At 72.6% G+C, this 46,073-nt stretch carries 39 protein-coding genes and 1 pseudogene; 20 read left to right on the forward strand and 20 right to left on the reverse strand.

Features of this window, described 5'->3' with window-relative positions; translation table 11 throughout:
• Positions 1 to 4: 4 nt before the first annotated feature.
• Both AB0B40_RS00060 and AB0B40_RS00065 read right to left on the reverse strand, forming a co-directional pair.
• On the reverse strand, positions 5 to 673 hold the full coding sequence (locus AB0B40_RS00060) for a pyridoxal 5'-phosphate synthase (protein WP_345051145.1): 669 nt from the start codon (positions 671 to 673) through the stop codon (positions 5 to 7).
• A gap of 28 nt (positions 674 to 701) precedes the next feature.
• Positions 702 to 1,874, reverse strand: a complete 1,173-nt coding sequence (locus tag AB0B40_RS00065; protein ID WP_345051143.1) for an acetyl-CoA acetyltransferase — start codon at positions 1,872 to 1,874, stop codon at positions 702 to 704.
• A 111-nt stretch (positions 1,875 to 1,985) separates the two neighbouring features.
• Here AB0B40_RS00065 and AB0B40_RS00070 point away from each other — a divergent pair, with 111 nt between their 5' ends.
• Entirely contained in the window at positions 1,986 to 3,170 is a 1,185-nt protein-coding gene (locus AB0B40_RS00070; protein ID WP_345051140.1) for an acyl-CoA dehydrogenase family protein, read from the forward strand.
• Positions 3,170 to 3,652, forward strand: coding sequence for a nitroreductase family deazaflavin-dependent oxidoreductase (locus AB0B40_RS00075; RefSeq protein WP_345051138.1), 483 nt, complete (start codon positions 3,170 to 3,172; stop codon positions 3,650 to 3,652). Before AB0B40_RS00070 ends, AB0B40_RS00075 begins: the two co-directional genes overlap by 1 nt.
• Positions 3,653 to 3,689: 37 nt before the next feature.
• Here the strand turns inward: AB0B40_RS00075 and AB0B40_RS00080 are convergent, their stop codons facing one another.
• Positions 3,690 to 4,307 (reverse strand): LysE family translocator, encoded by a 618-nt coding sequence (locus tag AB0B40_RS00080; RefSeq protein ID WP_362261631.1) that lies wholly within the window; start codon positions 4,305 to 4,307, stop codon positions 3,690 to 3,692.
• A gap of 82 nt (positions 4,308 to 4,389) precedes the next feature.
• On the opposite strand from AB0B40_RS00080, the gene AB0B40_RS00085 reads away from it, so the two are divergent.
• On the forward strand, positions 4,390 to 4,842 hold the full coding sequence (locus AB0B40_RS00085) for an Lrp/AsnC family transcriptional regulator (protein WP_161292709.1): 453 nt from the start codon (positions 4,390 to 4,392) through the stop codon (positions 4,840 to 4,842).
• A gap of 74 nt (positions 4,843 to 4,916) precedes the next feature.
• Here the strand turns inward: AB0B40_RS00085 and AB0B40_RS00090 are convergent, their stop codons facing one another.
• Positions 4,917 to 5,552: a TetR family transcriptional regulator gene (locus tag AB0B40_RS00090; protein ID WP_362262033.1), complete on the reverse strand. Its 636-nt coding sequence runs from the start codon at positions 5,550 to 5,552 to the stop codon at positions 4,917 to 4,919.
• Between the two features lie 134 nt (positions 5,553 to 5,686).
• On the opposite strand from AB0B40_RS00090, the gene AB0B40_RS00095 reads away from it, so the two are divergent.
• The 3 genes from AB0B40_RS00095 to AB0B40_RS00105 all read left to right on the forward strand — a co-directional run bounded on the left by AB0B40_RS00095 (position 5,687) and on the right by AB0B40_RS00105 (position 9,593).
• The gene (locus AB0B40_RS00095; RefSeq protein ID WP_362261634.1) at positions 5,687 to 6,421 is read left to right on the forward strand and encodes a VOC family protein; all 735 of its coding nucleotides are present in this window, start codon (positions 5,687 to 5,689) and stop codon (positions 6,419 to 6,421) included.
• A 178-nt stretch (positions 6,422 to 6,599) separates the two neighbouring features.
• Complete coding sequence (locus tag AB0B40_RS00100; RefSeq protein WP_362261636.1) at positions 6,600 to 8,948, forward strand: PQQ-binding-like beta-propeller repeat protein; 2,349 nt, start codon at positions 6,600 to 6,602, stop codon at positions 8,946 to 8,948.
• Between the two features lie 66 nt (positions 8,949 to 9,014).
• Positions 9,015 to 9,593 (forward strand): hypothetical protein, encoded by a 579-nt coding sequence (locus AB0B40_RS00105; RefSeq protein WP_362261639.1) that lies wholly within the window; start codon positions 9,015 to 9,017, stop codon positions 9,591 to 9,593.
• A gap of 9 nt (positions 9,594 to 9,602) precedes the next feature.
• Here the strand turns inward: AB0B40_RS00105 and AB0B40_RS00110 are convergent, their stop codons facing one another.
• From AB0B40_RS00110 to AB0B40_RS00120, 3 genes are read right to left on the reverse strand one after another with little or no spacing between them, the layout of a single operon-like run.
• Entirely contained in the window at positions 9,603 to 10,376 is a 774-nt protein-coding gene (locus tag AB0B40_RS00110; RefSeq protein WP_345048377.1) for an enoyl-CoA hydratase/isomerase family protein, read from the reverse strand.
• On the reverse strand, positions 10,373 to 10,780 hold the full coding sequence (locus AB0B40_RS00115) for an OB-fold domain-containing protein (RefSeq protein ID WP_345048375.1): 408 nt from the start codon (positions 10,778 to 10,780) through the stop codon (positions 10,373 to 10,375). Before AB0B40_RS00115 ends, AB0B40_RS00110 begins: the two co-directional genes overlap by 4 nt.
• A 6-nt stretch (positions 10,781 to 10,786) precedes the next feature.
• The gene (locus AB0B40_RS00120; protein ID WP_345048373.1) at positions 10,787 to 11,941 is read right to left on the reverse strand and encodes a lipid-transfer protein; all 1,155 of its coding nucleotides are present in this window, start codon (positions 11,939 to 11,941) and stop codon (positions 10,787 to 10,789) included.
• A 91-nt stretch (positions 11,942 to 12,032) separates the two neighbouring features.
• On the opposite strand from AB0B40_RS00120, the gene AB0B40_RS00125 reads away from it, so the two are divergent.
• Positions 12,033 to 13,628, forward strand: a complete 1,596-nt coding sequence (locus AB0B40_RS00125; protein WP_345048388.1) for a FadD3 family acyl-CoA ligase — start codon at positions 12,033 to 12,035, stop codon at positions 13,626 to 13,628.
• 193 nt (positions 13,629 to 13,821) lie between these two features.
• On the opposite strand, the gene AB0B40_RS00130 is transcribed toward AB0B40_RS00125, so the two are convergent.
• Positions 13,822 to 14,007, reverse strand: a complete 186-nt coding sequence (locus AB0B40_RS00130; protein ID WP_345048372.1) for a sigma-like protein — start codon at positions 14,005 to 14,007, stop codon at positions 13,822 to 13,824.
• Positions 14,008 to 14,213: 206 nt separating this feature from the next.
• Positions 14,214 to 17,174, reverse strand: a complete 2,961-nt coding sequence (locus tag AB0B40_RS00135) for a BTAD domain-containing putative transcriptional regulator (RefSeq protein WP_345048370.1) — start codon at positions 17,172 to 17,174, stop codon at positions 14,214 to 14,216.
• A 179-nt stretch (positions 17,175 to 17,353) separates the two neighbouring features.
• On the opposite strand from AB0B40_RS00135, the gene AB0B40_RS00140 reads away from it, so the two are divergent.
• The 6 genes from AB0B40_RS00140 (at position 17,354) to AB0B40_RS00165 (ending at position 24,789) form a co-directional block, all read left to right on the forward strand.
• Complete coding sequence (locus AB0B40_RS00140) at positions 17,354 to 18,586, forward strand: amidohydrolase family protein (RefSeq protein ID WP_345048369.1); 1,233 nt, start codon at positions 17,354 to 17,356, stop codon at positions 18,584 to 18,586.
• 17 nt (positions 18,587 to 18,603) lie between these two features.
• On the forward strand, positions 18,604 to 19,509 hold the full coding sequence (locus tag AB0B40_RS00145) for a TIGR03619 family F420-dependent LLM class oxidoreductase (RefSeq protein ID WP_362262036.1): 906 nt from the start codon (positions 18,604 to 18,606) through the stop codon (positions 19,507 to 19,509).
• A 9-nt stretch (positions 19,510 to 19,518) separates the two neighbouring features.
• Positions 19,519 to 20,289, forward strand: a complete 771-nt coding sequence (locus tag AB0B40_RS00150) for an SDR family oxidoreductase (protein WP_345048367.1) — start codon at positions 19,519 to 19,521, stop codon at positions 20,287 to 20,289.
• A 111-nt stretch (positions 20,290 to 20,400) separates the two neighbouring features.
• On the forward strand, positions 20,401 to 21,519 hold the full coding sequence (locus AB0B40_RS00155; RefSeq protein ID WP_345048365.1) for an LLM class flavin-dependent oxidoreductase: 1,119 nt from the start codon (positions 20,401 to 20,403) through the stop codon (positions 21,517 to 21,519).
• Positions 21,520 to 21,610: 91 nt separating this feature from the next.
• Positions 21,611 to 23,341 (forward strand): D-aminoacylase, encoded by a 1,731-nt coding sequence (locus tag AB0B40_RS00160; protein ID WP_345048364.1) that lies wholly within the window; start codon positions 21,611 to 21,613, stop codon positions 23,339 to 23,341.
• Positions 23,338 to 24,789, forward strand: coding sequence for an aldehyde dehydrogenase family protein (locus AB0B40_RS00165; protein ID WP_345048362.1), 1,452 nt, complete (start codon positions 23,338 to 23,340; stop codon positions 24,787 to 24,789). Before AB0B40_RS00160 ends, AB0B40_RS00165 begins: the two co-directional genes overlap by 4 nt.
• An 8-nt stretch (positions 24,790 to 24,797) precedes the next feature.
• On the opposite strand, the gene AB0B40_RS00170 is transcribed toward AB0B40_RS00165, so the two are convergent.
• On the reverse strand, positions 24,798 to 25,196 hold the full coding sequence (locus AB0B40_RS00170; RefSeq protein ID WP_345048361.1) for a nitroreductase/quinone reductase family protein: 399 nt from the start codon (positions 25,194 to 25,196) through the stop codon (positions 24,798 to 24,800).
• A gap of 118 nt (positions 25,197 to 25,314) precedes the next feature.
• Positions 25,315 to 26,862 carry a CehA/McbA family metallohydrolase gene (locus tag AB0B40_RS00175; RefSeq protein WP_345048359.1) on the reverse strand — a complete coding sequence of 516 codons (1,548 nt, stop codon included), beginning with the start codon at positions 26,860 to 26,862 and terminating at the stop codon, positions 25,315 to 25,317.
• 145 nt (positions 26,863 to 27,007) lie between these two features.
• Here AB0B40_RS00175 and AB0B40_RS00180 point away from each other — a divergent pair, with 145 nt between their 5' ends.
• From AB0B40_RS00180 to AB0B40_RS00190, 3 genes are all read left to right on the forward strand, one after another.
• Entirely contained in the window at positions 27,008 to 27,853 is an 846-nt protein-coding gene (locus AB0B40_RS00180; RefSeq protein WP_362261648.1) for an LLM class F420-dependent oxidoreductase, read from the forward strand.
• Positions 27,854 to 27,996: 143 nt separating this feature from the next.
• The gene (locus tag AB0B40_RS00185; protein ID WP_345048355.1) at positions 27,997 to 30,582 is read left to right on the forward strand and encodes a bifunctional FO biosynthesis protein CofGH; all 2,586 of its coding nucleotides are present in this window, start codon (positions 27,997 to 27,999) and stop codon (positions 30,580 to 30,582) included.
• 49 nt (positions 30,583 to 30,631) lie between these two features.
• Positions 30,632 to 31,204, forward strand: coding sequence for a hypothetical protein (locus AB0B40_RS00190; RefSeq protein WP_345048354.1), 573 nt, complete (start codon positions 30,632 to 30,634; stop codon positions 31,202 to 31,204).
• Here AB0B40_RS00190 and AB0B40_RS00195 read toward each other — a convergent pair.
• From AB0B40_RS00195 to AB0B40_RS00205, 3 genes and pseudogenes are all read right to left on the reverse strand, one after another.
• Positions 31,197 to 31,706 carry a DUF2165 domain-containing protein gene (locus AB0B40_RS00195; protein ID WP_345048352.1) on the reverse strand — a complete coding sequence of 170 codons (510 nt, stop codon included), beginning with the start codon at positions 31,704 to 31,706 and terminating at the stop codon, positions 31,197 to 31,199. The genes AB0B40_RS00190 and AB0B40_RS00195 overlap by 8 nt on opposite strands.
• Positions 31,703 to 31,912: a DUF397 domain-containing protein gene (locus AB0B40_RS00200; RefSeq protein ID WP_362261652.1), complete on the reverse strand. Its 210-nt coding sequence runs from the start codon at positions 31,910 to 31,912 to the stop codon at positions 31,703 to 31,705. Before AB0B40_RS00200 ends, AB0B40_RS00195 begins: the two co-directional genes overlap by 4 nt.
• Positions 31,909 to 32,620 (reverse strand): annotated as a pseudogene (locus AB0B40_RS00205) (helix-turn-helix transcriptional regulator). The gene AB0B40_RS00200 and the pseudogene AB0B40_RS00205 overlap by 4 nt, the downstream one beginning before the upstream one ends.
• 446 nt (positions 32,621 to 33,066) lie before the next feature.
• Between AB0B40_RS00205 and AB0B40_RS00210 the strand changes: the two are divergent.
• Complete coding sequence (locus AB0B40_RS00210; RefSeq protein WP_362261655.1) at positions 33,067 to 33,846, forward strand: helix-turn-helix domain-containing protein; 780 nt, start codon at positions 33,067 to 33,069, stop codon at positions 33,844 to 33,846.
• 23 nt (positions 33,847 to 33,869) lie between these two features.
• On the opposite strand, the gene AB0B40_RS00215 is transcribed toward AB0B40_RS00210, so the two are convergent.
• Together AB0B40_RS00215 and AB0B40_RS00220 are read right to left on the reverse strand one after the other, a co-directional pair.
• Positions 33,870 to 35,054, reverse strand: a complete 1,185-nt coding sequence (locus AB0B40_RS00215) for an SPFH domain-containing protein (protein ID WP_362261658.1) — start codon at positions 35,052 to 35,054, stop codon at positions 33,870 to 33,872.
• An 11-nt stretch (positions 35,055 to 35,065) separates the two neighbouring features.
• Positions 35,066 to 35,317, reverse strand: coding sequence for a hypothetical protein (locus tag AB0B40_RS00220; protein ID WP_345048347.1), 252 nt, complete (start codon positions 35,315 to 35,317; stop codon positions 35,066 to 35,068).
• A gap of 274 nt (positions 35,318 to 35,591) precedes the next feature.
• Here AB0B40_RS00220 and AB0B40_RS00225 point away from each other — a divergent pair, with 274 nt between their 5' ends.
• Entirely contained in the window at positions 35,592 to 36,707 is a 1,116-nt protein-coding gene (locus AB0B40_RS00225) for an ADP-ribosylglycohydrolase family protein (protein ID WP_345048345.1), read from the forward strand.
• Between the two features lie 75 nt (positions 36,708 to 36,782).
• Here AB0B40_RS00225 and AB0B40_RS00230 read toward each other — a convergent pair whose 3' ends face one another.
• Both AB0B40_RS00230 and AB0B40_RS00235 read right to left on the reverse strand, forming a co-directional pair.
• Entirely contained in the window at positions 36,783 to 38,348 is a 1,566-nt protein-coding gene (locus tag AB0B40_RS00230) for a sodium:solute symporter family protein (RefSeq protein WP_362261661.1), read from the reverse strand.
• A gap of 123 nt (positions 38,349 to 38,471) precedes the next feature.
• Positions 38,472 to 39,260 carry an SDR family oxidoreductase gene (locus AB0B40_RS00235; RefSeq protein ID WP_362261663.1) on the reverse strand — a complete coding sequence of 263 codons (789 nt, stop codon included), beginning with the start codon at positions 39,258 to 39,260 and terminating at the stop codon, positions 38,472 to 38,474.
• A gap of 80 nt (positions 39,261 to 39,340) precedes the next feature.
• Here AB0B40_RS00235 and AB0B40_RS00240 point away from each other — a divergent pair, with 80 nt between their 5' ends.
• Entirely contained in the window at positions 39,341 to 40,189 is an 849-nt protein-coding gene (locus tag AB0B40_RS00240) for a hypothetical protein (RefSeq protein WP_345048340.1), read from the forward strand.
• A 29-nt stretch (positions 40,190 to 40,218) separates the two neighbouring features.
• Here the strand turns inward: AB0B40_RS00240 and AB0B40_RS00245 are convergent, their stop codons facing one another.
• Positions 40,219 to 42,162: an MFS transporter gene (locus tag AB0B40_RS00245; RefSeq protein ID WP_362261666.1), complete on the reverse strand. Its 1,944-nt coding sequence runs from the start codon at positions 42,160 to 42,162 to the stop codon at positions 40,219 to 40,221.
• A gap of 199 nt (positions 42,163 to 42,361) precedes the next feature.
• Positions 42,362 to 44,965: a D-alanyl-D-alanine carboxypeptidase gene (locus tag AB0B40_RS00250; protein WP_362261669.1), complete on the reverse strand. Its 2,604-nt coding sequence runs from the start codon at positions 44,963 to 44,965 to the stop codon at positions 42,362 to 42,364.
• Positions 44,966 to 45,144: 179 nt separating this feature from the next.
• On the opposite strand from AB0B40_RS00250, the gene AB0B40_RS00255 reads away from it, so the two are divergent.
• On the forward strand, positions 45,145 to 45,900 hold the full coding sequence (locus tag AB0B40_RS00255) for a GPP34 family phosphoprotein (RefSeq protein ID WP_345048335.1): 756 nt from the start codon (positions 45,145 to 45,147) through the stop codon (positions 45,898 to 45,900).
• Positions 45,901 to 46,073: the final 173 nt, after the last annotated feature.

The following is a 46,073-nucleotide window of genomic DNA, read 5'->3' on the forward strand; positions in this document are numbered from 1 at the left end:
CCCCTCACGGCCACAACAGGCCCCTGCTCCAGCCGAACTCCGTGCTCCGGTACTCCAGCCGCACGTGCCGCCGCTCCGGGTCCCCCTGGAAGAACTCCACGGTCTCCGGGCGCAGCCGGTACAGGGTCCAGGTCGGCGACGGCTCGTCCGGGTGATCCCGGGCCCGCTCCCAGGCCGCCTGTGACGCCTCGCGCAGCTCCGCCACCGAGGACAGCTCCTCGCTCTGCCGGCCGGTCAGCGCGGCGGCCAGCGCACCCGTGGAGCGTGCGTGCAGGTCGGCCTGGCTCTCCTCGGCCGGCGCCGGGACGACCGGGCCGCGCACCCGCACCTGGCGCCCCAGGGCCGGCCAGTAGAAGGCGAGGGCCGCGTACGGCCGGGCGGTCAGCGCGCGGCCCTTGCGGCTCGTGGCGTGCGTGGCGAAGGACCAGCCGTCGGCGTCGGCGCCGTGCAGCATCACGATCCGTACGTCCGGCCTGCCCTCCTCGTCCACGGTCGCCAGCGACATGGTGTGCGGCTCGGGCTGCCCCGCCGCCACCGCCTCCGCGAACCAGCTCGTGAACAGGGTCAGCGGGGTGGGAGGGGCGGTGTCCGGGTCGAACGGCCGCAGCTGTGTCGCCCGGGCGTCCCAGACCCGCAGCGACCGGAGCAGTTCGTGGAGATCCTTCTGTGCCATGGGGCGAGTATCACCGCTGGCCCGGTTCTCAGTCCCGCGCCAGCACCACCGTCCCCGCGGAGCAGAACCAGCCCCCGGTGCCCGACGCCAACCCCAGCCGGGGCAGCCCGCCGTCCCGCGCCCGGACCTGCCGTTCCCCGGCCTCCCCGCGCAGCTGCCGCACCGCCTCCACGAGCAGGAACAGCCCCCGCATCCCCGGATGCTGGGCCGACAGGCCGCCCCCGTCCGTGTTCACCGGCAGCTCCCCGCCCCGCACCAGCAGCCGGCCCTCCCCGACGAACGCCCCGCCCTCGCCCTTGGCGCAGAAACCCAGGTCCTCCAGCGTCACCAGGGTCATGTAGGTGAAGGCGTCGTAGAGCTCGGCGAAGTCGATCTCCTCGGGGGTCACCCCGGCCCGCGCGAACGCCAGCCGGCCGCTCACCGCCGCCGGGGAGAGGGTGAAGTCCGGCCACTCGGACATGGCGGCGTGCGAGACGTGCTCGCCCGTGCCGAGGATCCAGACCGGGCTCGTACGGCAGTCCCGTACGTACTCCTCGGCCGCCAGCAGGACCGCCGCGCCGCCGTCCGAGCGCAGGCAGCAGTGCAGCTTGGTGAAGGGGTCGGCGATCATCGGCCCGGACAGGACGTCGTCGACCGTGATCGGGGCGCGGTACATCGCCTCCGGGTTCAGGGCCGCGTTCGCCCTCGCCTGTACCGCCACCCGGGCCAGCTGCTCGACCGTCGTGCCGTATTCGATCATGTGCCGGCGGGCCGCCATCGCGTACTTGGCGATCAGCGTGTGGCCGTAGGGCACCTCGAACTGGAGCGGACCGCGGGCGCCGAAGGAGAGGTTTCCCGTCCTGCGGCCCGCCTTGATGTCCGACCGTGCCGTCGAGCCGTACACCAGCAGCACGGCGTTCGCGTGGCCCGCGGCTATCGCGTCCGCCGCGTGGGCCGCCATGACCTCCCAGGCCGAGCCGCCGACCGAGGTGGAGTCCACCCAGGTGGGGCGCAGGCCCAGGTACTCGGCGACCTCCACGGGGGCCAGTGTGCCGAGGCCCGCCGAGGCCAGGCCGTCCACCCGGGCGCGGTCCAGACCGGCGTCCGCCAGGGCGCGGCGGGCCGCCTGGGCGTGCAGGGCGTACGGGGTCGCGTCGGGCACGCGTCCGCAGTCGGACAGGGACACGCCGACCACGGCGACTTTCCTGTTCCCGGGCTTCATGAAAACTGACGGTACATCAGATCCAGTGCCGGGCGGCAGGTGTCGCGGGGCTGGGCATCCCCTCCCCGGGTGCCTAATATGACGGTCCGTCAGCTGTCGGAGGGATCAGCCATGGACACGCGCCTCACCGCCGAACAGGACGGGATCCGCCGGACCCTGCGCGAGCTGCTGCGCGAACGCTGCGGCCCCGGGGACGTCCGGGCCGCCGTCGACGGGCCGGCCGGGTACGACCCCCTCCTGTGGTCCGCCCTCGCCGGCCGGCTCGGACTGCCGGGGCTCGCACTCCCGGAGGCGTACGGCGGGGTCGGCTGCTCGGTCACCGAGCTGGCCCTCGCCTGCGAGGAGACGGGCCGGTTCCTCCTGCCCTCGCCGCTGCTCGCCACCTGCGTCCTCACCGCCCCGCTCGTCCTCGCCCTCGGCACCGAGGCCCAGCGCGCCGGGCTGCTGCCGCGCATCGCCGCCGGGACCCTCACCGCCGCCCTCGCCGTCGCCGGACCGGCACTCACCACCGCCCTCGGCCTGACCTGCGAGAACAGCGGATACAGCGCCGGAGGCGGACGGGCCGGCGGGGTGCAGGCGCGGCGGGCCGCGGGCGAATGGCGGCTGTACGGGGAGGCCGCACAGGTGCTGGACGGGCACAGCGCGCAGGTGCTGCTCGTCGCCGCGCACACCGGGGGGTTCGCCCGGTCGCGCACCCTGCTGTTCCTGGTGCCGGGCGACGCGGCCGGGGTGGTGCGGGCCCGGCAGACCGCGCTGGACGCCACCCGCCCCTGCGGACGCGTCCAACTGCGGGACGTGCGGGCCAAGGTGCTCGGAACGGAGGATGCCGACGTGCCGGCCGCCCTCGCCGCGGCCGGGGACGCCGCGGCCGCCGTGCTGGCCGCCGAGGCCGTGGGCGCGGCCGACCGGGTGCTGGCGCTGACCGTGGAGTACGCCGGGCAGCGGGTGCAGTTCGGGCGGCCCATCGGGTCCTTCCAGGCCGTCAAGCACCGGCTGGCGGACGTCTACGTGGGGGTGCAGGCGGCGCGGTCGGCCGCGTACTACGCCGCCTGGGCGGCCGGCCGTGGGGAGGGGGCCGGCGGGCTCGCGCTCGCGCAGGCGCTGGAGGCACTGCGGTGTGCCGCCGCCGAGGGCATCCAGCTGCACGGCGGGATCGGCTTCACCTGGGAGCACGACGCCCACCTGTACTTCAAACGGGCGGCCGGGGACGAGCTGCTGTTCGGCCCCGCGCACCGGCTGCGCGACCGGGCCGCCGAGGCGGCGGGACTCTTCACGGGCGGGGAGGTGGCGGTCTGATGAGGCTGCCCGCAGGCGTCCGGCTCGTGCAGAAGGTGTCCTCCACCCGGCTCTTCGCGCGCGTGGCGCCCCGGGTGATCCCGGCGCTGGACCGGGGCGTGCACCGGCTCACCCGGGGAAAGGCGCTGCTCAGCACGCAGATGCTGCCCGGTCTGATCCTCACCTCGACGGGCGCGAGGAGCGGGCTGGCGCGCCGGACCCCGCTCGCCTGCATGCCGGAGGGGGACGGCCGCGGCTGGATCCTCGTCGGCTCCAACTTCGGGCGGACCGGCCATCCCGCCTGGACCTACAACCTCCTCGCCCACCCGGACGCCTCGGTCAGCTGGAAGGGCCGGGACGTCCCCGTCACCGCCCGGCTGCTGACGGGGGAGGAGCGTGCCGCGCTCTGGCGGGCGCTGGTGGCGTTCTGGCCGCCGTACGCCACCTACCAGTCCCGGGTGACACGGGAGATCCGGCTCTTCCGGCTCACCGCGGCGCCCTGAGGGGCCGGGCGGCCCGTTGTCCGCCCGGCCGGCGGAACTACAGCGTGGCCAAGCGCTCCGCCAGCAGGAACGCGCCGACGCCGAGCATCGCCGCGCCCGACGTGCGCGTCACCGCCCGGGCCGCCGCGGGGCGGGCCGCCAGCAGGGCGCGGGCAAGGGCGCCGACGGCCAGGTAGACGGCCGCGCAGCACGCCATGTGCAGCAGGCCCAGGGCGGCCGTCTGGGCGGGCACCGGAAGGCGGGCGCCCCGGAGGGTGAGGAACTGGGGGAGCACGGAGAGGTAGAGGAGCAGGCCCTTGGGGTTCAGGCCGCTGATCGTGGCGCCCCTCAGGAAGAGCCGGCCGTCGGCCGCCGCCGGGCCGGCCGCGCTCGGGACCGCCGGACGGCGCAGCACCCCCCAGCCCAGCCACAGCAGGTACCCCGCGCCCGCCACCGTCAGGACCGTCAGCAGGCCGGGCGAGCCCGCCACCAGCACCGCAAGACCCGCCGCCGCCAGGACCGTGTGCAGGGCGTAGCCGCAGACCAGGCCCGCCACCGCGCGCGCCACGGAGCCGCCGCGCAGGGCGGTGGCGATGACGTACGCCCAGTCGGCGCCCGGTACGCACACCAGGAGCAGGTCCACGGCGAGGAAGGAGAGGAGCAGTCCGGAGTCCATGCTGGGGACATTAGGCGCGAATGGCCCGAAAGTGTTCCCGAAGTTTGCTCTTGATCGCGTGATCTGAGCAAGTATCTTCTTCATGGACGACGTGGACCGGAAAATCCTTGCAGAGCTGCAGCAGGACGGGCGGCTGACCGTGACCGAGCTGGCCGCCCGGGTGCGGCTGAGTGTCTCGCCCTGCCACCGGCGGCTGCGTGAGCTGGAGCGGTCCGGCGCCATCCAGGGCTACCGCGCGGTCGTGGACCCGCCGTCGCTCGGGCTGAACTTCGAGGCGCTGGTCTTCGTGTCCATGCGCCAGGAGGACCGGGACACGGTCGCCGAGTTCGAGCGGGCGGTGAGTGAGCTGGAGCATGTGCTGGACGCGCAGCGGCTGTTCGGCGAGCCGGACTACCTGCTCCGGGTGGCCACCGCCGACCTGGCCGCCTTCCAGCGGCTGTACGACGAGGGGCTCGCGACCCTGCCCGGGGTGCAGCGGCTGACGTCGACGCTGGTGATGAAACACGTGGTCCGGGACCGGCCGCTGCCGGCGTAGACGCGGGCGGTGGCTCACCGTGTGAACCACCGCCCGGCAGACAGGACTTGGACTCCGGTAAAAGAGAGGTGCGCCTACTTGGACGGCTTTTTGCCGGTCACGCCCAGGTGCACCAACAGCGCGAGGTTGGGCTTGAGTTCGGCCTGCTTCACGCCCCAGGAGGAGAAGCCCTTCTGGTGGGAGGCCACCGCCGCGAGCATCGCGACCAGCGCGCCGGCCACCGCCGCCGGGTTCACGTCCTTGTCGACGCGGCCCTTGGACTGCAGCTCCGCGATGGAGTCCGCCAGGGAGTTGTTGACCGAGTTGAGGATCTTCATGCGGATCTTGTAGAACCGTTTGTCCCCCTCGGCCGCGCCGAGGTCGACCACCCGCAGGATGGCGTCGTTGCGGCGCCAGAACTCCAGGAACCCGTCGACGAGTTCCTGGGCGGTCTGCCAGCCCGCCTTGCCCGTCCAGGTGCGCCCTTCGAGGAGTTCGGTCAACCCCGCGCCCTCGGTCGCCATCTGCTCGGCGATCTCGAGGACGGCGCCCTCGACGTCCGGGAAGTACTGGTAGAAGGTCGCGGGCGAAGTGCCCGCCTTCCGGGCGACATCGATGACCTTGACGTCCCGGTAGGGGGAGGAGCTGAGCATCTCGCTGAGGCAGTCGAGCAGCTTCTGCCGGGTCGCCTGCCCACGCCGGCCGGCCACGCGGCCGTCGACGGTACGCACTTGTCCTGTCATGCCGTCAGCTTACCGAGGGGTGATCGGAGCGCGATTCGGCCGACTGCAAATGGGGTGCACGGGGGCAGCGGGGGTGGTGTGCCTGGTCTGCGGGGTGCGCGCGGCCCGGTTACTTTGACGGCATGGCCGAAAACAGGGCATCCGCGAACGAAGAGACATATGGCGAGGGCGTCCCCTGCTGGGTCGACGCCCAGCTGTCCGACGTCGAGGCGGGCAAGCGGTTCTACGGTGAGCTCTTCGGGTGGACCTTCGAGACGTCGTACGGCTCCTCCGTGTGGGCGCTGCTGGACGGCGACCGCGTCGCCTCGCTGGCCCCCAAGACGGACGGCCGGATGCCCAGCGTCTGGACGGTCTCCTTCGCCACCTCGGACGCCGAGGCCCTCGGCCGGCGCATCACGGCGGCCGGCGGGCAGGTGGTCATGGCCCCCTTCCCGGTCGGCGACCTCGGCACCGCCGCCCTGGCCACCGACCCCGAGGGCGCGGTGTTCGGGCTGTGGCAGCCCGGCACCCACCCCGGCTTCGGGCGGCGCCACGCACCGAACACCTTCGCCTGGGCCCAGCTGTACACCCGGGACACCGCCGCGGCCAACGTCTTCTACGGCGGCCTCTTCCACGCCGCCCTGTTCGGCACCGACGCCCAGCCCGACTTCGGCCGCGCCGACGTCACCGAGGTGTTCCCGGCCGAGATGCCCCCGCACTTCGTCACCCACTTCCGGGTCACGGACCTGGAGGAGGCCCTCGGGGCCGTCCAGCGGATCGGCGGGCGGGTGCAGGCGCTGCCCTTCGAGGCGTCGTACGGACGAGTGGCCGTCGTCACCGACAATCAGGGGGCGTCGTTCGCACTGCTGCAGCGCTGATATATCTGCTTTGAAATGATTCAGCACGAGACACCCCGATTGTCACCGGGTTCGCAACGAGCCGCCCGGCCAGGAAGAATCGGGGTGCGTGCCGCCAGGGCGGTGCGGTGGTGAGACGCTGCACTTCGGCCGCGTACACACGTGGGCGGCGCGGCTCGTACGGGGAGGTGGCAGGCAAGTGGTGGATCAGCTGACGCAGCACGATCCGCGGCGGATCGGGCCGTTCGAGGTGCTGGGCCGGCTGGGGGCCGGCGGCATGGGGCTGGTCTATCTCGCGCGCTCGGCGTCCGGCCGGCGCGTGGCGATCAAGACGGTGCGCACCGAACTGGCCGAGGACCAGCTCTTCCGGGTCCGCTTCACCCGTGAGGTGGAGGCGGCCCGCGCGGTCTCCGGCTTCTACACCGCGGCCGTGGTCGACGCCGACCCGCGCGCCGCCGTGCCCTGGCTGGCCACCGCCTACGTCCCCGCGCCCTCGCTGGAAGAGATAGTGAACGAGTGCGGGCCGCTCCCGGCACAGGCCGTGCGCTGGCTCGCCGCGGGCGTGGCCGAGGCGCTGCAGTCCATCCACGGCGCGGGACTGGTCCACCGCGACCTGAAGCCGTCCAACGTGCTCGTGGTCGAGGACGGCCCCCGGGTGATCGACTTCGGTATCGCCTCCGGCGTCTCGAACACCCGCCTGACGATGACGAACGTCGCTGTCGGCACCCCCGCCTACATGTCTCCCGAGCAGGCCAAGGACTCCCGCAGCGTCACCGGCGCCAGCGACGTCTTCTCCCTCGGCTCCATGCTGGTCTTCGCGGCCACCGGCCACCCGCCCTTCCACGGCGCCAACCCGGTCGAGACCGTCTTCATGCTGCTGCGCGAGGGCCCGGACCTCACCGGGCTGCCCGAGGAGCTGCGCCCGCTCATCGAGCTCTGCATGCAGATGGAGGCCCCCGCCCGCCCCACCCCGGCCGACCTCCAGGCCCAGCTCGCCCCGCACCTGTTCGGATCCGGCTCCGACGACAGCGGCACCGCCTCCGCCTGGCTGCCCGAGAAGGCCGTCGGCCTCATCGAGTCCCGCCGCGGCGGACGGCCCGCCGCCAGGCCCGCCCCGGCCACGGCCGGCGGTCCGCGCGGCGGCGGCCGGCCGGCCGTACCCCCGCCGCCGCCGTACGACCCCCCGGTCCCGGCCTCCGCGGCCGTCCCGGTCGGCGCCCCCGGCACCGGCCCGGTCCGGCTGGCCGGCGCCCCGGTGCCCATCGGCCCCGGCCCCCGGGTCGCCGACGCCCGCGCCGCCGCCGTCAAGGCGCCCCCGCCCGAGGCCGGCCTGGTGGCCAGCTGGTCCCGGCCCCGCCCCGGCCCGGCCGGCGCCGACCCCGCCGTACCGCCGGTACCGCCCGTGCCGCCGGAGACGGCGGGCTGGCGCCCGTGGCGGTTCCGTATGTCCAACGACGTGTGGGGCACCCCGTCCGTGGACGGCGACCTGGTCTACGTCACCTCCTTCGAGGTGCACGCCCTGGACGTGGGAACCGGCCGCCGCCGCTTCAAGACGAGGGACGTCGCCTGGTCCATGGCCGTGGCGGACGGACGTATCCACGCCTCCGACGGTCCCACCCTGTTCGCCCTGGAGGCCCGCGAGGGCGCCGATCTGTGGCGGCTGTCCACGGAGGCCTGGGTGTACTCCCTCGCGGCCGACCGCGGCACGGTCGTCACCGGCACCCGCGGCGGCGGCGTCCAGGCGTGGGAGGCGGCCAACGGCCAGAAGCTGTGGGAGATCACCGGCTGTCAGACCGACTTCGAGTCCCCGGAGGCGGGCCCCGTCGTGCACGACGGCACCGTCTACGTCTGGCAGGACGCCCGGCTGCGCGCCCTGGAGGCCCGTACGGGCGAGGAGCGCTGGTCGTACCCCATCGGTGACGCGGCCTCCTGCGGCGGCGTCCCGGTGCGGCTGGCCCCGGCCGCCGACGGCTGCGTCTACGTCTCCGCCGGCACCCGTGTCCTCGCCGTCGACGCGGCGAGCGGCATGGTCCGCTGGCACTTCGAGGCTCCCGCGGTCTTCCTGTGCCCGCCGGCCTTCGCCCCGGGTCCGGCCGTCACCGGCGGCGGCGTCTACCTCGCCGACTACCTCGGCACGGTCTACGCCCTCGACGCCGCCGACGGCCGCGACCGCTGGCGGATCGCCACCGAGGCGCGCTCCTCCATCGATCCCGTCCTGGTGGCCGCCGGGCACGTGCACGTCGGCAGCGGCAAGGGCCTCTACACCCTGGACGCGGTCACCGGCACGCCCAAGTGGCGCTTCCAGGCGGGGGGCGACGTGGTGGGCGCCCCCGCCGTGGCGGAGGGCCGCATCCACTTCGGCTCCACCGACCATCTGCTCTACACCCTGAAGGCGGACGACGGCCGGCTGCGCTGGAAGCTCGCCACGGGCGGCGAGATCACCGGCTCCCCGGTGGTCAAGGACGGCGTGGTGTACGCGTGCAGCAAGGACCGGTGCGTGTACGCGCTGGACGCGGAGAAGGGCACCGGAACCGCGCGGACCGCGTAGCCGCGTGACGGCCGTCGCACCGGGTTCGCGCGGAAGGGCTCCGGACGACGACGATACAGTGCTGGCATGTACACGCCTGCACGGAAGCGCGCGCTCAGGTTCACGGCCGTACTGACCCTGGTGGTGCTCTGCCTGACCGGCTTTTCGAAGGGCCGCCACCACCGTGGCGGGGGCAGTGGCGGGGGCGGGTGCAGCAGCTCGCACCAGGACCACGACAGCTCGACGTCCACCTCGGGCGGCGGATCGTACGACTCCTCGGGCGGCTCCGCGTACGGCTCGGGCGACGGCTACGGCAGCGGCACGGGCGGCGGCTCCTACCGGCGCACGCACCGGCCCACCTCCACTCCGTCCGGCAGTGGCGGCCACACCTCGCGGAGGGAGGGGGCCGCGCGGCTGATCAGCTGCGCGAGCGCCGGGAAGCCGTACGCCACGGTCGAGGTCACCAACCCCAACGACCGCAAGGCCGCCTTCACCGTCGAGGTGCTGTTCCTGCCGGACAGCCCGCCCGCCATCGACTCGGGCCGCGTGCGGGTCTCCGTACCCGCCCGGGGCACGAAGACGGTCGACGTCCCGTTCTCCAAGAGGGCCGACATCGACCTGCTCGACCACTGCGAGGTGGACGAGAGGGTGCCGCTCGCGAACTGACCGCAGGCGTCAACGCACCCGGAACTCCCGCCGCCGGGCGGCGAACAGCTCCGCCTGCCGCCCGGCCGGCAGATTGCCGAGGGCGATGAGGTGCGGCGCCTGCGCGAACGCCTGCGCACGCGTCGCCTCCCTGGCCGCCCACAGCGCCCGGACGGTCCCCTGCACCCCCTGCGGCGGATAGCCGGCGAGGACGGCGGCGCAGCGCACGGCACCCGCCAACGCGCCGCCCTCCTCGGTGAGTTCGGAGACCAGTCCCACCTCGTGGGCCCGCCGTGCCGAGATCCGCTCGGCCGTGCCCATGAGCATCATCCGCGCGGCCTCCCCGTACGGCATCCGCTCGGTCATGAGCACGGACTCGTAGGCGCTGACCATGCCGTACGTCGTGTGCGGATCGAAGAAGACGGCCGTCGGGTCGGCGACCACGAACTCGCTCTCGCCCAACAGGTAGAAGGCACCGCCACAGGCCATCCCGCGCACGGCGGCCACCACCGGCTTCCACAGGCCGTTCGCCTTCGGGCCGGCGCCCAGCAGCGGATCGTCCTGCATGTACGGCGACGAGGGCTGCGGCACCACGGCGTCCCGGTCGATGCCCGTGCAGAACGCCCGCTCACCGGCCCCGGTGAGCACGACGGCCCGCACGGCGTCGTCGTACCGCAACTCGCGCCACACCTCGCCCAGTTCCCGCGCCATCTCCAGATCGACGGCGTTCAGCCGCTCGGGCCGGTCCAGGGTGACGACGGCGACGCCGGTGTCCTCGTCGACGGCGAGGCGGACGGTGTTCACGCGAGCACCCACTGCGGCAGCCCGCCGGAGAAGACCGCCCGCACCCGGGCGCCGATCCTGAGGCGCGCCGGGTCCACCGAGTTCAGCGGCGCCCCGGCGCGCGCGACCACGTTCCCCACGAGCCGTATCCGCGGCGCCTCCTCCAGCTCCACGACGACCACGTTGTACGGGGCCTGTTCCGCGTAGCCGGGCAGCAGCGGCGGATGCGGCACGACGTACGACCAGATCCGCCCGCGTCCCGGTACCGGCCGCCACTCGCTCGTGAAGGACTGGCAGTGCGGGCAGCAGGGCCGGGGCGGGAAGCGCGGCTCACCGCAGGCACCGCAGGCCTGGACGCGCAGCTCGCCCCGGGCCGCGTACTCCCAGAAGGGCGCGCCGTCGGTGTCGGTGACGGGACTCAGCATGACGGTTCAGCTCCTCAGCAGAAGGGCGGAGGTGGGCACACCCTCACCGGCCGTGACGAGACAGGTGGTGGCCCCGGGGACCTGCGCGGTACTGGTGCCACGCAGCTGCTTCACCCCTTCGTTGACGAGGTTGAAGCCGTGCACGTACGCCTCGCTGAGCCCGCCCCCGCCGGTGTTGACCGGCAGCCGTCCGCCGGTCTCCAGGGCGCCCTGTTCGGTGAAGGCGCCGCCCTCTCCCCGCGCGCAGAAGCCGTAGCCCTCCAGGGAGAGCGGGACCAGGGCGGTGAAGGCGTCGTAGATCTGCGCGACGTCGACGTCCTCCGGCGTGAGGTCGGCGTGCTTCCACAGGTGCCGGGCGGCGGTCCAGGCGGGGCCGGTGAGCGGGTCGTCGTTCCAGTAGTTCACCATGCCGTGGTGCTGGGCGGGCAGCCCCTGCGCGGCGGAGTGGACGTACACGGGCTTTTGGGCGCAGTCCCGGGCCCGTTCCCGGCCGACGATCACGCACGCGAGGGCCCCGTCCGTCTCCAGGCAGTTGTCGTAGAGACACAGCGGCTCGCTGATCCACCGGGAGGTCATGTACATCTCGCGGGTGAGCGGCCGCTCGTACATGACGGCCGCCGGATTCTGGTTGGCCCGGTTCCGGCAGGCGAGCGCGACGTTGAACAGGTGGTCCCGGGTGACGCCGTACTCATGCATGTACCGCCGTGCCAGCATGGCGATCTCGTCGGCGGGCCGGAGCAGCCCGAAGGGCCGGGTCCACTGGGCCGGAGTCGGCAGCTGCACGGCGGTGTTGGTCCACGGCCGGGCCCCGCTGCCCCGCTTCCGGGAGCGCCAGGCGACCCCCACGGTCGCCTGCCCGGCGGCGATGGCGGCGGCGAGCTGGGCGACGGTGGCACAGGACCCGCCGCCCCCGTAGCCCACCTTGCTGAAGAAGGTCAGATCCCCGAACCCGACGGCCTTCGCCAGCTCGACCTCGTCGGTCTCCTCCATGGTGTAGGAGGCGAGAGCGTCGACCTCACCGGGCGCGATCCCCGCGTCGTCGAGCGCGGCGAGGACGGCCCGGCAGGCGAGCGCTCTCTCGTCCTCGGCGAGGCGCCTGGCGAAGGCGGTCTGCCCGATCCCGACGATGGCGGTGGCGTCCTTGATCCCTGGTCCGGCCATGGTGCTGCCCCCTCTCCTGACAGGCCGTCAGATTACAGCTAATCTGACGGTCAGTCAGTAACCGGCTGCCCGATTGGGGAGGCTGACCGTGATCGAGTGGGACACCATCCCGGAACTGGTGCGGTCGGCGGCCGAGCGGTACGCGGACGCGGAGGCCGTGGTGGACGGCCGCACGAGGATCACCTACGCCGAGCTGGGCGCCCGCGTCGACCGCGCGGCGGCGGCCTGCCTCGCCTGCGGGGTCCAGGTGGGCGACCGGGTCGCGGTCTGGGCCCCCAACTCCCCGGACTGGATCGTCGCGGCCCTCGGCGCGGTGACGGCGGGTGCGGTCCTCGTCCCGCTGAACACCCGCTTCAAGGGGGCGGAGGCGGCGGACGTCCTGCGCCGCAGTGGAGCCCGGCTGCTGTTCGTGACGGGAACCTTCCTGGGCACGTCGTACGTGGCCTCCCTGCGCCGGGCGGCCGGCGAGGGCGTGCCGGAGGGCCGGGGCCCGCTGCCGGGCCTGCCGCGACTGGAGCAGGTGGTGGTCCTGTCGGAGGACGCGCCGGCGGACTTCCGCACCTGGAAGGAGTTCCTGGCGCGGGGCGAGGGACGGCCGACGGGCCAAGTGCGCGACCGGGCAGGCGCGTTGCACGGGGCATCGCTGTCGGACATCACCTACACCTCGGGTACGACGGGCCGCCCGAAGGGTGCGGTGATCACCCACGGACAGACCCTGCGCGCCTACGAGATCTGGGCGGACCTGGCGGGCCTGAACCGCACGGACCGCTACCTCATCGTCAACCCCTTCTTCCACACCTTCGGCTACAAGGCCGGGGTGATCGCCTGCCTGATGCGCGGGGCGACGATGATCCCGCAGCCGGTGTTCAACGTGGACACCGCCCTGGCCAACATGGCGGCGGAACGGATCTCGGTCCTGCCCGGCCCCCCGACCCTGCACCAGCAGCTCCTGGACCACCCGGCCCGGGACGCCCACGACCTGTCGGCGCTCCGGCTGGTGGTGACGGGAGCGGCCGTGGTCCCGCTCCGCCTGGTGGAACGCCTGCGCGGCGAACTCGGCGTCGGCACGGTCCTGACGGCCTACGGCCTCTCGGAGGCGTCCGGCATCGTCACGATGTGCCGGCGCGGCGACGACCCCTCGGTGATCTCCTCCACCTCGGGCCGGGCGATCCCCGGAACGGAGGTGAGGGTCACGGACCGCTCTGGCGCCCCGCTGCCGCCCGGCACGCCCGGAGAGGTGCGGGTCCGGGGCTTCAACGTCATGCGGGGCTACTACGAGGACCCCGGGGCGACCGCCGAGACGATCTCCCCGGACGGCTGGCTGAGCACGGGTGACGTGGGCGTCCTGGACGAGGCGGGCAACCTCCGCATCACCGACCGGATCAAGGACATGTTCATCGTCGGCGGCTTCAACGCCTACCCGGCGGAGATAGAGCGACTGCTGCTCCTCCACCCGGACGTCACGGACGCGGCGGTCATCGGCACACCGGACCCCCGTCTGGGCGAGGTCGGCAAGGCGTTCGTGGTCCGCAGACCGGGCTCGGTGCTCACCGGGGACGACCTGATCGCCTGGTCCCGCCGCGAGATGGCGAACTACAAGGTGCCGAGGGCGGTGACCTTCGTCGACGAACTGCCCCGCAACGCGAGCGGCAAGGTGGTGAAGGGGGCCCTGCGGGGGAGGGGGTGAGGGCGAGTTCCTCCGCGCGAGGCGCGAGGGGCGTGAAAGGCGAGAGGGGCCGGGCTGCTGCCCGGCCCCTCGCCGCGTCACCGTATGCGGGGATAACGACCGTCGCGGGAACCTGCGGACCCGGCCCCCTCGGCCGCGGCGGCTCCCCCTCGGTGCCGCCGCGGCCGATCCCCCCGTCGGATGCAGGTCGTTGTCAGTTGCCCAGGCCCAGGGCGGGCGGAGCGGGCGCGTGCTGGTCCAGCGTGGTGATCTCGTCCAGCGCCTTCGGCGGGGCAGGTGCGTGCTGGTCGAGCGTGGTGATCTCGTCCAGCGCCTTCGGCGGAGCGGGCGCGTGCTGGTCGAGCGTGGTGATCTCCTCGGCCTTCTTGGCTTCGGTCATGGCGGGACTCCCCGGTAGATGTACGGCGCACTGTGGCTGGACGCACCCGTTCGGCAACTCCCCCGAGGGCTGCCGAACGGGCGTTCCAGGGGCCTCAGCGTAGCTGTGAGACCCCGGCGATCCGTCTGCCCCCCGACGCGACGGGTCGGTGAGACCACAGTCCCAGCCCGCCATAAACGTTCGATGAACGTCCCGGCGGGCGGACTTCAGGCCGCCGCGATGGGAGAGAGCAGACCGCGGACCTCGCTCGCCTCGGACGAGCCCGTCGCTTCGTAGACCCGCAAGGCGTCCAGCCAGCAGGCCCGCGCCCGGTCCGGCTGGCCCAGCGCCTCCAGCGCCTTGCCCAGAATGGTCAGGGCGTTGGCCCGCATCCAGTCACCCCCGATGCAGCCGAGTGCCAGCGCCTGTTCGGCGTGCTGGGCGGCCTGGGTCGGGCGGCGGTCGGCCAGGTGTACCTGGGCGATACGGAAATGGGTCGTACCCTCCCACAGGCGCTGGCGGCTCTCCGTGAAGATCTGCAGTGCCCTGTCGAGCTCCTCCAGGGCCTCCGGCAGCCTGCCGGCCTGGGTGAGCACGATCCCCGAGGCGTAGCGCGCGTTGGCCAGGCGTACGGACATGCCCAGTTCGTCATAGATCTTGATGCCGCGCCGGGCCAGCTCGATGGCGCGCGTGGTCCTGCCCATCGACGCCAGGGTGCGGGAGAGGTTGCAGACCGCGCTGGCTTCCCCGGGCTTGTTCTCGTCGGCCTGGAAGGCCCGTATCGCCCTCAGCAGATAGCGTTCCGCGTCGGCGTAGGCGGACCTGCAGATGGCGATGATGCCGAGCTGGTTGGGGGCGGTACTGGCGGTCCAGGGGTCGTCGGACGTCTCGTTCAGCAGGTCGGCGCGCTTCGCCTCCCGTTCGGCCTCCTCGAACCGGCCGGACTGGCTGAGGACCTGGGCCAGGGTGATGCGTGCGCGCATCTCGGCGTGCCGGTCCGTGTGGGCCACCGCGGCGACGCACGCGGCCATGGCCGTCGTCTCGTACCGGCGCGAACCGGCCCCGGACTCCGCCAGGTCGATGGCGGCCAGCAGGAGGTCCACGGCGCGGCGCAGCGTGGCGGGCCGCAGCGACTGCTGGACGCACGCGAGGAGCGGCTCGGCCTCCGCGAGCAGCCAGTCCGTCGCCTGTGCGGCGTCGGCGAACAGGCACCCCTCGTAGCGGCTCTCCTCCAGGTGGGTGACCGTCCGGTCACCGGGACGCTCGATGGCGTACGCCCGGGCGGCCGTGGCCAGATAGAAGTCCAGCAGCCGGGACATGGCCGTCTCCCGCTCACCCGGCCGCTCGTCCCGCTCCGCGCAGACGCGGGCGTAGAGACGTACCAGGTCGTGGAAGCGGTAGCGGCCGGGGGCGGCCGACTCCAGCAGGGACGTGTCCACCAGGGACTCCAGCACGTCCTCCGTGTCCTCCGCGGGGAGGTCCAGGACGGCGGCCGCCGCGGCCAGGGACATGTCGGGACCGTCGGCCAGGCCGAGCAGGCGGAAGGCCCGGGCCTGGGGCGGTTCCAGCTGGCCGTAGCCCAGTTCGAAGGTCGCCTTCACCGCCAGGTCGCCGGCCTGGAGTTCGTCCAGGCGGCGGCGTTCGTCGGCCAGCTTCGCCGCCAGCACCGAGACCGTCCAGGTGCGGCGGGCCGCCAGGCGGGACGCGGCGATCCGGATCGCCAGGGGCAGGAACCCGCAGGCCGCGACGACGTCCAGGGCGGCCTCCCGCTCCGCCGCCACCCGCTCGTCGCCCACGATCTTCGTGAACAGGGCGAGGGCCTCCTCCGGGGACATGACGTCCAGGTCGACCAGATGCGCCCCGGCCAGGTCCAGCATCCGCACCCGGGACGTGACCAGGGCCGCGCAGCCCTCCGTGCCGGGCAGCAGCGGGCGGACCTGGGCCGCGTCCTTGGCGTTGTCCAGCAGGACCAGCACCCGGCGGCCGTCGAGGACCGAGCGGTACAGGGCCGCCCGTTCCTCCAGGGAGTCGGGGATCGCCGAGTCCGCCGTGCCCAGGGCGCGCAGGAAGGAGCCCAGCACCGTCTCCGGCTCGGCGGGGCGCGGGCCCGCGCCCTGGAGGTCGACGTACAGCTGGCCGTCGGGGAAGGCGGGGCGGGCCCGGTGGGCGACGTGGACCGCCAGGGTCGTCTTGCCCACGCCGCCGATGCCGGCCAGGGCCGAGACCGCCATCACCCGGCCCTCCGCCTCGGACGCGGAGGACAGCACCTCGCTCAGCTCCGACACGAAGGTGGAGCGGCCGGTGAAGTCCGGTACGGAGGCGGGGAGCTGGGCCGGGCGGACGGGGGCCGTCGGTGACTCCGTCACGGGGGCCGAGGGTTCCGCCAGCGCCGGGTCCGCCTGGAGGATGCGCTGCTGGAGCTCCCGCAGGCCCGGCCGCGGGTCGACCCCCAGTTCCTCGGCCAGCAGGCGGCGCGTGTCGGCGTACACCGCCAGCGCCTCCGCCTGCCGGCCGCTGCGGTACAGCGCCAGCATCAGCAGTTCGCGCAGCCGCTCCCGCAGGGGGTGCGCCGCCGTCAGGGCCGTCAGCTCCGAGACCGCCTCGGCGTGGCAGCCCTGTTCCAGGTCCAGGTCCAGGCGGGACTCCAGGAGGCCGAGGCGCCACTCCTCCAGCCGGGCCCGTTGCCCCTCGGCGTAGGGTCCGGGGACGCCGGCCAGGGGTTCGCCGTCCCAGAGGCCGAGGGCCTGGTTCAGCAGCGTCCGTGCCCGGCCCAGGTCACCGGTGCCCCGGGCCTTCTCCGCGTCCGCCGCGAGATCCTGTGCGACCGCCAGGTCCAGCGCGCCCTCGCCGGGCGAGCGCACCGCGTAGCCGCCGGACTCGCTGACCAGGACGCCGGGGTCGAGGATCTTCCGGAGCCGGGACGCGTACGTGCGGACCGCCGCCAGTGCCTGGGACGGCGGCTCGGACCCCCACAGCGCGTCGATCAGTTCCGCCGCCGTGGCCGTACGGCCCTCCCGCAGCAGCAGGGCGGCCAGCAGGGCGCGCTGCTGCGGGGAGCCCGTGCTGAGCGTCACCTCGCCGCGCCAGGCCCGCACCGGACCGAGCACGCCGAAGCGCAGCGGGCCGGACTCCGCGGCGGTCCCGGAGCCGGCGCGCCGCTGCTCGGGTACTCGCGGCACACCGTCCATGCGTTCGTCCCCCTCGGTGTCACGAACAACCCCGTCAGTTTGCCTTGTTCCGGGTGGTTGCGTCAGCCGTGCGAGACGCCGATCACAAGGCGGGGGCCGTGGTGCACAAGCCCCTCACACGGTCTTCGCATCCCGGTCGCCCGTTCCGATAGCTGACGGACCGTCAGATCGGCGCTACCGTGGACGGCATGGAGACCACACAGTTCCCGCGGATCATCTCCGTCGACGACCACACCGTTGAGCCCGCCGGCGTGTGGCAGGACCGGCTGCCGAGGAAGTACCGGGACGTCGGACCCCGGATCGTGCGCGCGCCGCTGAAGGAGATGACCTTCCTCGGCGGGCGGTTCAGGCCCGTCATGGGCGACCCGGGCAGCGTGGACGGCCCGCTCGGCGACTGGTGGGTGTACGGGGACCTGCGCCGCCCGCTCACCCGCCTCGACACGGCCGTCGGCTGCGCCAGGGACGAGGTCAGACTCGAAGTCATCACCTACGAGCAGATGCGCGCCGGGTCCTACGACGTGTCCGCCCGGCTCGCCGACATGGACGTCAACCACGTCCAGTCCGCCCTGTGCTTCCCCACCTTCCCCCGCTTCTGCGGGCAGACCTTCACCGAGGCCGCCGACAGGGAACTGGCGCTGCTCTGCGTCCGCGCCTACAACGACTGGATGGTGGAGGAGTGGTGCGGGCCCGAGGCGCACGGGCGGCTCATACCGCTCACCCTCATCCCCCTGTGGGACGCCGGGCTGGCGGCGGCGGAGGTCCGGCGGAACGCCGAACGCGGCGTCCGGGCCGTCGCCTTCTCCGAGATACCCCCGCACCTCGGGCTGCCGTCCGTGCACACCGACGACTGGGACCCCTTCCTCGCGGCCTGCGACGAGACCGGCACGGTCGTCGCCATGCACATCGGCTCCAGCAGCCGGATGCCGTCCACCTCCGCCGACGCCCCGCCCGCAGTCGGCTCCACCATCACCTTCGCCAACTGCTGCTTCTCGATGGTCGACTGGCTGATGAGCGGCAAGTTCGAGCGTTTCCCGAACCTGAAGGTGATGTACGCGGAGGGCCAGATCGGGTGGATCCCGTACATCCTGGAGCGCGCGGACGTGGTGTGGGAGGAGAACCGCGGCTGGGGCGGGGTCGCCGACAAGGTGACCCGGCCGCCGTCCGAGCTGTTCGCCGGGCATGTCCACGGCTGCTTCTTCGATGACGCCTTCGGGCTCAGGAACCTGGACGCCATCGGCGTCGGCAACGTCCTGTACGAGACCGACTACCCGCACTCCGACTCCACCTGGCCCAAGTCCCGCGAGGTCGGCGAGGCCCAGATGGGGCACCTGCCGGCCGACGTGGTCGAGCGGATCGTCCGGGGCAACGCCATCGACCTGCTGGGGCTCACCCCGGACGGGCTGTGGCGGTGAGCTGCCTGTCGTACGGCATGCAGCTGCCCGTCCAGTCCCAGAGCACCCTCTACACCGAGCCGTGGGAGGCGGGGGCGGGGCCGGAGGACCTGGTCGCCGTGGCCCGGGCGGCCGACGCCGTGGGGTTCGCGTACCTCGCCTGCTGCGACCACGTCGCCGTACCGCGCCGCCTCGCCCCGGCCATGAGCACGGTCTGGTACGACCCCGTGGCCACCCTCGCCCACCTCGCCGCCGTCACCGGGCGGGCCCGGCTGCTCAGTCACGTCGCCGTCGTCGGGCTGCGCCATCCGCTCCTGACCGCCAAGCAGTACGCGACCCTCGACCACCTCTCCGGCGGGCGGCTGATCCTCGGGGTCGGGGCCGGGCACGTCCCCGAGGAGTTCGAGGCGCTCGGGGTGGACTTCGAGCGGCGCGGGGCCGTCCTCGACGAGGTGATCGACGCGCTGCGGGCCGCCCTCGGACCCGAGGAGTTCCCCGAGCACCACGGCACTTATTACGCCTTCGCCGGGCTCGGCCAGCGGCCCCGTCCCGCACAGCCGCACGTCCCCGTGTGGGTCGGCGGCTCCTCGGCCGCCGCAGTCCGACGGGCCGCGCTGAAGGGCGACGGCTGGCTGCCGCAGGGCGACCCCCGGGACCGGCTGGCGCGGAAGATCACCCGCATCCGGCGGCTGCGCGAGGAGGCCGGGCTCGACGGGCCGTACACCGTCGGCGCCATCACCGAGCCGCTGTACGTCGGCCGGCCCGGCTGGGACGTCGGGCGGCGCACGCTCGCCGGGGCGCCGGAGGAGATCGCCGAGTCGCTGCGCGCGTACCGGGCGCTGGGCGTGGACCAGATCCAGGTGCGGTTCCGCAGCCGGAGCCGGGCCGAACTGGTCGAGCAGATCGGTGTGTTCGGGGTGGAGGTCGCGCCCCGGCTGGACTGAGGAGGCGGTATGGGCAAGCTGGACGGGCGGGTCGTCCTCGTCACCGGGGCGGCGCGCGGGCAGGGCGAGCAGGAGGCGCGGCTGTTCCGGGAGGAGGGCGCGCGGGTCGTCGTCACCGATGTGCTGGACGAGCGGGGGGAGGCGCTGGCCAAGGAGATCGGCGCGCTGTACGTCCATCTGGACGTGGGCACCGAGGACGGGTGGCGGGAGGCCGTCGGGACCGTCAAGGAGGCGTACGGGCAGATCGACGGGCTGGTCAACAACGCGGGCATCCTGCGCTTCAACGCCCTCGTGGACACCCCGCTGGACGAGTTCATGCGGGTCGTGCAGGTCAACCAGGTCGGCTGCTTCCTGGGCATGAAGGCCGTCGCGCCGGAGCTGACGGACGGCGGCACGATCGTGAACACCGCCTCCTACACGGCGCTGACGGGCATGGCGGCCGTGGGGACGTACGCCGCCACCAAGCACGCCGTGCTCGGGCTGACCCGGGTGGCGGCGCTGGAGCTGGCGGGCCGCGGGATCCGGGTCAACGCCATCTGCCCGGGCGCCATCGACACCGCGATGTCGAACCCGGCCCGGCTGGACCCGGACGCCGACCCGGAGGAGATGAGCCGGGCGCTGGACGAGCTGTACCGCAGACTCGTGCCGCTCGGCCGGGTCGGGCAGCCGGAGGAGGTGGCCCGGCTCGCCCTCTTCCTGACCTCGGACGACTCCTCGTACATCACCGGGCAGCCGTTCGTGATCGACGGCGGATGGCTGGCCGGCGTCAGCATCGTCTGACGCACCTGCCTGACGGGCCGTCAGCTATTGACGGTCGCGACGGCCGGTGTCACAGTCGGCCAACAAACAGATCTGACGTATCGTCAGAAAAACTTGGGACGGTGGACCGCCGTGGAATTCGGGCTCTTTGTACAGGGATACGTGGGCAAGCGCGCCGAGACCGACCCGCTGGCCGAGCACAAGGCGCTGATGGAGGAGACCGAGTACGTCATCCAGGCGGACAAGTCCGGCTTCAAGTACGCCTGGGCCTCCGAGCACCACTTCCTGGAGGAGTACTCGCACCTGTCCGCCAACGACGTCTTCCTCGGCTACCTCGCCCACGCGACCGAACGGATCCACCTGGGCTCCGGGATCTTCAACCCGCTGGCCCAGGTCAACCACCCGGTGAAGGTCGCCGAGAAGGTCGCCATGCTGGACCACCTCAGCGAGGGACGCTTCGAGTTCGGCAGCGGGCGCGGCGCCGGGTCGCACGAGATCCTCGGCTTCCTGCCCGGCATCACCGACATGAACTTCACGAAGGAGATCTGGGAGGAGACGATCGCCGAGTTCCCGAAGATGTGGCTCCAGGACGAGTACGCCGGCTTCCAGGGCAAGCACTGGCAGCTGCCGCCGCGCAAGGTCCTGCCGAAGCCGTACGGGAAGTCGCACCCGGCGATGTGGTACGCGGCCGGGTCCCCGCCGTCGTACGCCATGGCCGCGAAGAAGGGCCTCGGGGTGCTCGGCTTCAGCGTCCAGAAGGTCTCCGACATGGAGTGGGTGCTGGAGCAGTACAAGACGGCGGTCGTGGACGCCGAGCCGGTCGGGGACTTCGTCAACGACAACGTGATGGTCACGACCACGGCCATCTGCGCACCGACGCACGCCGAGGCCATCGACATCGCCGTGAACGGCGGGCTGCACTACCTGCCCTCGCTGGTCTTCCGCTACCACGACACCTTCCCGCGGCCCGAGGGCTTCCCGGTGTGGCCGCAGACGCTGCCCGCGTACACGCCGGAGTTCGTGGAGCTGCTGATCGAGGAGGAGCTGCTGATCTGCGGGGATCCGGACGAGGTGCTGCGCCAGTGCAAGCGGTGGGAGCAGGCGGGCGCCGACCAGCTGAGCTTCGGGCTGCCGGTGGGGGTGCCGAAGGAGGAGACGCTGCAGACGATCCGGCTCATCGGCGAGCACGTGGTTCCGAAGATCGACACGGATCCGGTGCACCGGACCTCGCGGTTCCGGGCGGCCGTGTGAGCGCCGCCGGCGGCTGCGGCTGCGCTGTGGCCGGTCGCGCAGTTCCCCGCGCCCCCAGGGCACCGCGGCACCGGAGTTGAGAGGAGGACCCATGCTCGATCACCTCATCAAGGGCGTCACCGTCGTGGACGGTACCGGCGCGCCCGCCCGCACCGCCGACGTCGGCATCCGCGACGGCCGCATCGCCGCCGTGGGGAAGACCGCCGAAGCGGCCCGCACGACCGAGGACGCGCACGGCCTCGTCCTCACCCCCGGTTTCGTCGACCCCCACACCCACTACGACGCCCAGCTCTTCTGGGACCCGTACGCCACCCCCTCCCTCAACCACGGGGTGACGACCGTCGCGGCCGGGAACTGCGGCTTCACCCTCGCGCCCCTCCACCCCGGCCGGCCCCAGGACGCCGACTACACCCGGCGGATGATGTCCAAGGTGGAGGGGATGTCCCTGGTGGCGCTGGAGCAGGGGGCGCCGTGGAGCTGGCATTCCTTCGGGGAGTACCTGGACGCCCTTGAGGGCCGTATCGCCGTCAACGCCGGGTTCATGGTCGGGCACTGTGCGCTGCGCCGGCACGTCATGGGCCCGGAGGCGATCGGCGGACAGCCCACCGGGGAGCAGCTGGCGGACATGCTCCGGCTGCTGCACGAGGCCATGGACGCCGGTGCCTGGGGGCTGTCCACCACCCAGTCCGCCACGCACTCCGACGGGGACGGGCAGCCGGTCGCCTCCCGGCACGCCCGCCCCGAGGAACTGCTGGCGCTGTCCCGGGCCGTCGGGGAGCACGGGGGCACCCAGATCGAGGCGATCGTCGCCGGCTGCCTGGACCAGTTCAGCGATGCCGAGATCGACCTGCTCACGGAGATGAGCGCGGCCGCCGGACGGCCCCTGAACTGGAACGTGCTCACCGTCGACGCGGCCGTCCCGGAGCGCGTGCCCCGGCAGCTGAGCGCGAGCGAACGGGCCCGCAAGGCCGGCGGCAGGGTCGTGGCGCTCACCATGCCGATCCTCACCCCGATGAACATGTCCCTGGGCACCTTCTGCGCGCTGAACCTGATACCGGGCTGGGGACCGGTCCTCGGGCTGCCCGTGCCCGAGCGCATCGCCCGGCTCCGCGATCCGGACGTCCGCGCGGAGATGCTGCGGCGGGCCCGCTCGAAGGAGGCCGGGGTGTTCCGGCGGCTCGCGGACTTCGGGCGGTACGTCATCGGGGACACCTACAGCGAGGCCAACCGGGGGCTCACCGGACGCGTGGTGCGGGACATCGCCGCCGAGCGCGGGCAGGACCCCTTCGCCTGCCTGGTGGAGATCTGCGTGAACGACGAGCTGCGCACCGTGCTGTGGCCCATGCCCAGCGACAACGACCCGGCCTCCTGGGCGCTGCGCGCCGAGACCTGGAGCCACGAGGACGTGCTGCTCGGCGGGTCGGACGCGGGAGCCCACCTGGACCGGATGTGCGGGGCGCCGTACACCACCCGGTTCCTCGGGGACTGTCTGCGCGGCCGGAAGCTGCTCGGCCTGGAACGGGCGGTGCGGATGCTCACCGACGACCCGGCCCGGCTCTTCGGGCTGCGGGAGCGGGGGCGGGTGACGGAGGGCTTCCACGCCGACCTGGTCCTGCTCGACCCGGAGCGGATCGACGCGGGCCCGGCCCGTCTCGTGCACGACCTGCCGGGGGACGGCCCGCGGCTGGACTCGCGGGCGATCGGCGTGCGGGCCGTGTGGGTCAACGGTGTGGAGGTGATCCGGGACGACGTGGTGACCGGGGCCGTACCGGGCCGGGTGCTGCGGTCCGGGCGGGACACGGAGACGGTGGGCACCCGGTGAGCGAGGCGCAGCCGCTGTTCGTCGGCGGGGAGTGGGTGGCGCCCGACGGGGGGCACTACCCGGTGACCGACCCGGCCACCGAGGAGACCGTCGGCTGGGCGCCGGAGGCCTCGCCGGAGCAGGCACGGGCGGCCTGCGCCGCGGCCCGGGAGGCGTTCGGGGCGTGGTCGCGGACCCGGCCGCAGGAGCGCGCGGCGGTGCTTTCGCGGGCCGCCGGGATCATCCGGGACCGGCTGGTGCCGTACGCCGAACTGGCCCGGGCCGAGACCGGGGCCACCACCGGGACCGCCCGCGCGATGCAGGTCGGGGTGGCCGCCGCCCGCTTCCGCCGGTACGCGACGGTCGAACCGGCCGAGTGGCCCGTCGCCCCGCAGATCAACGAGGCCGGCCCGATGGGCGGGGCCGGGGTGATGGGGGCGCTCGCGGTACGGCAGCCCGTCGGGGTCGTCACCTGCGTCACCTCGTACAACAACCCGTGGGCCAACCCGGCCGGGAAGATCGCCCCGGCGCTGGCCATGGGCAACACGGTGGTGGTGAAACCCGCCCCGCAGGATCCGCTGTCCGTGTACCGGATGGCCGAGGCGCTGGCGGACGCCGGGGTGCCGCCGGGCGTGGTGAACGTCGTCTCGGGGCGGGACGTCTCGGTGGGCGAGGCCGTGGTGGCGTCCGACGACGTCGACATGGTCAGCTTCACCGGGTCCACGGCCGTCGGCCGGCGCATCGCCGAGGTGTGCGGGCGGGACATGAAACGCCAGTTGATGGAGCTGGGCGGCAAGGGTGCCGCGCTCGTCTTCGACGACGCCGACCTGGCCTCGGCCGTGGCCGGCATCGGCACCACCTTCTCCTTCTACAGCGGGCAGATCTGCACGGCACCGACGCGGGTGCTGGCCCAGCGGGGGGTGCACGAACGGCTGGTCGAGCGGCTCGGCGCCTACGCGCGGCGGCTCACGGTGGGCGATCCGCGGGCCGCGGACACCGTCGTGGGGCCGGTGATCTCGGCCGCGCACCGGGATCGGGTGGAGTCGTACGTCGAACTCGGCCGGAAAGAGGGAGCGGTCGTGGTGGCGGGTGGTGAACGGCCGTCGCCGGAACGGGGTTTCTATGTCGCGCCCACGCTGCTCGCCGGGTGCGCCAACGACATGCGGGTGGCACGGGAGGAGATCTTCGGCCCGGTGGTGGTGGTGATCCCGTTCGACGACGAGGACGAGGGGGTGGCCCTCGCCAACGACTCCGACTACGGCCTCATCGACTACGTGTGGTCCGGTGACGTGGCCCGGGCGTTCCGGGTGGCGCGCCGGCTGCGGGCCGGGGGCGTGGGCATCAACACCGTGGCCCGCAACATGGAGGCCCCGTTCGGCGGCTTCAAGAAGAGCGGCGTCGGCCGGGACGTCGGCGTGTACGCGCTGCACGCGTACAGCGAGGTGCAGTCCCTGGTGTGGCCGGGCTGAGCCGTCGCTCAGTCCTCCAGGTCCACCCGTACCGTCAGCAGATCCGTGCCGAACGCCCGTACCGCCGCGCTGTTGAAGCGGGGCAGGGTGCGCAGCCGGGCCACGGCGTCGTCCTCCGGGAGGAGATGCGCGGTGCCGTGGTGCCAGCGGCCGCGGATCCGGACGCGGACGCGCGGATCGGCCTGGATGTTGCGGATGTAGTGCGACGTGAACCCGAACTCCGAGACGATCCAGAAGGAGTCCCCGACCCGGCTCCCGCCCACCGGCGTCGGCCGCGGCAGGCCGGACGTGCGGCCGGTGGTCTCCAGGAGGGTCTGCGTGGGGATGCGCCGGTTGATCGGGTTGGCCACATGGCGCTGAAGGCGCGTGAGGATCCGCCGCTTGAGGTCGCCGGCTTTGCGTGACATGTCTCGGACTCTCCTGCTCTCGTCTGCGGACACCCTCCGCCAGCATGTGGCGCGCGGACGCTGTGGCAGCTCCGCGAAGGGGCGTGTGAAGCACGGACCGGTGTACGGACGGCCCGTGTCAGCCTCTCTCGCGATCATGATCGATGGCAACGGGGGCAGTGCGCCCGAGGAAGACCGGGTTGGTGAATGCCGCCAGCGCCCCCGGCACCGGTCCCGCCGCTGTCTCGTGCCGGAGTTCGGCGCGGACGTATGCCGCGTTCGCCGGGGTGGTGCGCCACTCCACCACCCCCGAGCCGGCCACCGGCAGCGGGGCACCGGTGAACCGCACGCCCTGGTCGGTGACGAAGCGAACCGTGCAGCGCGGGGCACCGGACACCTCCAGGCGCACCGTCACCGGGGTGTCGGGCGCGACCGCCAGCCGCCCCCCGATGCCCGCGTGTCCGCCCTGCCCGCCGGACGCGGTGAAGGCCAGCGAGACGTTCTTGGACTCGGCGACGTACGAGCGCCCCGCCTTGATGCCCTCCTGGATCGCCTCCCGGGTCAGGTCCTCGGCGAGGACCACCGTCTGCGGCGAGCCGACCGGGTCGGGGTCACGGTGCGCGTCGCTGTTGCCCATCGCCGGGATCCAGGCCCCGCCGTCCCGCACGGACGCCACCAGCATGCTGTCCCAGTCGGCCAGCGCCACCTCGTCGTCGGGCGTGTAGGGGCCGTTCCACACCTCGATGGCGTCCGCCTCGCCGAAGCCGAACTTCCAGTTGCAGCCGACACAGGTGGCGTGCGGGTGGGCGGGTACGACCAGTCCGCCGGACCTGCGGATCTGGCGGGCGAACCGGCCGAAGCGGTTGTCACGGGCCCGGTAGCGCCAGTCGACGAAGGTGCCGGGGTCCGTGCCGAGCGCCAGGACGTGGCCGTTGCGGGTGGTGATCTCCTCGCCCAGCATCACCAGCAGGTCGTCGCCCGCGGCGTCCGCCCAGTGGGCGTGCGAGGTGTGCGTGTTGTGGTCGGAGCTGTTGATGAAGTCCAGGCCGGCGGCGCGGGCGAGCGCGGCGATCTCGGCGGGGGTGCGGCGGCCGTCGGAGTGCCAGGAGTGCAGATGGCAGTCACCGCGGTACCAGGCCCGGCCGCGGCCCTTGGCCCGCTCCGGCGGGTACCCGGGGTCGGGGGCGGCGGCCTGCTCGCCGTAGGTGAGGGTGATCGTGAGCTCGTACGACAGTCCCTGGGGGGCGACGGTGTAGGGGCCGAGGGCGATCTGCCAGGTGCCCGCCTCGATCGTCCCGGGGAGGTAGCCGGGCGTGGCGTCGTCGGCGCGGACGAAGAACTCCGTCCGGGCCCCGCCGGACCACCCGCGAAAGCCCCTCCCGCCCAGTTCGGTCCCGCGCTCGTCGAAGAGACCGATGTCCAGGGCGTTGCCGGCGGTGCCGGCGGGGACGGCCGGGCGGTCGTAGGTGTAGGAGACCTTGATCTCCCTGGTGCCCTCGGGTACTTCGACGGGCACGTACACGAAGTCCGGCGAACCGGTCGGCAGCGTGCCGCGCACCGTTCGGGTCTCGGTCTGGTGCATGGTGTCCGCCCCTCTCGCGAAGGTCACGCTTCCCAACGTAAGCGCGGCCGCGGCACCCGCCACGATCAGTGAACGTCTTCCGGGCCTTGCGTCGTCATCGCACATGCCGGTGAACCTTCCCCTCGGGCGTGAACACGCGGGGGCGGGAAGGGAATCGGCGGGTTTCGAGTGCGGACGGGGCGTCGACGCCCGTCGTCTATCCCGACCGGTCGGTATGGACAGCGGAGGCGGCACCCGGTACAGATGGCCCATGCGTATCGCCGTCACGATCTTCCTCACGGACGAGACCATCACCCCCGTCCGTCTCGCCCGCGAACTCGAACAGCGTGGTTTCGCCGGGCTGTACCTGCCCGAACACACGCACATCCCGGCGGAGCGGACCACCCCGTACCCGGCCGGCGGAGACCTGCCGCCCGAGTACGGCCGCACCCTCGACCCCTTCGTCGCGCTCGGCCAGGCCGCCGCCGTGACCGAGCGGCTCGGCCTCGGCACCGGGATCACCCTGGTCGCCCAGCACGACCCGATCGACCTCGCCAAGCAGATCGCCACGCTGGACCACCTGTCCGGCGGGCGCTTCACCCTCGGCCTCGGCTACGGCTGGAACGTGGAGGAGGCCGCCGACCACGGCGTGACCTGGCGGACCCGGCGGGAGCTGGTGCGCGACCGGATGGCCCTGATGCGCGCGCTGTGGTCGCCAGAACCGACCTCCTACACGGGCGAGTTCGGCAGCGTACGGGCCAGCCTGGCCCACCCCAAGCCCGTGCAGAAGCCGCGCGGCCCGGTCGTCGGCCCCCGCACGCTCGTCGGCGGGGCCGCCGGGCCGAAGCTGTTCGCGCACATCGCCGAGTACGCCGACGGCTGGCTGCCGATCGGCGGGCGTGGGCTCACCGAGTCACTGCCCGCGCTGCGCTCGGCGTGGGCGGACGCGGGCCGCGACCCGGCCGCCCTCCAGGTCGTCCCGTACGCCGTCCAGCCCACCTCCGGCAAGCTCGCCCACTACGCGGACCTCGGCATCGACGAGGTCGTGGTGCAACTGCCGCCGGAGGGGGAGGCGGAGGTGCTGCGGGCGCTGGACTCCTACGCGGCGCTCCTCTGACCCCGGGCGCCGGCCGGCCCGGGGCGGCGCATCCGGTTCCAGGGGCGTGGGGACTGCGCGAGCCGGCCACCGCGCTCCGGCACCGGCCCGGCCACCACGGCCCCCTGACCTCGCTGAATCGGCGAAGCATCTACGCTCGAGGGATGACGACTTCCGCGACCTCCGGAACCGGCCCGACCGAGAACTCCATGCGTCGCGCCCTCAAACGCGCCCGGGACGGCGTCGCCCTCGACGTCGCCGAGGCGGCGGTGCTCCTGCAGGCGCGCGGTGAGGACCTGACCGCTCTCACCGCGTCCGCGGCCCGGGTGCGGGACGCGGGCCTGGAGGCGGCGGGCAGGCCCGGCGTCATCACGTACTCGAAGAGCGTCTTCATCCCCCTCACCCGGCTGTGCCGCGACAAGTGCCACTACTGCACGTTCGTCACCGTGCCCGGCAAGCTGCGCCGCGCCGGGCACGGGATGTTCATGTCCCCCGACGAGGTGCTGGACATCGCCCGCAAGGGTGCCGCCCTCGGCTGCAAGGAAGCCCTGATCACCCTCGGCGACAAGCCGGAGGACCGCTGGCCGGAGGCGCGCGAGTGGCTCGACGCGCACGGCTACGACGACACCATCGCCTACGTCCGCGCCGTCTCCGTCCGCATCCTGGAGGAGACGGGCCTGCTGCCCCACCTCAACCCGGGCGTCATGACGTGGACCGACTTCCAGCGGCTGAAGCCGGTCGCGCCGAGCATGGGCATGATGCTGGAGACGACCGCCACCCGGCTCTGGTCCGAGCCCGGCGGCCCGCACCACGGCTCCCCGGACAAGGAGCCGGCCGTCCGGCTGCGCGTCCTGGAGGACGCCGGCCGCTCCTCCGTGCCCTTCACCTCCGGGCTGCTCATCGGCATCGGGGAGACGTACGAGGAACGCGCGGAGTCGCTGTTCGCCCTCCGGAAGGTCGCCCGCGCCTACCACGGCATCCAGGAGCTGATCATCCAGAACTTCCGCGCCAAGCCGGACACGGCGATGCGCGGCATGCCGGACGCCGAACTGGACGAGCTGATCGCCACGGTGGCCGTCGCCCGGCACATCATGGGCCCGGGCGCCTGCCTCCAGGCCCCGCCGAACCTGGTCGACAGCGAGTACGAGCGGCTGATCGACGCCGGTATCGACGACTGGGGCGGGGTCTCGCCCCTCACCATCGACCATGTCAACCCCGAGCGGCCCTGGCCGCAGATCGAGGAACTCACCGAGCGCTCCCGCGCGGCCGGCTTCGAGCTGCGCGAACGCCTCTGCGTCTACCCGGAGTTCGTGCGCCGGGGCGAGCCCTGGCTGGACCCGCGGCTGCGCCCGCACGTCGCCGCCCTCGCCGACCCCGCGACGGGCCTCGCCCTGCCCGACGCACCGGTCGAGGGCCGCCCCTGGCAGGAACCGGAGGAGGCGTTCACCGCCGCCGGCCGTACCGACCTGCACGCCTCCATCGACACCGAGGGCCGTACCGCCGACCGGCGCGCCGACTTCGACGAGGTGTACGGCGACTGGGAGGCCCTGCGCGAGGCGGCGGCCCCCGGCATGGCCCCCGAGCGCATCGACACCGACGTGCGCGCGGCACTGCGCACCGCCGCCGACGACCCGACCCGGCTGACCGACGCCGAGGCCCTCGCCCTGCTGCACGCGGACGGCCCGGCGCTGGACGCGCTGTGCCGGGTCGCCGACGACGTGCGCAGGTCGGCGGTCGGCGACGACGTCACCTACATCGTCACGCGCAACATCAACTTCACCAATGTCTGCTACACCGGCTGCCGGTTCTGCGCCTTCGCGCAGCGCCGCACGGACGCGGACGCGTACACGCTCTCGCTGGAGCAGGTGGCGGACCGCGCCCAGCAGGCGTGGGACGTGGGGGCGGTCGAGGTGTGCATGCAGGGCGGCATCCACCCGGACCTGCCGGGCACCGCGTACTTCGACATCGCGAAGGCGGTGAAGGAACGCGTCCCCGGCATGCACGTCCACGCCTTCTCCCCGATGGAGGTGGTGAACGGCGCGACCCGGACCGGGATGCCGATCCGGGAGTGGCTCACGGCCGCCAAGGAGGCGGGTCTGGACTCCGTCCCCGGTACGGCGGCGGAGATCCTGGACGACGAGGTCCGCTGGGTGCTGACCAAGGGCAAGCTGCCCACGGCCACCTGGATCGAGGTGATCACGACCGCGCACGAGCTGGGTATCCGCTCGTCCTCCACGATGATGTACGGGCACGTGGACCAGCCCCGCCACTGGCTCGGCCACCTGCGCACGCTCGCCGGGATCCAGCGCGAGACGGGCGGCTTCACGGAGTTCGTGACGCTGCCCTTCATCCACACGAACGCCCCGGTGTACCTGGCCGGTATCGCGCGCCCCGGCCCGACCGTGCGGGACAACAGGGCGGTGACGGCGATGGCCCGGCTTCTGCTCCACCCCTGGATCCCCAACATCCAGACGAGCTGGGTCAAACTGGGCATCGAGGGGGCGGCGGAGATGCTCCGCTCCGGCGCGAACGACCTCGGCGGCACCCTCATGGAGGAGACGATCTCCCGCATGGCGGGCTCCTCCTACGGCTCGTACAAGTCGGTCCGCGACCTCGTCGCGGTGGCGGAGGCGGCCGGCCGGCCCGCGAAGCCGCGCACCACGCTGTACGGCGAGGTGTCCGAGGAGCGGCGGCGGGCGGCCGAGGCGTCCGACGGGCACCTGCCGGATCTGCTGCCGGTCCTGGACTGAGTACGATGATCCGACCCCCGATCCTGGACGGGGCCCCGTAGCGGAGGAGATGCGTCCCGTGGCTGCCCGACTGCCCTCGTGGGCCTGGGTCACCGGTCTGACGGCGGGGGCCACCGTGGCCGTCGTCGCCCTCGCCGTACAGGCGCACCACGGGCCGCACCCCACGGCTGCCGTGAGCAGGCCCGGCGCGTCGGCGGCGGCGCGGCCCCACGCGTCCGCGTCGCCCCAGGCGCCGGCCGTGCCCGCCCTGCCGGACGCCTCCGGCGAGGGCCGCCGGATCGTGTACTCACTGGCCGGGAAGCGGCTGTGGCTGGTCGACGCGACCGGCAAGCCGGTGCGCACGTTCGCGGTGTGGCCGGGCACGGTGGACCCGCGGCCCGGCCGCTACTCGATAACCCTGCGGACCCAGTCCCTCAAGGGCTCGGACGGCGTCGAGATCGAGCACGTCATGTACTTCACCAAGGTGTCCGGCGTGAACGTCGCCTTCTCCAATGCCCTGGACGGCTCCTCGCCGCCGCCGGCGAACGGCCAGAAGCGGGGCGGCATCCGCCTCCACAAGGAGGACGGAGCCGCGCTGTGGGCCTTCGGTGATCAGGGCACGAGGGTGACGGTCGTCAACTAGCGTCCCGGCGGCCCGCCCCGGGCAACTGGTTGACGATCAGGGCGACGCCGCTGAGCAGGAAGATCCGGGTGGCGGCGTCCAGTCCGTTCCACGTCTTGGACTGCCACATCGAGAACCACTCGCCGCCGATCGCGATGAACCCGGCCCCGAAGAGCAGCAGGAGCATCAGCAGGCCGTAGGTGGAAAAGCGCCGGGCGCGGTCGGCGTCCTGCCGCGCCCACAGGTAGGTGCCCCAGATCAGCACGAGCGCCGCCGCCGTCTCCCAGGCGATGATCAGCACGTAGGCGGTGTCCTGGAGGGCGGTGCTGGTGATCGCGCGCCACATCAGGTCGTCGTCCTTGAACGTCGTGTCCATCGCCAGCACATGGCGGACGAACTGCTGGTTCGTCCCGAAGTCGGTGATGTTCCCGAGGGCGACGAGGGTGATGTAGAGGGCGAGTATGCCGGTGAGCACACCGGCGGCAAGGCCGAGGCCGGTGTGGCGGGTGGGGGTGGTGTTCATGCCTGGATTCTCTCCCGCGGAGCGGGGTCGCAGGCGAAGCCGAGGAACGCGGGCCAGATGTCGCTGCTGACGGCGAGTCGGGCGCCGGTCCTGTTCTTGGAGTCGCGGATGTGGATGGTGGCGGGGGATATGGCTACTTCTACGCAGTCGGGTCCGTCGTTGCCGCTGTAGCTGCTCTTGAACCAGGTCAGAGTGTCGGTGGTCATGTCTCTTCTCCCAGAATCTTCTCGATGAGAGCCACGGACTCCCGAGGCGGGAGTGACTGCGCTCGGATCATTCCATAGCGCATCTCCAAGATCTGCACTTCCTGTGGATGGCTGATCACACGGTTGTACAGCTGGCCTTCTGTCTGGCCCATCGTTCCGCCCCTGCGCAGTTTCAGCACTCGGAACGAGCCCATCATGCCCGCGTGACCCTCGCGGTCGGTAGGCATCACCTGGATCGCCACGTGCCGCAACCTGCTGAGTTCCAGGAGGTGTGCCTCCGATCGGCCGCCGTAGCGTCACCTCTTCCAGCACGAAGGTGATGAGCGGCTTCGGTACCCGCTCGAACACGGACTTCCGTGACATGCGCGCCGTGACGAGGCGGTCGATCTCCTCTTCGGAGTAGGAGGGGCGGCGCATCGCATACAGCGCCCTGGCGTACTCGGCGGTCTGGAGAAGCCCGTGGACGTGGAGAGCGGCGTAGGCGCCCATCTCGACGGACTCGTCCTCCAGTTTCTTAAGGTCCCGGACGTTCTTGGGGTAACGAGCCTTCTCGACGTCCTCCTTCATCGCGGCCAACTTCCCCGCGGCGCTCAGAACTTCATCCGCCGCGTCCAGGAAGTCCGGCTGCGGGACCCGTACTCCTCGCTCCACCGCCGAGACGAGATCCTCTCCGTACCCGATCCGCGCTCCCAGTTCCCCCTGCTTCAGTCCGGCGGCCTCCCGCCACAGCCTGATCTGCCGCCCGACCGCCTTGAGTACGGCCTCGGCCTCCTCGTCCCTCATGGCTCACCCTCCGTGTTCACGTCGTCACGCATCAGGGTAGGGAGTCCCGGCGGCCGGGTCCCGTGCATCCACAACCCGGTGGACGCCGGCTGCTCGAAGCCGACGTGGTGTGATGGCGCGTACCGGGTCGCGGCCGGGTGCGACCCGGCGGCGCCCGACCCCAGAAGACCAAAGAACCGGGGAAAGAACCGAACCCACCCCCACCGCCCCCGTCGCTCACTCGCCGGAGTGAATATGCCCGAAGCAACTGGCGCGGAGGGGCAGTTGTGGTGCAACGTCGGCGACGGCAACCCGTAGACATGCATCGGCCCTCGCCGGGACTGGCATCCCAGTGCGAGGGCCTGATCACCGAGGAAGCAAGGACCTTCCCAGTGACTGACAAGAAGCGTAACGCGCCCGCACGCCCCAAGTCCCGGCGTTCCTCCGGCGTCACCCACGTGAACGAACCCCACCACGACAACTTCACCGTCGTCGGCAATCACCTGGCCCAGCACCCGGAGCTGTCCCTCGTGGCCATCGGCCTGGCGCTGCACATCCAGTCGCTGCCGGAGGGCACACCGATCGGCATCAAGACCCTGGCGGCGAAGTTCCCCGAGGGCGAGATCCGGATCGCGGCGGCCCTGCGCGAGCTGGAGCAACACGGATACCTCGCGCGCCCCAGGGAGCGTCTTCAATCCGGACAGGTGACGACCCGGACGATCTCCTTCAACAAGCCGAAGCTCGCGGTGGCCCCGGCCGCCCCGGTTCCGGAACCCGAGCCCTCGCCCCGGCCGAAGGCACCCGCGGCAGGCCGGTCGGCCACTGAACTGCTCGCCGGCCTGCGCGCCCATGACTCCCGGCTGATCCTCACCGAACGGGACGTACACCGCCTGGCTCCGGCTGTCACCGAGTGGCTGGAACGGGGCGTGCCTCCCACGGCCGTCGTACGGACCCTCACCAGCGGGCTGCCCCAGGATCCGATCAAGCACCCGGCGGCCCTTCTGTCCCACCGCCTGAGTGCCCGACTGCCCCCGCACCTGCCCACGCCGCCGGCGAGTGTCACACCCTCACGCCCGGATCCGCTCCAGACATGCGACGGCTGTGACCGCGCCTTCCGGGCGCCGCGGCCGGCCCGGTGCCGCGACTGCCGTCCGGCCTCGGTGGCGGCGTGAGGCCGGACGGTCGTCGGCGTCCGCTAGTCGACGTTCACCGGACCGTCGTCCGACTTCGGGTCCTTGCCCGGGTGCAGCTGGAGCAGGCCGCTGCCCTGGGACTCCCCGGGGCGGTCCCCGTCGGAGCCCGGGCCGTTCAGGTTCTGCCGGACCGAGTCCAGGATCGTCAGGCCCTGGGAGACCAGTCCGGCGGCGATCTCACCGAGGCCGTCCGCGCCGTTCAGGACATTGACGTTGGCGCCGGCCAGGCCTCCGGCGGCCTCCTTCACGATCTGCGGGAGCTGGTCGATCAGCATCCGGTCGAGCGCGACCCGGTCGTACGAGGCCGCCGCCTCCGCCTGGATCTTCATCCGCTGTGCCTCGGCGGCGGCGAGGATCCTGACCCGCTCGGCCTCGGCCTCGGCGGGCTTCACGACCTCTGCCACGAGCTGCTGCTGGCGCAACTTGGCCTGGCGCTGGGCCAGTTCCGTCTGGGCGGCGAGCACCTCCTGCTGGGCGTGGGCCTGCGCCAGCGGTCCGGCCTGCGCGGCCTCGGCCTGGGCGCGGTCCACCTCGGCCGAGTACTCGGCCCTGACGACGGCGGTCTGCCGGGCGTACTCGGCCTGCTTGCGGGCCGCCGCCTGCTCCGCCTCGGCGGAGGCCTGGGTGGCCTGCGCCTGGGCGATCTGGGCCTGCCGCTGGATGGCCGCCTTGTGCGGCGCGGACATCGCGTCGATGTAGCCGGTGTCGCCGTCGTCGATCGACTGGATCTGCAGTGAGTCCACGATCAGGCCGATCTTGGCCATCTCCGTCTTGGAGGTGTCCAGGACCTCCGCGGCGAGCTTCTGGCGCTCGGTCACGATCTCCTCGACCGTCATCGAGCCGATGATCGCTCGCAGGTGTCCGGCGAAGATCCGGCCGGTGAGCACCGACATCTGCTCCTGGTCGGAGAGGAACCGCTGGCCCGCGTTGATGATGCTCTCGTGGTCGTTGCCCACCTTGAAGGCGATGACCGCGCGGACGTGCAGCGAGATGCCCTGACGGGTCACACAGGTCTCGGTGACCTCCGCTTCGCACATCGACAGCGTGAGGAACCGGACCTTGCGGAAGACCGGCAGCACGAACTTGCCGTGGCCCGTCACCACTCGGAACGGCGCGCCCCCCAGTCCCCGCCGGCCTCCCGAGATCAGCATCGCCTCGTCAGGGGCGGGAACGCGGTATCCGAACATGCTCGTACTCCTCAGCCGGCGTCGACGGGGTCGCCGCCGAGCGCGTCCAATGGATCCACCCACTCGATGACGCCGACCTCTCGGCATCCCCGTGATTCGATCACGAGCACCGTCGCGCCCGCGGGCAGGGGCTCCTCCGACCAGGCGAGGAAGGTCTCGGAACCGCCCCTGACCCGGACCAGGACCTCGCCGGGGCCCGCGGGTCCGCGCGTTGCGATGAGTACCTTCCCCGTGCGTCCGATCACGGCCTCGTCCTGCGGCATCACCGGCCGCCCTCCTCGCTCTGGCCTCAGGATTCAGACGATAGACCCAGTCCCGCCCGCGGCCCAACGGGCCCGGCATCCTCACCCCGCCGGCTCCGGCGGGGTGAGGATGCCGCTGCCCCCGGAAGAAGAAGGGGAGGCGGAACGTGGTGCCCCCGGGCCCGCTCGCGGACCGTCATCGCCCGCGAGCCCGGTCTGCCCCACTGAACGGACGGTTCCGGGTCGATTACAGTGCTGAGCGTCGTACGGATGGACGGTTCCGCGGGGAGGTCTGGTGGGTGCGACGTCCGGTGCCGTCTGGGGCCGAGTCGAGCAGCAGGACTTCCGCAGCAGGGTGCGCGGCACCCTGCTCGGGGCCGCGGTGGGCGACGCGCTGGGCGGGCCCGCCGACGCGCTGTCCCTGGAGGAGATCCGGGCCGCGTACGGCGGTGAGGGGCTGCTCGACCTGGCCTTCGGCCATGGCCGGCGCGGCACGGTCACCCACCACACCCAGCTGACCCTGTTCACCGTGGACGGGCTGATCCGCGCCCAGGTGCGCCGGGACACCGGCGCCTGGCACCCGCCGACCGACGTGCACCGGGCGTATCTGCGCTGGGCGGCCACCCAGCGGGACTGGGGGCCCGACGAGCGCCGCGAGGACGACGGCTGGCTGGCCCGCGAGGAGTGGCTGTACGCCCGCCGGGACCCGACCCGGGCGCTGCTGATCGGGCTGGGCGACGGGACCATGGGCACGCTGGAGGCCCCGAAGAACCCCGGGGAGCTGGGTCCGGAGGCGGTCGCCCGCTCGGCGCCCTTCGGCCTGCTGGTCGGCTGGGAGCCGCAGCTCGTCGTCCAGCTGGCGGTGGAGTGCGCGGCCCAGACCCACGGCCACCCCATCGCCTACCTGTCGGCCGGTGCGTACGCCGTGATCGTGCACGCGCTGGCCCGGGGCGACAGTCCGGACGGCGCGGTGCAGCGGGCGCTCGCCCTGCTCGCCGTCCGCCCGGGCCACCAGCCGGTCTCCGCCGCCCTCCAGCACGCCCTCGGAGCCGTGCGGCAGGGAATGCCCACGCCGGCCCGTGTGGAGGAACTGGCCGGCGACGGCACGGCGGACGGGCTGCTGGCCGCGTCCGTGTACTGCGCGCTGGTGGGGGAGGACGTACGACACGGGTTGTGCCTGGCGGTGAACCAGAGCGGCCCCTCCGCCGCCGCGGGCGCTCTCGCCGGTGGTCTTCTGGGCGCCCTGCACGGCGAGACGGCCCTCCCGCCGGCCTGGCTGGCCGAGCTGGAGGGCCGTCCCACGATGCTGGAACTCGCCGACGACTTCGCGATGGAGATGACCCAGGGCCCCGCACTGCACGGCCCGGCGGGCTCGTCCCCGGGCTGGCTTGCGCGGTACCCGCGGGCGTGACAGGCGCCCCGAAGGGGTGCGGGGACCCGCGCGGCCGGCCCCACGCACCCGGCACCGGGCCACCGGCGGCGCTCGCTACGGAGCTCCCACCACGTCGTCCCCGGCCCCCGCGGGGACCGGTACGGCCGGCGCGGCGCCCTCGTCCCCGTCGGTGTTGACCTTCTCGATGACGGCCAGGCGCTCCGGGGTGTCCTCCGGCTTCAGGCAGCCGATGAGGACGTACAGGACCAGGGAGACCACGAGCGGGACCGACACCTGGTACTGGAGCGGGACACCGCCGTCGACGTTCCAGTTGACGGGGTAGTTGACCAGCCAGAAGGCCAGCAGGCCCGCCGCCCAGCTGGTGAGCGCGGCCGTCGGTCCGCTGCGGCGGAACGCGCGGAGCAGACCGAGCATCATCGGGATCGCGATCGGGCCCATCAGACCGGCCACCCACTTGATGACGACCGTGATGATGTCCTTGAAGGCGGGGGAGTTGACCTGGGTCGCGACCGCCATGGACAGGCCGAGGAAGACGACCGTCGTGACCCGGGCCGCGATCAGGCCCGAACGCTCGCCCCACGCCCGTGCCCTCGCGGACAGCACCGGCGCCAGGTCCCGGGTGAACACCGCCGCGATGGCGTTGGCGTCGGAGGAGCACATGGCCATGGTGTGGGAGAAGAAGCCGACGACGACCAGGCCCAGCAGCCCGTGCGGCAGGAGCTGTTCGGTCATCAGGCCGTAGGAGTCGGAGCCGTCCGGCTTCTGGGCGTGGACCAGCAGCGGGGACATCCACATCGGGAAGAACAGGACCACCGGCCAGACCAGCCACAGGATCGCCGACAGCCGGGCCGAGCGTTCGGCCTGGTGGGCGCTGCCGGTGGCCATGTAGCGCTGGGCCTGGTTGAGCATGCCGCCGTTGTACTCGAAGAGCTTGATGAAGAGGAACGCCAGCAGGAACACCGTGCCGTACGGGCCGATCAGCGGCTTGCCGTGGCCGTGCAGCGCGGGCTCGTCCCAGGCCCCGAGGAAGCCGATGTGCTTGTCACTCAGCTTCACCACGACCGCGACGAACATGGAGACGCCGGCCAGCAACTGGATGATGAACTGGCCGAGTTCGGTCAGTGCGTCCGCCCACAGGCCGCCGATCGTGCAGTAGACGGCGGTGATCGCGCCGGTGATGAGGATGCCCTGGTTCAGGGAGACGCCGGTGAACACGGACAACAGGGTGGCGATCGCGGCCCACTTGGCGCCCACGTCCACGATCTTCAGCAGCATGCCGGACCAGGCGAGCGCCTGCTGGGTCGGCAGGTTGTAGCGGTTCTTCAGGTACTCCAGCGGGGAGGCCACGTGGAGCCGGGAACGCAACCGGTTGATGCGCGGCGCGAACAGCTTCGACCCGATGGCGATGCCGAGCGCGATGGGGAAGGACCAGGTGATGAAGGAGGTGACGCCGTAGGTGTAGGCGATGCCCGCGTACCCGGTGAACATCACGGCGCTGTAGCCCGACATGTGGTGCGAGATGCCGGAGAGCCACCAGGGCATCTTGCCGCCGGCCGTGAAGAAGTCGGAGACGTTGTCGACGCGCTTGTGCGACCAGACGCCGATCGCGACCATCACACCGAAGTAGCCGATGAGCACGGCCCAGTCGAGACTGTTCATGTGCCCGATCGTGGGTCCGGGTACGTGAACGCGACAAGCAAGCGGTAGGTCAAGTAAGGGTAAAATTGTTCGACTTGATGACTTCAGTTCAGATTCATGAACAGTCTGTGGTGCGAAACCGGGCTATCTCATCAACTCCCCGGCGTTCACGAGCAGCTGCTGTCCGGTGATCGCCCGCGCCCGCGGCGAGGCGAGGAACACCGCCGCGTCCGCCACGTCCCCGTCGGTGGCCGGCTCCGGCAGTGCCATCCGTTCGGTCAGGCGGCCCAGCACCTCGTCCTCCGTGACCCCCTCCGTCCGCGCGGTGAACCGGACGTACGCCTGCACCGGCGGCCCCCACATCCAGCCCGGCAGCACGGTGTTGACCCGGATCCGGTACGGCCCCAGCTCCCGGGCCAGTGAGTACATCGCGCTGGTCAGCGCCCCCTTCGACGCGGCGTACGCGGTCTGCCTCACCTGCGAGGGCGCGGCCACGGCCGACTGCGTCCCGATGAACACCACCGACCCGCCGCCGGCCGCCTTCAGCGCCGGCAGGCACGCCCGGGTCATCCGCAGCGTCCCCAGCAGGTTCACGTCCACGACCGACCGCCAGGTCGCGAAGTCGGCGTCCTCCAGCCCGCCGAAGTACGAGTCCCAGGCGGCCACGTGCACCACGGCGTCGATCGCGCCGAACCGCTCCCGCGCCAGCGCCGCCAGCGCCTCGCACTGCCCCTCGTCGGTGATGTCGGTGGCCCGGAACGCCGTGCGCGCGCCGTCCGGATCGATCCCGGCCGCGCTCTTGGCGAGGTTGGCCTCGGTGCGCGCCCCGAGCACCGCGTTCCCGCCGTCCCGTACGACGGCCGCGGCGACCTGGTGGCCGAGCCCGGCCCCGACGCCCGAGACGACGACGGTCTTGCCGGTGAGCAGGGACATCGGGGCCTCCCGGGGTATGGCGTTCTATCTGACGGAGCGTCAGAGTATGGGCGACCGCGGGAGGACGGAAGGGGAACCGCATGAGCGAGGACACCCGCAGCGACCTGTACGCCGAGCTGGCCGCCGTCGGACCGTACGGTGTCCGCCCCGGCCACGCCCTGATCACGATGGTCGAGCCGCACCCGGGCCACGAGTACGCCTACAACCGCTGGTACGAGGACGACCACTACTACGCCGGTGCGATGGCCATGCCCTGGATCTACGCGGGCCGCCGCTGGGTCGCGACCCGGGAACTGCAACTCCTGCGCCACCCGGAGAAGTCGGCGGTCGCCCAGCCGGTCACCGCGGGCTGCTACCTCTCCACCTACTGGATCACCGCCGGCCGCTACGCCGAGCACATGAAGTGGACGGTCGCCATCAACAAGCGGCTCAACCGGGACGCCCGGGTCCACCACGACCGCACCCACGTCTTCACGGCCTTCCAGGACCACGAGACGACGGTGTACCGGGACGGCGCGGCCGGGCCGCGCGACGTCCACGCCCTCGACCACCCCTACCGGGGCCTGGTGCTGGAGGTGATCGACGCCGACTCCCCGCGGCGGCGGGCGGAACTGCTGGAGTGGCTGCGCGCCCGGCACCTGCCGCGCCGCCTCGCCGGCTCCCCGTCCGCCCTGGTCACGGTGTTCCGGCCGACACCGCTGCCGGGCGACCGCATGACCTACGTCAAGCAGGTCGAGGGCGTGGACACCCGGCTCACCCTGCTGTGGTTCCTGGAGCGGGACCCGCGGGAGTGCTGGGCGGACCACTTCACAGGCCTGGACGCGGACGTCTCCGCCTCGGGGCTGGGCAGGGTGGAACTGGTGGCGCCGTTCATCCCGACGATCCCGGGCACGGACACCTACGTCGCCGAGCTACGCGGCAGCCGGTAGCGCACCGGCCGGCACGACGCCGGCCGGACTCACCTCAGCTCCTCCGGGCACGGCGTACCGCGCGGCAGCTGGTACGGCGCGGCCAGGTGGTACGTCCCGGCCCGCGGGGCGAGCAGCATCGTCCACCTGTCCCCGTTCCCGTCCTCCGGCGTCTGCATCAGACACCCGTTGACGTTCCGGTACGTCTTCGGCGTACCCGGGGAGGGCTGCGGCGGCTTCACGCTCTTGCCGTGCTCGTCGACGATGCTCAGCCACGGCGAGTACGGGATCCGGATCAGGATCCGCCCGGCCTCGCGCACCCGCAAGGTCATCTCGCCCTGCTCGGCCCGGTCCACCACCGCGTTCGGCTCGGCGAGCGGCGCCGGATCGGTCACCTGGAACAGCTGCCAGTTGGCGTCGCCCCAGACCTGCCTCAGATACGGCATCCCGCGCTGCAGCAGCTCCCGCTCGCCGCCGTCCCCGTCCACGTTGTCCTTGGGCAGCACCACGTAGTGCACCGCCCAGCGCTGGAGCCACTCGTGGTAGGTCGCCGAGTTGAGCGTGTCGTCGTAGAAGAGCGGGTTGCGCTCCATGTCGGCCTGCCGGTTCCAGCCACGGGCCAGGTTGACGTACGGGGCGAGCGCGGACGCCTCGCGGTGGGACCGGGCCGGGACCACCTCGACGCGGCCCTTCTCGGCGCCGGCCTTCTGCAGCTCGTTCACGAGCGGGGCGAGCTCCCGCGCCCAGGAGGCGGCCGGCGTGGTGTGGATGATGTCGTCCACCGACTTGAAGCCGAGCCAGCCGACGAAGCCGAGGAAGGCCAGCACGGTCACGTACCACTGGCGGGACTTCGGCACGGTGTACGGCAGGGCCGCGATCAGGGTCGCGCCCGCGAAGAGCATCGGCAGCCGCGAGATGTTGGACCCGATCTGGGAGCTGATCAGCCACACCAGCACGACACCGATGCTGTAGACGGCCGCCGTCAGCCGGACGGTCACCCACTTCTTCGGCACCAGGAACAGGCACAGCACGCCGTACAGCAGCGGCAGGATCACCGAGCCGATCCCCATCGGCTGGGTGCCGGAGAACGGGAACAGCCACGCCGACACGGCGACCACCGCCGACGGCGCGAGCCCCAGCGCCCACGCGCCCGGCCGCCGCTTCTGCAGGAACAGCGCGACCGCGACCAGGCCCACGAACAGGCCGGCGACCGGGGAGGACATCGTCGCGAGCGCGGCCAGCGGGGCGGCGACCAGGGCCTTCGCCCAGCGTTTGTACCGCCACCGGTACGGCCAGCAGAACACCGCAGCGACCGCGCCGAGCGCGAACATCATGCCGAGCCCGAAGGTCACCCGGCCGGAGATCGCGTTGCAGATCAGCGCGAAGATCCCGGCGAGCGAGACCCACAGCGGGTTCCTCACCGCCCGGCTGCGGATGAGGATCATCGTCAGCAGGCCCGCCGAGAGCGTCCCGGCGATCATCATCGTCGTACGGACGCCGAGGACCGACATCAGGTACGGCGAGACCACGCTGTACGACACCGGGTGCATGCCCCCGTACCAGGCGAGGTTGTACGCCGAGTCCGGATGCCGGCCGACGAACTCCGCCCAGGCGTCCTGCGCGGCCAGATCGCCACCGCTGTTCGCGAACGTGAAGAACCAGATGATGTGCAGTACGCCGGAGAGCGCCGTCATGGACAGCACCGGATGCCGCAGCAGTCGCCGCCGGAGCGGTTCCAGGGCGGCGAGCAGACGGGTACGCACGCCACCGGGACGGCCTGCCGCGTCGCCGTCACCGTCCGTGACGGCCGTCGCACCCGCCGTCGCACCCGCCGTCGTACCGGCCGTCGTACCCGCCGTCGTACCGGCCGTGGCGACGGCCGGTCTCTCGGCGGCCGTCTCCGTCGCGACGTCGGTCATGGGCAGACGTATTCGCGAGCCGGATCCGGGCCCCGGATCGGCGTCGTCGGCGCGTGTCGGCTCCGCTGTGGCCACCTGAAGGCACTCCCCGTGTCCCGGCTTCTGTTCTCGGCCGCTTCCTGCAGTGTTCCCGGCCGCTTCCCGTCCAGGTCGCCGCCTCGTCCCGAGACCGGCGACCTGCCCCGATTCGTGACGCTAGCACGCACCCCGCCACGGGGCTGCCGGGCGGGGTTGCGCGGACGGGGTGCGCGGGCGGGCGCGGGGGTGCTGCCGGTCAGCTCACGCGGGTGAGCTTGGCGCCGAAACCGGGCTCGGACAGATCCTTCTGGAGGGCCACCGGAACCTTCACCGCGCCGGGCGTCCCGTCCCCGACGGTGAGCGTGCCGACCTGGGTGCCGGCCTTCGCGGTGTGCGGCACGGCGCCGGAGGTGAAGGACAGCCTCGCCTTCAGGCCGGCCCAGCCGACGGCGGAGACGTCCTCGGTGACCACGATCGGGGTGTGACCGCCGAGCCGGTCGTCCACGTACCCGACCACATCGCCCTTCTTGAGGATCTTCGCCGAGGTCAGCGCGTCCTGGGCGGCGAGCAGCGCGGTCTTGCTGACCGTGTTGGCCGTGCCGAGGATGGGCGCCTTGTTCTGGCCGAGGATCGCGCCCACGACGGTGACCGTCTGCCCGCCGACCTTCTTGCGGGAGGCGAAGAGCAGGTTGCCGCCGGCCGCGGTGGTGCTGCCGGTCTTGATGCCGATCGCGCCGATGCGGTACGGCAGCTCGTTGTAGTTGGGCCAGTTGTGGCCGGAGGGGTCCGTCCAGCTGGCCGCGCTGGTGATCGCGACCAGGGCCGGGACCTTGACGACCGCGCGGCCGAGCTTCACCTGGTCCTTGGCCGTGGAGACGGTGGTCTCCTTCAGGCCCGAGGGATCGGTGTACGTCGTACCGGTCATCCCCAGTTCCCTGGCGGTGGCGTTCATCTTCTTCACGAACGCCGCCTCCGAGCCCGCGTCCCAGCGCGCGAGCAGCCGCGCGATGTTGTTGGCGGACGGGATCATGACGGCGGACAGGGCCTGCTTCTCCGTGAGGTGGTCGCCGGCCTTGACGGTGTTGAGCGTCGACTCGCCGTCCTTGTCGTAGCCGCCCTCCTTCTCCGCCTTCGGGTCGACCTTGATGTTCGGCCCTTCCTGGCCCGGCTTGAGCGGGTGTTCCTTGAGGATGATGTACGCGGTCATGGTCTTGGCGACCGAGCCGATGGCCACGGGGGTCTGCTTGCCGAAGCGGCCCATCGTGCCGATGCCGTCGCCGTCGATCCAGCCCTGGCCCTCGCCCGGCCAGGGCAGGTCGGTCCTGCCGTCGAAGGTGTAGCTGTCCTTCGCGGTGAGCGCGAGGGTGGGCGCCGGCAGCGGGCGGAACGCCTGTACGACCGCGAAGATGATCACCAGGAGCAGGACCAGGGGGGTCCAGATCTTGACCCGGCGCACGATCGTGCGGACCGGGGTCTCCGGGGGCGGGGGCGTGTTCGTCAGCTCCGCCAGCAGGTCCAGCGGGGGCTTCGGCGGGAGCGGCTGCTGGGTGGTGCGCTCCGGGCCGACCTGGGGGACGGGGGTGGTGGCGTCGGGAACCGGGGCCGGGGTCTTGCCGGGCGTACGCAGGTCGTCCCTCAGCGCGACGAACTTGCTGGTGCGCTCGGACTCCGACTCGGACTCGGTCTTGGGCGTGGGCTTGCCGCCGAGCTTGAGCATGGTGGTCGGCTGGTCGACGCCGGGCTTCTCGGGCTGTACGGCCTTGAAGACGGTGGTCGGCTGGTCGACGGCGTCCGTCTGCGGCTCGGGCTCCGCCTCGGCTTCGCCATCGGCGGCGCCGGTCTTCCCACCCGCACCACCCGTGCGGCTCTCGTCGTCACCCGCGGGTGGCCCCTGTGGGCCGTCCCCGCCATCGGCGACCACAGGCCCGTCCCCGCCCGGGGCGGCCCCGGCCTCCGCGGCGGCCCGCACGCCCGCACCGGCTCCGGCGCCCGGGGCGGCCTTGCTCTCGCCACCCGCGTCGCCCTTGGCGCCCGCGCCGGTCTTCGCGCCGGTGTCCGTCTTGCTCTTCGGGTCCGCGTCGGCCTTGGCGGCCTGGTCGGCCTTGTCCCCGGCGCCCGCGCTGGCCTTGGCGCCCGCGCCGGCCTTCGCACTCGCGCTGGCCTCGGCGCCCGCGTCGGCCTTGGCGGCCGTTCCGGTCTTCCCGGCCGGGTCGCCCTTGGCCGCCGCGTCGCCGGTCTTCCCGCCCGTGCCGGTCTCGCTCTTCGGGTCCGCGGCGGCCTTGTTCCCGGCGCTCGCGTCGCCCTTGCCGGCCGCGCCGGGCTTCGCTTCCGCGGCCTTCGCCGCCGAGCCCTCGGCCTTCGCCTTCACGCCCGCCTTGCTCGTGGTGGCCGCGTCCGTGTCGGACGACGCCCCACGCGTGGTCTCCGCGTCGGACGAAGCCCCGGTCTCAGCCGGCCCGTCGGACGGACCCTCGGCCCCCGCCTCCCCGTCGGACGAACTCCCCGGTTCCCCAGCCGCGTTGGACGTGACCTCGGTCTTCCCGGACTTTGCAGTCGCGTCCGTTCCCGGCTTGCGGACCCATGCCGACACCGCCGCGCGCAGGGCGGTGTCCTCCCCGGGCGTGGCGGAGTTCTCGGTGCCGGCCGGCTTCTTCGGCTCGGCCGGGGTTTCGGGTCGTACCGTCAGGACCTTCGTCGCCGTGTCCGTGACGCCACCCGAGGAATCCTTTTCGCGGGAGACCGCGAGACGCGGATCGCGCGCCTCGGGAACCGAACCCGCGCTCCCCGACGTCGGTTCCGCCGACGACTCGCGCTGCTTCGACCTGTCGGGGGACTCGCCCGCCACCGATGCCTCCTCCATGCGCCGCACGCTTGCGCGCGCCCTGTCCGAACCATGTACCAGTGTCCTGTGTGAGGGCATGGCCCCTGCGGTAGACGAGAACGACATACCTACCGGTTCCCTCACGAACCGGTCACGTGCCCTCGACAGACCAATGTGAGAGGGGTCACCCTGTCATTCATCCACGCGGGGAGGCATGGATGGGCAGGAGCCGCAGAACACTTCCGGAGGAGCTTCTGCTGCTGGCATTGGACCCGGCCACGGGTACCACTGCGCAGCCGCAGTCGCTCGACCTCGGTCTGGCCGGTGCACAGCTAGTGGAGCTGGCGCTGGCCGGACGGATAGCCCCAGACGGGGATCGTATCGCCGTGGTGGTGCCACGGCCGACAGGAGATCCGACTTTGGACTGCGCGTTGGAGTTGCTGCGAAGGCGTGGCGCTCCCGTGCGTGCCGTCCATTGGATCGGCGGGCCCCGGCTGGGGCTCAGGCAGACCTATCTCTCGCATCTGGAGCGGTGCGGCATGGTGCACGCCGTGGCGGGCCAGATGTGCGGGGTGCTGCCGACGACGCGCTATCAGGCGACGGACAACGAGATCAGCCGGGAGATCCGGGCCCGGCTGGACTCCGCGATCCGCACCGGTGTACCGCCGGACCCGCGGACCGCGGCGCTCGCCGCCCTGGCGCACGCCGTCGGGCTCGGCAAGCACCTGTATCCGGGGAACGAGGGGCGCTCGTCCCGGTCCCGGCTGCGGGATCTGATCCGCCACGACCCCATGGGCGGGCTCGTCGCCCACGCCGTCATGGACGTGCAGAACGGTGCGGCCGTCCAGCCGCGCCGTGGCCCGGCCTCGGCCGGCCGGCAGGCCGCCGCGCCCGCCGTCCGGGCCGCGGAACCCGCACGCGGGGTTCCGATGCAGCCGCACCGCGGCTCCATGGCACGTGCCGTGGCCCACTGAGCCGCAACCCCGGTCCCCACAGACCCGGTTCGGGAGCCGCTGGTCCGAGCGGGGCGGTGAGACGCTTGTGGTCTCACCCCCCCCCCCCCGGGGGGGCGCGGGGCCCGGGGTAGGGGGGGGGGGCGTAAGCCGGAGGTGAGAGCGGGGGTAATCACCGTGGGGGGGGTGTGGGT

Origin of the sequence: Streptomyces sp. NPDC042638 (assembly GCF_040647235.1) — a bacterium.
GTDB lineage: Bacteria > Actinomycetota > Actinomycetes > Streptomycetales > Streptomycetaceae > Streptomyces > Streptomyces rameus.

Coding starts and splice junctions, on each gene's coding strand:
- AB0B40_RS00060 (WP_345051145.1), bottom strand. CDS start 673: ATGGCACAGAAGGATCTCCACGAACTGCTCCGGTCGCTGCGGGTCTGG.
- AB0B40_RS00065 (WP_345051143.1), bottom strand. CDS start 1,874: ATGAAGCCCGGGAACAGGAAAGTCGCCGTGGTCGGCGTGTCCCTGTCC.
- AB0B40_RS00070 (WP_345051140.1), top strand. CDS start 1,986: ATGGACACGCGCCTCACCGCCGAACAGGACGGGATCCGCCGGACCCTG.
- AB0B40_RS00075 (WP_345051138.1), top strand. CDS start 3,170: ATGAGGCTGCCCGCAGGCGTCCGGCTCGTGCAGAAGGTGTCCTCCACC.
- AB0B40_RS00080 (WP_362261631.1), bottom strand. CDS start 4,307: ATGGACTCCGGACTGCTCCTCTCCTTCCTCGCCGTGGACCTGCTCCTG.
- AB0B40_RS00085 (WP_161292709.1), top strand. CDS start 4,390: ATGGACGACGTGGACCGGAAAATCCTTGCAGAGCTGCAGCAGGACGGG.
- AB0B40_RS00095 (WP_362261634.1), top strand. CDS start 5,687: ATGGCCGAAAACAGGGCATCCGCGAACGAAGAGACATATGGCGAGGGC.
- AB0B40_RS00105 (WP_362261639.1), top strand. CDS start 9,015: ATGTACACGCCTGCACGGAAGCGCGCGCTCAGGTTCACGGCCGTACTG.
- AB0B40_RS00115 (WP_345048375.1), bottom strand. CDS start 10,780: ATGCTGAGTCCCGTCACCGACACCGACGGCGCGCCCTTCTGGGAGTAC.
- AB0B40_RS00120 (WP_345048373.1), bottom strand. CDS start 11,941: ATGGCCGGACCAGGGATCAAGGACGCCACCGCCATCGTCGGGATCGGG.
- AB0B40_RS00130 (WP_345048372.1), bottom strand. CDS start 14,007: ATGACCGAAGCCAAGAAGGCCGAGGAGATCACCACGCTCGACCAGCAC.
- AB0B40_RS00135 (WP_345048370.1), bottom strand. CDS start 17,174: ATGGACGGTGTGCCGCGAGTACCCGAGCAGCGGCGCGCCGGCTCCGGG.
- AB0B40_RS00145 (WP_362262036.1), top strand. CDS start 18,604: ATGCAGCTGCCCGTCCAGTCCCAGAGCACCCTCTACACCGAGCCGTGG.
- AB0B40_RS00150 (WP_345048367.1), top strand. CDS start 19,519: ATGGGCAAGCTGGACGGGCGGGTCGTCCTCGTCACCGGGGCGGCGCGC.
- AB0B40_RS00160 (WP_345048364.1), top strand. CDS start 21,611: ATGCTCGATCACCTCATCAAGGGCGTCACCGTCGTGGACGGTACCGGC.
- AB0B40_RS00170 (WP_345048361.1), bottom strand. CDS start 25,196: ATGTCACGCAAAGCCGGCGACCTCAAGCGGCGGATCCTCACGCGCCTT.
- AB0B40_RS00175 (WP_345048359.1), bottom strand. CDS start 26,862: ATGTGCGATGACGACGCAAGGCCCGGAAGACGTTCACTGATCGTGGCG.
- AB0B40_RS00180 (WP_362261648.1), top strand. CDS start 27,008: ATGCGTATCGCCGTCACGATCTTCCTCACGGACGAGACCATCACCCCC.
- AB0B40_RS00185 (WP_345048355.1), top strand. CDS start 27,997: ATGACGACTTCCGCGACCTCCGGAACCGGCCCGACCGAGAACTCCATG.
- AB0B40_RS00190 (WP_345048354.1), top strand. CDS start 30,632: ATGCGTCCCGTGGCTGCCCGACTGCCCTCGTGGGCCTGGGTCACCGGT.
- AB0B40_RS00195 (WP_345048352.1), bottom strand. CDS start 31,706: ATGAACACCACCCCCACCCGCCACACCGGCCTCGGCCTTGCCGCCGGT.
- AB0B40_RS00200 (WP_362261652.1), bottom strand. CDS start 31,912: ATGACCACCGACACTCTGACCTGGTTCAAGAGCAGCTACAGCGGCAAC.
- AB0B40_RS00215 (WP_362261658.1), bottom strand. CDS start 35,054: ATGTTCGGATACCGCGTTCCCGCCCCTGACGAGGCGATGCTGATCTCG.
- AB0B40_RS00220 (WP_345048347.1), bottom strand. CDS start 35,317: ATGCCGCAGGACGAGGCCGTGATCGGACGCACGGGGAAGGTACTCATC.
- AB0B40_RS00230 (WP_362261661.1), bottom strand. CDS start 38,348: ATGAACAGTCTCGACTGGGCCGTGCTCATCGGCTACTTCGGTGTGATG.
- AB0B40_RS00235 (WP_362261663.1), bottom strand. CDS start 39,260: ATGTCCCTGCTCACCGGCAAGACCGTCGTCGTCTCGGGCGTCGGGGCC.
- AB0B40_RS00240 (WP_345048340.1), top strand. CDS start 39,341: ATGAGCGAGGACACCCGCAGCGACCTGTACGCCGAGCTGGCCGCCGTC.
- AB0B40_RS00250 (WP_362261669.1), bottom strand. CDS start 44,965: ATGGAGGAGGCATCGGTGGCGGGCGAGTCCCCCGACAGGTCGAAGCAG.
- AB0B40_RS00255 (WP_345048335.1), top strand. CDS start 45,145: ATGGGCAGGAGCCGCAGAACACTTCCGGAGGAGCTTCTGCTGCTGGCA.